The sequence below is a fragment of the Pseudomonas sp. p106 genome (assembly GCF_003936645.1).
GTDB lineage: Bacteria > Pseudomonadota > Gammaproteobacteria > Pseudomonadales > Pseudomonadaceae > Aquipseudomonas > Aquipseudomonas putida_E.
Window position 1 is genome coordinate 56,136 of sequence record NZ_RHQR01000019.1, and the last position, 56,135, is coordinate 112,270.

Annotated in this window: 48 protein-coding genes, 1 other RNA gene and 3 pseudogenes (1 of these 52 only partly in view); 13 read left to right on the forward strand and 39 right to left on the reverse strand. The window is 62.2% G+C overall.

From position 1 onward, the window contains the following. The 3 genes from EGJ09_RS20995 to gabD all read right to left on the reverse strand — a co-directional run. Window positions 1-1,239, reverse strand: the 5' portion of a protein-coding gene (locus tag EGJ09_RS20995) for a response regulator (RefSeq protein ID WP_125924698.1). 24 nt of this gene lie to the left of the window's left edge; the window shows 1,239 of its 1,263 coding nt (coding positions 1-1,239); its start codon is at window positions 1,237-1,239; the stop codon falls past the left edge of the window. Window positions 1,240-1,376: 137 nt separating this feature from the next. Beyond that, window positions 1,377-2,654, reverse strand: coding sequence for a 4-aminobutyrate--2-oxoglutarate transaminase (gene gabT, locus EGJ09_RS21000; protein WP_012316754.1), 1,278 nt, complete (start codon window positions 2,652-2,654; stop codon window positions 1,377-1,379). A 178-nt stretch (window positions 2,655-2,832) separates the two neighbouring features. Beyond that, window positions 2,833-4,275: an NADP-dependent succinate-semialdehyde dehydrogenase gene (gene gabD, locus EGJ09_RS21005; protein WP_046788207.1), complete on the reverse strand. Its 1,443-nt coding sequence runs from the start codon at window positions 4,273-4,275 to the stop codon at window positions 2,833-2,835. Window positions 4,276-4,615: 340 nt separating this feature from the next. Between gabD and EGJ09_RS21010 the strand changes: the two genes are divergently transcribed. Further along, window positions 4,616-6,301, forward strand: a complete 1,686-nt coding sequence (locus EGJ09_RS21010) for a GspE/PulE family protein (protein ID WP_125924699.1) — start codon at window positions 4,616-4,618, stop codon at window positions 6,299-6,301. Window positions 6,302-6,390: 89 nt separating this feature from the next. Next, window positions 6,391-6,705, forward strand: coding sequence for a DUF2388 domain-containing protein (locus EGJ09_RS21015; protein ID WP_046788205.1), 315 nt, complete (start codon window positions 6,391-6,393; stop codon window positions 6,703-6,705). A 35-nt stretch (window positions 6,706-6,740) separates the two neighbouring features. Here the strand turns inward: EGJ09_RS21015 and gcvP are convergent, their stop codons facing one another. The 10 genes from gcvP to EGJ09_RS21065 form a co-directional block, all read right to left on the reverse strand. After that, window positions 6,741-9,614 (reverse strand): aminomethyl-transferring glycine dehydrogenase, encoded by a 2,874-nt coding sequence (gene gcvP / locus EGJ09_RS21020; RefSeq protein ID WP_125924700.1) that lies wholly within the window; start codon window positions 9,612-9,614, stop codon window positions 6,741-6,743. 131 nt (window positions 9,615-9,745) lie between these two features. Then, complete coding sequence (gcvH, locus tag EGJ09_RS21025) at window positions 9,746-10,129, reverse strand: glycine cleavage system protein GcvH (protein ID WP_046788203.1); 384 nt, start codon at window positions 10,127-10,129, stop codon at window positions 9,746-9,748. 47 nt (window positions 10,130-10,176) lie between these two features. After that, the gene (gene gcvT / locus EGJ09_RS21030; RefSeq protein WP_046788202.1) at window positions 10,177-11,259 is read right to left on the reverse strand and encodes a glycine cleavage system aminomethyltransferase GcvT; all 1,083 of its coding nucleotides are present in this window, start codon (window positions 11,257-11,259) and stop codon (window positions 10,177-10,179) included. 123 nt (window positions 11,260-11,382) lie between these two features. After that, the gene (locus EGJ09_RS21035) at window positions 11,383-13,005 is read right to left on the reverse strand and encodes an iron ABC transporter permease (protein WP_125924701.1); all 1,623 of its coding nucleotides are present in this window, start codon (window positions 13,003-13,005) and stop codon (window positions 11,383-11,385) included. Between the two features lie 90 nt (window positions 13,006-13,095). Then, on the reverse strand, window positions 13,096-14,097 hold the full coding sequence (locus EGJ09_RS21040) for an extracellular solute-binding protein (RefSeq protein ID WP_119687952.1): 1,002 nt from the start codon (window positions 14,095-14,097) through the stop codon (window positions 13,096-13,098). Window positions 14,098-14,252: 155 nt separating this feature from the next. Further along, a complete protein-coding gene (locus EGJ09_RS21045) occupies window positions 14,253-15,470 on the reverse strand; it encodes a 2-octaprenyl-3-methyl-6-methoxy-1,4-benzoquinol hydroxylase (protein WP_174142001.1) in 1,218 nt (405 codons plus the stop codon). Between the two features lie 9 nt (window positions 15,471-15,479). Further along, window positions 15,480-15,962, reverse strand: coding sequence for a DUF4442 domain-containing protein (locus tag EGJ09_RS21050; RefSeq protein ID WP_046788199.1), 483 nt, complete (start codon window positions 15,960-15,962; stop codon window positions 15,480-15,482). Then, the gene (gene ubiH, locus EGJ09_RS21055) at window positions 15,959-17,158 is read right to left on the reverse strand and encodes a 2-octaprenyl-6-methoxyphenyl hydroxylase (RefSeq protein WP_115273144.1); all 1,200 of its coding nucleotides are present in this window, start codon (window positions 17,156-17,158) and stop codon (window positions 15,959-15,961) included. The genes EGJ09_RS21050 and ubiH overlap by 4 nt, the downstream gene beginning before the upstream one ends. Then, window positions 17,155-18,489: a Xaa-Pro aminopeptidase gene (pepP, locus tag EGJ09_RS21060; protein WP_046788197.1), complete on the reverse strand. Its 1,335-nt coding sequence runs from the start codon at window positions 18,487-18,489 to the stop codon at window positions 17,155-17,157. The genes ubiH and pepP overlap by 4 nt, the downstream gene beginning before the upstream one ends. Before the next feature lie 22 nt (window positions 18,490-18,511). Next, on the reverse strand, window positions 18,512-19,066 hold the full coding sequence (locus EGJ09_RS21065; protein ID WP_012316781.1) for a YecA family protein: 555 nt from the start codon (window positions 19,064-19,066) through the stop codon (window positions 18,512-18,514). 182 nt (window positions 19,067-19,248) lie between these two features. On the opposite strand from EGJ09_RS21065, the gene EGJ09_RS21070 reads away from it, so the two are divergent. The 4 genes from EGJ09_RS21070 (at window position 19,249) to EGJ09_RS21085 (ending at window position 20,625) form a co-directional block, all read left to right on the forward strand. Next, window positions 19,249-19,431: a TIGR02449 family protein gene (locus EGJ09_RS21070; RefSeq protein ID WP_039603542.1), complete on the forward strand. Its 183-nt coding sequence runs from the start codon at window positions 19,249-19,251 to the stop codon at window positions 19,429-19,431. Further along, complete coding sequence (locus tag EGJ09_RS21075; protein WP_012316783.1) at window positions 19,428-19,748, forward strand: cell division protein ZapA; 321 nt, start codon at window positions 19,428-19,430, stop codon at window positions 19,746-19,748. Before EGJ09_RS21070 ends, EGJ09_RS21075 begins: the two co-directional genes overlap by 4 nt. A gap of 17 nt (window positions 19,749-19,765) precedes the next feature. Continuing rightward, window positions 19,766-19,945: non-coding RNA, 6S RNA (gene ssrS / locus EGJ09_RS21080), on the forward strand. A gap of 71 nt (window positions 19,946-20,016) precedes the next feature. Beyond that, a complete protein-coding gene (locus EGJ09_RS21085; protein ID WP_046788196.1) occupies window positions 20,017-20,625 on the forward strand; it encodes a 5-formyltetrahydrofolate cyclo-ligase in 609 nt (202 codons plus the stop codon). A gap of 19 nt (window positions 20,626-20,644) precedes the next feature. On the opposite strand, the gene EGJ09_RS26600 is transcribed toward EGJ09_RS21085, so the two are convergent. Further along, window positions 20,645-20,794 (reverse strand): hypothetical protein, encoded by a 150-nt coding sequence (locus tag EGJ09_RS26600; RefSeq protein ID WP_168216575.1) that lies wholly within the window; start codon window positions 20,792-20,794, stop codon window positions 20,645-20,647. A 178-nt stretch (window positions 20,795-20,972) separates the two neighbouring features. On the opposite strand from EGJ09_RS26600, the gene EGJ09_RS21090 reads away from it, so the two are divergent. Further along, the gene (locus EGJ09_RS21090) at window positions 20,973-21,425 is read left to right on the forward strand and encodes an EVE domain-containing protein (RefSeq protein WP_046788195.1); all 453 of its coding nucleotides are present in this window, start codon (window positions 20,973-20,975) and stop codon (window positions 21,423-21,425) included. A 33-nt stretch (window positions 21,426-21,458) separates the two neighbouring features. On the opposite strand, the gene EGJ09_RS21095 is transcribed toward EGJ09_RS21090, so the two are convergent. Next, on the reverse strand, window positions 21,459-21,863 hold the full coding sequence (locus tag EGJ09_RS21095; protein WP_125924702.1) for a flagellar basal body-associated protein FliL: 405 nt from the start codon (window positions 21,861-21,863) through the stop codon (window positions 21,459-21,461). Window positions 21,864-22,019: 156 nt separating this feature from the next. Between EGJ09_RS21095 and EGJ09_RS21100 the strand changes: the two genes are divergently transcribed. Continuing rightward, a complete protein-coding gene (locus EGJ09_RS21100) occupies window positions 22,020-22,997 on the forward strand; it encodes an NADPH:quinone oxidoreductase family protein (RefSeq protein WP_119687955.1) in 978 nt (325 codons plus the stop codon). A 70-nt stretch (window positions 22,998-23,067) separates the two neighbouring features. Here EGJ09_RS21100 and EGJ09_RS21105 read toward each other — a convergent pair whose 3' ends face one another. The 5 genes from EGJ09_RS21105 to trxA all read right to left on the reverse strand — a co-directional run bounded on the left by EGJ09_RS21105 (window position 23,068) and on the right by trxA (window position 28,416). After that, a complete protein-coding gene (locus EGJ09_RS21105; protein ID WP_046788192.1) occupies window positions 23,068-23,718 on the reverse strand; it encodes a gamma-glutamylcyclotransferase in 651 nt (216 codons plus the stop codon). Between the two features lie 245 nt (window positions 23,719-23,963). Continuing rightward, the gene (locus EGJ09_RS21110; protein WP_125924703.1) at window positions 23,964-24,932 is read right to left on the reverse strand and encodes a CDP-6-deoxy-delta-3,4-glucoseen reductase; all 969 of its coding nucleotides are present in this window, start codon (window positions 24,930-24,932) and stop codon (window positions 23,964-23,966) included. Continuing rightward, a complete protein-coding gene (gene ubiD, locus EGJ09_RS21115; protein ID WP_046788190.1) occupies window positions 24,932-26,398 on the reverse strand; it encodes a 4-hydroxy-3-polyprenylbenzoate decarboxylase in 1,467 nt (488 codons plus the stop codon). The genes EGJ09_RS21110 and ubiD overlap by 1 nt, the downstream gene beginning before the upstream one ends. A gap of 200 nt (window positions 26,399-26,598) precedes the next feature. Beyond that, window positions 26,599-27,858, reverse strand: a complete 1,260-nt coding sequence (gene rho, locus EGJ09_RS21120; protein WP_003253661.1) for a transcription termination factor Rho — start codon at window positions 27,856-27,858, stop codon at window positions 26,599-26,601. Between the two features lie 228 nt (window positions 27,859-28,086). Beyond that, window positions 28,087-28,416 (reverse strand): thioredoxin TrxA, encoded by a 330-nt coding sequence (gene trxA / locus EGJ09_RS21125; RefSeq protein WP_012316792.1) that lies wholly within the window; start codon window positions 28,414-28,416, stop codon window positions 28,087-28,089. A gap of 243 nt (window positions 28,417-28,659) precedes the next feature. On the opposite strand from trxA, the gene ppx reads away from it, so the two are divergent. Continuing rightward, window positions 28,660-30,162: an exopolyphosphatase gene (ppx, locus tag EGJ09_RS21130; RefSeq protein ID WP_046788189.1), complete on the forward strand. Its 1,503-nt coding sequence runs from the start codon at window positions 28,660-28,662 to the stop codon at window positions 30,160-30,162. Here ppx and ppk1 read toward each other — a convergent pair. After that, the gene (gene ppk1, locus EGJ09_RS21135; RefSeq protein ID WP_371928099.1) at window positions 30,149-32,329 is read right to left on the reverse strand and encodes a polyphosphate kinase 1; all 2,181 of its coding nucleotides are present in this window, start codon (window positions 32,327-32,329) and stop codon (window positions 30,149-30,151) included. The two genes, ppx and ppk1, sit on opposite strands and share 14 nt — an antisense overlap. 275 nt (window positions 32,330-32,604) lie before the next feature. Here ppk1 and EGJ09_RS21140 point away from each other — a divergent pair, with 275 nt between their 5' ends. Continuing rightward, the gene (locus EGJ09_RS21140; RefSeq protein ID WP_080952215.1) at window positions 32,605-33,249 is read left to right on the forward strand and encodes a DedA family protein; all 645 of its coding nucleotides are present in this window, start codon (window positions 32,605-32,607) and stop codon (window positions 33,247-33,249) included. Between the two features lie 501 nt (window positions 33,250-33,750). On the opposite strand, the pseudogene EGJ09_RS26830 reads toward EGJ09_RS21140, so the two are convergent. Further along, a pseudogene (locus tag EGJ09_RS26830) lies at window positions 33,751-34,377 on the reverse strand (sterol desaturase family protein); the annotation flags it as partial. 113 nt (window positions 34,378-34,490) lie between these two features. Here EGJ09_RS26830 and elbB point away from each other — a divergent pair. After that, window positions 34,491-35,156, forward strand: coding sequence for an isoprenoid biosynthesis glyoxalase ElbB (elbB, locus tag EGJ09_RS21150; protein WP_115273149.1), 666 nt, complete (start codon window positions 34,491-34,493; stop codon window positions 35,154-35,156). Here the strand turns inward: elbB and EGJ09_RS21155 are convergent, their stop codons facing one another. From EGJ09_RS21155 to EGJ09_RS21165, 3 genes are all read right to left on the reverse strand, one after another. Then, a complete protein-coding gene (locus EGJ09_RS21155; RefSeq protein WP_012316798.1) occupies window positions 35,157-35,609 on the reverse strand; it encodes a YaiI/YqxD family protein in 453 nt (150 codons plus the stop codon). A gap of 287 nt (window positions 35,610-35,896) precedes the next feature. Beyond that, window positions 35,897-36,145, reverse strand: coding sequence for a DUF3077 domain-containing protein (locus EGJ09_RS21160; RefSeq protein ID WP_115273150.1), 249 nt, complete (start codon window positions 36,143-36,145; stop codon window positions 35,897-35,899). Further along, window positions 36,142-36,405, reverse strand: a complete 264-nt coding sequence (locus EGJ09_RS21165) for a hypothetical protein (protein ID WP_012316800.1) — start codon at window positions 36,403-36,405, stop codon at window positions 36,142-36,144. Before EGJ09_RS21165 ends, EGJ09_RS21160 begins: the two co-directional genes overlap by 4 nt. 518 nt (window positions 36,406-36,923) lie before the next feature. Between EGJ09_RS21165 and EGJ09_RS21170 the strand changes: the two genes are divergently transcribed. Continuing rightward, window positions 36,924-37,379 carry a transposase gene (locus EGJ09_RS21170; protein ID WP_125924705.1) on the forward strand — a complete coding sequence of 152 codons (456 nt, stop codon included), beginning with the start codon at window positions 36,924-36,926 and terminating at the stop codon, window positions 37,377-37,379. Between the two features lie 6 nt (window positions 37,380-37,385). On the opposite strand, the pseudogene EGJ09_RS27075 reads toward EGJ09_RS21170, so the two are convergent. From EGJ09_RS27075 to EGJ09_RS21205, 8 genes and pseudogenes are all read right to left on the reverse strand, one after another. Then, window positions 37,386-37,571: pseudogene (locus EGJ09_RS27075) on the reverse strand (hypothetical protein); the annotation flags it as partial. A gap of 277 nt (window positions 37,572-37,848) precedes the next feature. Beyond that, window positions 37,849-38,829, reverse strand: coding sequence for an RHS repeat-associated core domain-containing protein (locus tag EGJ09_RS21175; RefSeq protein ID WP_125924706.1), 981 nt, complete (start codon window positions 38,827-38,829; stop codon window positions 37,849-37,851). A gap of 100 nt (window positions 38,830-38,929) precedes the next feature. Then, on the reverse strand, window positions 38,930-40,351 hold the full coding sequence (locus EGJ09_RS21180) for an efflux transporter outer membrane subunit (RefSeq protein ID WP_125924707.1): 1,422 nt from the start codon (window positions 40,349-40,351) through the stop codon (window positions 38,930-38,932). Beyond that, window positions 40,348-41,223 (reverse strand): HlyD family secretion protein, encoded by an 876-nt coding sequence (locus tag EGJ09_RS21185; RefSeq protein WP_046788348.1) that lies wholly within the window; start codon window positions 41,221-41,223, stop codon window positions 40,348-40,350. Before EGJ09_RS21185 ends, EGJ09_RS21180 begins: the two co-directional genes overlap by 4 nt. Then, window positions 41,220-41,432: a DUF1656 domain-containing protein gene (locus EGJ09_RS21190; protein ID WP_008096887.1), complete on the reverse strand. Its 213-nt coding sequence runs from the start codon at window positions 41,430-41,432 to the stop codon at window positions 41,220-41,222. Before EGJ09_RS21190 ends, EGJ09_RS21185 begins: the two co-directional genes overlap by 4 nt. Next, entirely contained in the window at window positions 41,429-43,516 is a 2,088-nt protein-coding gene (locus tag EGJ09_RS21195; RefSeq protein WP_125924708.1) for an FUSC family protein, read from the reverse strand. Before EGJ09_RS21195 ends, EGJ09_RS21190 begins: the two co-directional genes overlap by 4 nt. Beyond that, window positions 43,513-43,965 (reverse strand): MarR family winged helix-turn-helix transcriptional regulator, encoded by a 453-nt coding sequence (locus tag EGJ09_RS21200; protein ID WP_046788346.1) that lies wholly within the window; start codon window positions 43,963-43,965, stop codon window positions 43,513-43,515. Before EGJ09_RS21200 ends, EGJ09_RS21195 begins: the two co-directional genes overlap by 4 nt. A gap of 102 nt (window positions 43,966-44,067) precedes the next feature. Next, entirely contained in the window at window positions 44,068-44,865 is a 798-nt protein-coding gene (locus tag EGJ09_RS21205) for a tetratricopeptide repeat protein (protein WP_046788345.1), read from the reverse strand. A gap of 206 nt (window positions 44,866-45,071) precedes the next feature. On the opposite strand from EGJ09_RS21205, the gene EGJ09_RS21210 reads away from it, so the two are divergent. Continuing rightward, the gene (locus tag EGJ09_RS21210; RefSeq protein WP_125924709.1) at window positions 45,072-45,629 is read left to right on the forward strand and encodes a WYL domain-containing protein; all 558 of its coding nucleotides are present in this window, start codon (window positions 45,072-45,074) and stop codon (window positions 45,627-45,629) included. An 11-nt stretch (window positions 45,630-45,640) separates the two neighbouring features. Here the strand turns inward: EGJ09_RS21210 and EGJ09_RS21215 are convergent, their stop codons facing one another. The 6 genes and pseudogenes from EGJ09_RS21215 to EGJ09_RS26940 form a co-directional block, all read right to left on the reverse strand. Further along, window positions 45,641-46,504: an ABC transporter permease gene (locus tag EGJ09_RS21215; RefSeq protein ID WP_125924710.1), complete on the reverse strand. Its 864-nt coding sequence runs from the start codon at window positions 46,502-46,504 to the stop codon at window positions 45,641-45,643. A gap of 14 nt (window positions 46,505-46,518) precedes the next feature. Beyond that, window positions 46,519-47,381: pseudogene (locus EGJ09_RS21220) on the reverse strand (ABC transporter ATP-binding protein). A 6-nt stretch (window positions 47,382-47,387) separates the two neighbouring features. Beyond that, window positions 47,388-48,404, reverse strand: coding sequence for an ABC transporter substrate-binding protein (locus EGJ09_RS21225; protein WP_125924711.1), 1,017 nt, complete (start codon window positions 48,402-48,404; stop codon window positions 47,388-47,390). A gap of 17 nt (window positions 48,405-48,421) precedes the next feature. Beyond that, the gene (locus EGJ09_RS21230) at window positions 48,422-49,321 is read right to left on the reverse strand and encodes a TauD/TfdA family dioxygenase (RefSeq protein WP_125924712.1); all 900 of its coding nucleotides are present in this window, start codon (window positions 49,319-49,321) and stop codon (window positions 48,422-48,424) included. Between the two features lie 217 nt (window positions 49,322-49,538). After that, window positions 49,539-49,880, reverse strand: a complete 342-nt coding sequence (locus tag EGJ09_RS21235) for a hypothetical protein (RefSeq protein WP_039603601.1) — start codon at window positions 49,878-49,880, stop codon at window positions 49,539-49,541. 156 nt (window positions 49,881-50,036) lie between these two features. Beyond that, a partial coding sequence (locus EGJ09_RS26940) for an immunoglobulin-like domain-containing protein (RefSeq protein WP_371928098.1) occupies window positions 50,037-56,135 on the reverse strand: 6,099 nt, incomplete at its 5' end.

Genomic DNA, 56,135 nt, shown 5'->3' on the forward strand with positions numbered 1-56,135 from the left:
AACAGGCGGCTCTTCATCTTGCGGTTTTACCTCAGGGTTCTGCACCTTGCGCAACCGGCTCAACTGCGCCAACCCAACCTTGAGCAAGCGCGCGGTCTTGTTGTCGGCCACCTTCTCCAACCCCTGACCCGCCGGCAGCCTTGCCAGTTGCCCTGCCAGGTTCATGGCCAGGATCTCCCGCGAATACACCCCACCGCCCAACTGATAGATTGCTGCGATCAGCTCACGCAGGCCCAGCGGCAAGCGCCAGCGGGTTCGCAGCGCCGAACCGAATGCTGCACCGAAGTCGCGCAGTGACGCCTGCACCAAGCCATCATGCAGTTCACCACCGGCCAGCCGCCATTCCTGCAGGCAGCGCAGCACCGCAAGGTCACCCAGGCAGTGCAACAGCCCGGCGCAGTAACAAAGCTCTTCATCGAGCTCAAGCATGCGCGCAAGCGAACGAGCGTATTCGGCGGTATGCAGCGACAGGTTCCAGAAATGCGCCGCCTGCTGCGCCAGCAGCGGGTCGCTAAGGCGGGCGCTGCGCTTGAGGGCAAGGCCCAGAATCAGGTTCATGCTCTGCGTGCTGCCAAGCTTGTTCAGCGCCTGCAGCAGGGTCTGCACCGGTGCGTCGCGGTGCAGCGCAGCACTGTTGGCCGCAGCGATCAGTACGGCAGTAACCTGCGGGTCGTTGCGCACTTCCTCTTCGAGCACCTTGAGGTCCAGCCCCTGCGGGTTCAGCGCGCGCTTGATCGCCACCTGCACGTCGGCGAACAGTGGCCCGCCATCGGCGGTGGCGCGGCGCTGCTCAAGGAAGGCCGGCAGGCTCGCCCCTGGCTGCAACGGTGGCACCGGGCAGGCGATCTGCTCACCCACTTCAAGCAGCAGCTCTTCCAGGCGCTTGCGCAGGTTGCCCATGTTCAGTGGCTTGCTCAGGTAAGCCGTGGGGTGCAGCGGCAGCGCCTCCCGCACGCTGGCACTGTCACTGCGGTTGCTCATGAGAATGAACGGCAACCCCGGCCCCTTGGCGCGCACCTTGCGCAACAGGTCCAGGCCATCGACACCTGCCAGCTCACGGGCGGCGATGATCAGATCAGGCTTGCTGGCCAATGCCGTGAGCGCCTGTGAGCCATCGGCGCACACCTGCAGCCGGGCATCACAGCGCACGCTGAGCAGCATCTCACGCAGCATGTCGCGCACCCAGGGATCGCCCTCGGCAATCAGTACGCAAGGTGGGGTGGGGTCTGCAGCGTTCATGGCCAACTCCTGAATATCCCTGACACGCAATCCGTTGCAGCTTCCAAAGCAAGTCCTGCCACAACCATAGCGCCAAGGGCCTTTAATAGGCACAAAAAAAACCCGCCTAAGCGGGTTTTTTCATGAAGCGTGCCACATCAGGCCAGTTCAGCGAAGCACTCTTCGATGATGGCCAGGCCCTTGTCGAGCAGCTCATCTTCGGCGGTCAGCGGAACCAGGATACGCAGAACGTTGCCGTAGGTACCGCAAGACAGCAGGATCAGACCCTTGTCACGGGCTTTGGCAACCACTTGGGCGACCGCAGCGGCGTTCGGGGTGTGGGTGCCTTTTTCGAAGACTTCCACAGCGATCATCGAGCCCAGACCACGGACGTCGCCAATGATCGGGTGCTTTTCCTGGATCTTGCGCAGGCCAGCGGTCAGGTGCTCACCTACTGCCTTGCTGCGGTCCAGCAGCTTCTCTTCTTCGAACACCTGGATGACGGCCAGAGCCGCGGCACAGGCGATCGGCGAACCGGCGTAAGTACCGCCCAGGCCGCCCGGAGCGATGGCGTCCATGATCTCGGCCTTGCCGCAAACACCGGCCAGCGGGAAGCCGCCAGCAATGGATTTGGCGAAGGTGGTCAGGTCCGGCGCGACGCCCATCTGTTCCATGGCGAAGAAGGTGCCGGTACGGCCAGCGCCAGTCTGTACTTCGTCGGCGATCAGCAGAATGCCGTGCTGGTCGCACAGGGCGCGCAGGCGCTTCATCAGCTCTTTAGGCGCTGGCAGGAAGCCGCCTTCGCCCTGTACCGGCTCGAGGATGATCGCGGCGATGTCGCGCGGCTCGGCGTCGTTCTTGAAGATACGCTCGACCGAAGCGATGGCGTCGTCAACGCTGACACCGTGCAGTTCGCTCGGGAACAGGGCGCGGAAGATACCGCCAGGCATCAGGCCCATGCCTGCGGAGTACGGCACAACCTTGCCGGTCAGGCCCAGGGTCATCATGGTGCGGCCGTGGTAGCCGCCGGTGAAGGCGATCACGCCAGCACGGCCAGTGGCGGCACGGGCGATTTTCACGGCGTTCTCAACGGCTTCGGAGCCGGTGGAAACCAGCAGGGTCTTCTTGTCGAAGTCACCTGGGACCAGCTTGTTGATCTTCTCGCACAGCTCTACGTAAGGCTCGTAAGCCAGTACCTGGAAGCAGGTGTGGCTGACTTTGGTCAGCTGCTCTTGAACAGCGGCAACCACTTTCGGGTGCAGGTGGCCGGTGTTCAGAACTGCGATGCCGCCGGCGAAGTCGATCAGTTCGCGGCCTTCAACGTCGATCACGGTCGAGTTCTTCGCGCTTTCGACGAAGATCGGGTGAATCTGGCCTACGCCACGTGGGACGGCGGCTACACGACGTTGCATCAAGGATTCGTTGGTCTTGCTCATAATGCCCTCATTTGCGCCGATCAGCGGCGCTTTTATTCGGGGGTGGCTGGGAGTGTTCGCGAACAGTATTCGTTGATCGACTGCCGTGAACGCCCTGGCCACCAGGTGCTGCGATGTCAAAAAAGCCAGCGAGACGTCGCTCTCGCGCCCCGCTGGCAGAGGTAAAGCCTTCAGCGCATCAGACGCTGATGCACAGGTACTTGATTTCGAGGTAGTCCTCGATGCCGTACTTGGAACCTTCACGGCCCAGACCCGAAGCCTTGATACCGCCGAATGGCGCGACTTCGTTGGAGATCAGGCCGGTGTTGATACCCACCATGCCGTATTCCAGCGCCTCGGCAACACGGAACACACGGCTCATGTCGCGGGCATAGAAGTACGAGGCCAGGCCGAACTCGGTGTCGTTGGACATGGCGATGACTTCAGCCTCGTCCTTGAAGCGGAACAGCGGCGCCAGCGGGCCGAAGGTCTCTTCCTTGGCGACGGCAGCGGTCTTCGGCACGTCGACCAGGATGGTCGGCTCGAAGAAGTTGCCTTCGATCAGCTTGCCACCGGACAGCACCTTGGCGCCTTTGGAGACGGCGTCCTCGATGTGTTCCTGAACCTTGGCGACGGCCTTGCCGTCGATCAGCGGGCCAGTGGTGGTGCCGTCTTCCAGGCCGTTACCGATCTTCAGTTTGGCCACAGCAGCTTTGAGCTTCTCGGCGAAGGCATCGTAGACGCCGTCCTGCACATAGATACGGTTGGCGCAAACGCAGGTCTGGCCGTTGTTGCGGTACTTGGAGATGATCGCGCCTTCTACCGCCTTGTCCAGGTCGGCATCGTCGAACACGATGAACGGGGCGTTGCCACCCAGCTCCAGGGAAACCTTCTTGATGTCCTTGGCACATTCTTCCATCAACTGGCGACCGATTTCGGTCGAGCCGGTGAAGGACAGTTTGCGCACCAGGGAGTTGCCGGTCAGCTCGCCGCCAACTTCGCCAGCGCTGCCGGTCACAACGCTCAGCACGCCAGCCGGGATGCCGGCACGGGTAGCCAGCTCGACCAGGGCCAGGGCAGAGTACGGGGTTTGCGAAGCAGGCTTGAGCACCATGGTGCAGCCAGCGGCCAGGGCCGGGCCGGCTTTACGGGTGATCATCGCCGCCGGGAAGTTCCACGGGGTGATGGCCGCGGTAACGCCGATCGGCTGCTTGATGACGATCAGGCGCTTGTCAGGCTGGTGGCCCGGGATGGTATCACCGTAGACGCGCTTGGCTTCTTCGGCGAACCACTCGATGAACGAGGCTGCGTAGGCGATTTCGCCCTTGGCTTCGGCCAGTGGCTTGCCTTGTTCGGTGGTCATCAGGCGAGCCAGGTCGTCCTGGTTCTCGATCATCAGTTCGAACCAGCGACGCAGCTTGTTCGAGCGCTCTTTGGCGGTCAGTGCACGCCAGGCCGGCAGGGCCTTGTCGGCAGCTTCGATGGCGCGGCGGGTTTCCGCAGAGCCCATCTTCGGCACGGTACCGATGACTTCACCTGTGGCCGGGTTGGTCACATTGATGGTCTGGCCGCTGTCCGCATCCAGCCATTCACCGTTGATGAAGGCTTGCTGGCGGAACAACTGAGCGTCTTTGAGCTGCATGTCGGCTTCCCGAATTGTTGATTGTTGAAAAGCGCCCAAGGCAGGGCATCGAGCGTTTGAAATCTCAAACGAATGCTAAGCGGCTGCTGGGGTATAGGACAATAGGCTGTTCGAAAAAAAGAACGAATGGTTGCACAGCCTATCCGAAAGCTGCCGGCAGGAACCCCTACAGGGTAGACGAATGCGCGCAGGCAAATGTGAGGGGAGGACCAACCGACACCCCTCACCGTGAAACAGACTACTACCAGCCCGGCAAGATCCCGAAACCTTTCGCTTACGCTCGAACCAGCCCCACTGGCTAGCCTTCATGAGGAACTCATCACTTGGCACGGACGCCGCCATGCACAACCCCGACGATCGATCCCTCGACCTCCAGCGCGTGCTGGACACGCTGCAAGCCGACCAGCGCCTGAGCGCCAACGACGCCAGGCAGGTACTCGAACACGCCACCTCACAGCCACCTCGCCATCCGCTCGAAACCATAGCGGCCCTGGGCCTCGAAGACCGCCAGCACCCCGGCCAGCGCCTGCATCTGGACTGCCTGTGCCAATGGCTCGCCAGAAAAGTCGGCCAGCCTTACCAGCGCATCGACCCACTGCAACTCGACCTGTCTCAGGTCAACGGGCTGATATCGCCAGCATTCGCCCATCGCCACGGCATACTCATCCTGGCCAGCGACAGCCTGGGCATCACCGTGGCCAGTGCGCAGCCTTACCAGTGTGACTGGCAAACCGATCTGGCCCGCAGCCTGGGCAGGCCGATCCGCCGTGTGCTCGCCAGCCCCCTGCAGTTGCGCCAGGTGGGCCAGTCGCTGTTTCGCCTCGCCCACTCGGTGCAAGGTGCCCAGCATCAGCAGTCAGCAAGCCTCGGTGAGCTCGAGCAATTGCTGGAGCAGGACAAGCGCCAGGGCAACGCCACGGCAGACGACGCGCATATCGTGCATATCGTCGACTGGCTGCTGCAGTACGCTGTCGAACAGCGCGCCAGTGACATCCATCTTGAGCCACGCCGCGAGCAGGGCCGGTTGCGCTATCGCATAGACGGCCTCCTGCATACGGTCTACGCCTTCCCGGCCAGCGTGACCCTGGCCGTCGTCAGCCGCCTGAAGCACTTGGGCCGCATGGATGTCGCGGAAAAACGCCGGCCGCAGGATGGCCGTGTGAAGTGCAGCCTGCCAGGTGGCCGCGAAGTGGAATTGCGCCTGTCTACGCTGCCCACCCCCTTTGGCGAAAAGCTGGTACTGCGCTTGTTCGACCCACAACAGCTACAGGAAGACTTCGACCGCCTGGGCCTGGAAGGTGAACAACTGCAGCAGTGGCAGGCCCTGCTGCAGCGCCGTCATGGCATTCTTTTGGTCACCGGCCCTACCGGTTCAGGCAAGACCAGCACGCTGTACGCGAGCCTCAAGTGGCTGGCCACGCCCGAGGTCAACCTGTGCACCATCGAAGACCCGATCGAACGCCTGGAGCCGGCTTTCAATCAATTACAGGTGCAGCCGGCACTGGACCTCAGCTTCGCCAACGGCGTACGCGCGCTGCTGCGCCAAGACCCTGACATCATCATGATCGGCGAGATCCGCGATCGCGAGACGGCGCTGGTAGCCGTGCAAGCTGCCCTTACCGGGCACCTGGTGCTCTCGACCCTGCACACCAACGACAGCTGTGGCGCCATCACCCGCCTGCTGGAACTGGGCGTGCCCGATTACCTGATCAAGGCCTCCCTGAGCGGGGTGATGGCGCAGCGCCTGGTGCGCTTGCTGTGCCGTGACTGCCAGGGCTGCGCATCATCGGCCAGCGGCCAGCCTTGCCTGCTGTGCCGGGGCACCGGCTTTCATGGCCGAACGGGCGTGTTCGAGCTGCTGGTCCCAAGTGAAAGCCTGCGCGCCCGGATAGGCGCAGGGGCGGACCTTGCCAGCTTGCAGCGACAGGCATTGAGCGAAGGGTTGCTGGACCTGAAACGCTGCGGGGAGGCAAAGGTGGCCAGTGGGCTGACCTGCCAAGAGGAAGTGCTGCGGGTCTGCGCATAAGCAAAAAACCCTTGTTTTCTGGGAACTTACACCCCTCAGACTCAATCAAATCGGGCTCCATCAGCCCTCACCCTTCGAGGTGTTTCATCATGCGTCTCCCAACCGCCATCGCAGCCGCTGCCCTGCTTTCGCTGCCCATTGGCTCCGCCATGGCCGATACCTTCTGGCGCAACGTGATTTCTTCCGGCGCGACTACGGCATCGACTTACCTGACCTCCAGGGACCACAAGCTGGTCGTCGCGGCGCAGGATGACGCCGGCAGCTTCGTTGCCAGTGAAGGTGCTATTCGTGGGCCGTTCCTGGAGGCGGCAATGCGCCAGGTGCGGGCTGAGAACCCAGGCATGCAAGCCAGCGACATGGAACTGGCCAATGCCATCCTGGCCAGGAACGCGGTAGCCGAGTAAGCCCCCTGGGGCTGCTGTGCAGCCCCAACTTCAACTCAGCGATACGCCTCCACCGGTACGCACGCACAGAACAGGTTCCTGTCCCCATACACGTTGTCGACCCGGTTCACCGCCGGCCAGTACTTGTGCTGGCGCACGTGAGCGCTGGGGGCTACAGCCTGCTCAAGGCTGTAAGGCCGGCTCCACGGTGCCAGCACATCGGCCAGGGTATGTGGCGCATGTTTGAGCGGGTTGTCTTCCGCTGGCCAGTTACCCTGCTGCACCTCACCGATCTCCGCACGGATCGCCAGCATGGCCTCGACGAACCGGTCCAGCTCGGCTTTCGACTCGCTCTCTGTCGGTTCGACCATCAAGGTCCCGGGCACCGGGAATGACATGGTCGGGGCATGGAAGCCATAGTCCATCAGGCGCTTGGCCACATCCTCTTCAGTTATCCCGGTAATTGCCTTGAGCGGCCGCAGATCAAGAATGCACTCGTGCGCCACCCGCTGGTTTCGGCCTCTGTACAGCACCGGGAAAGCCCCACCAAGCTGGCTGGCCAGGTAGTTGGCCGACAGGATGGCCACTTCGCTCGCATCGGCCAGTTGCGGCCCCATCATGGCGATGTACATCCAGCTGATCGGCAGGATGCTCGCACTGCCCCAAGGCGCGGCGCTGACCGCGCTGTTGTTCGGGTCCAGGCCCGGCACCGGCACCACCGGATGACTGGCGACGAACGGCTTGAGGTGTGCACGGATGCCAATCGGCCCCATCCCGGGGCCGCCGCCACCGTGCGGGATGCAGAAGGTCTTGTGCAGGTTCATGTGCGAGACATCGGCGCCGATGTCAGCCGGCCGCGTGAGACCGACCTGGGCGTTGAGGTTGGCGCCGTCCATGTAGACCTGGCCTCCGTGCTGGTGCACCACCTCACATATTTCCCGGATGCCCTCCTCATACACACCATGTGTCGACGGGTAGGTAACCATGAGGCAGGACAGCCGCTCGCCTGCAGCCTTGGCCTTGGCCTTGAGGTCGTCGAGGTCAACGTTGCCGTCGTCATCGCAGTCGACGATCACCACTTCCATGCCAGCCATCTGCGCCGAAGCAGGGTTGGTGCCGTGGGCCGACGAAGGGATCAGGCACAGCGTGCGCTGGGGCTGATGACGGCTGCGGTGGTAACGGGTGATTGCCATCAGCCCGGCGTATTCGCCCTGGGCACCCGAGTTGGGTTGCATGCAGATCGCATCAAAACCGGTAATAGCGCACAGCCAGCGCTCCAGCTCATCGATCATCGCTTTGTAGCCTGCGACCTGAGCATCGGGCGCAAAGGGATGAAGCAGAGCGAATCCGGGCCAGGTGATGGGGATCATTTCGCTGGTGGCGTTGAGCTTCATGGTGCAGGAACCCAGCGGGATCATCGATTGGTTCAGCGCCAGGTCCTTGTTTTCCAGCTGCTTGAGGTAGCGCAGCATCTGCGTTTCGCTGTGATGCAGGTTGAACACCGGGTGGGAGAGGAACGGCGTGCGCCGTTCCAGAGCGGCCGGAATACCCCCTGTCAGAACCTGCTGGTCAAGCGCGGTGACCTCAAGGCCATGATCCACGCCAAGAAAGATGTCGAACAGCCGAAGCACGGTTTCTTCGCTGCACGTTTCGTCCAGGCTCACACCCAGATGGCCGCGGCCCAGAATGCGCAAGTTGATGCACGCCGCTTGCGCACTTTCGATGATGGCCGCCTGGGCACCGCCGACATCCAGGGTAAGGGTGTCGAAGAAATGCTGGTTAAGGCGTTTGATGCCCTTGGCCTCAAGGCCCGCGGCGAGCACGACGGTCAGCCGGTGCACGCGCTGTGCAATGCGCTGCAAGCCTTCAGGGCCGTGGTACACCGCATAGAAGCCGGCGATGTTGGCCAGCAGTACCTGGGCGGTGCAGATGTTGGAGTTGGCTTTTTCGCGGCGGATGTGTTGCTCGCGGGTCTGCAGGGCCATTCGCAGTGCGGTGTTGCCACGGGCATCACGCGACACACCGATGATGCGCCCCGGCATCGCCCGCTTGTAGTCTTCGCGGCAGGCGAAATAGGCCGCATGCGGGCCGCCATAGCCCATCGGCACGCCAAAGCGCTGGGTCGAGCCAAGCACCACGTCTGCGCCAAGTTCGCCCGGCGGCGTGAGTAGCACCAGGCTCAACAGGTCTGCCGCCACGCATGCCAAGGCATGCTGGCCGTGCAACTGGTCAATCAGCGGGCGCAGGTCACGCACGTCCCCATGGGTATCCGGGTACTGCAGCAGAGCGCCGAATACCTGGTGCTGGGCAAGGTTATCCACAGCGTCGACGATCAGTTCGAAACCAAAACCTTCAGCCCGGGTTCGCAACACGGACAGTGTCTGCGGGTGACAGTGTTCATCGGCAAAGAAGGCATTGCTCTTGTTGCGCGCCACGCGTTTGGCCAAGGCCATGGCTTCGGCTGCGGCGGTGGCTTCATCGAGCAGTGAGGCATTGGCCAGGGCCAGGCCGCTCAGGTCGATGACCATTTGCTGAAAGTTGAGCAGCGCTTCCAGCCGGCCTTGGGCGATTTCTGGCTGGTAAGGCGTATAGGCGGTGTACCAGCCGGGGTTCTCCAGCACGTTGCGCAGGATGACGGTTGGCGTGACGGTGCCGTGGTACCCCATACCGATCAGGCTGGTCCACACCTGGTTCTGCTCGGCATAACCGGCGAGCTTGGCCAAGGCAGTCTGTTCATCCAGGGCGGGGGGCAGGTCGAGGGCGCGGTTGAAGCGGATATCCGGCGGGACGGTCTGTTCGATCAGCTCGCTGCGGCTACTCAAGCCCAGGGCGTTGAGCATGGCCTGCTGCTCGGAGGCATCTGGCCCCAGGTGGCGACGCAGGAATGGGTTGAGCTCTTGCAGTTGATGCAGGGATGGCGACTGGGACATGACGACGCTCTCTTCCTAGACCAGGCCTCGTGGAGACTTATAAGTCTAGGAAGGATTGCCGATACTGCGGGAAAACTTGCTTCGCCAGTACCGGCCTCATCGCCGGCAAGCCGGCGATGAGGCCAGAAGGCTCACTCGCCGATAGCGGCTTTGTAACCGGCAGCGTCCAGCAGCTTGTCCAGTTCGGCCTTGTCGCTTGGCTTGAGCTTGAAGATCCAGGCGCCGTAAGGCTCTTCGTTAAGCAGCTCCGGGCTGTCGGCCAGGTCTTCGTTGACCGCAATCACTTCGCCACCCACCGGGGCATAGATATCCGAAGCGGCCTTGACCGACTCGACCACGCCAGCAGCATCGCCGGCAGCGAATACTTTGCCAACCTCTGCCAGTTCCACGAACACCACATCACCCAGGGCCTCTTGAGCGTGGTCGCTGATGCCCACGGTCACAGTACCGTCGGCTTCCAGGCGCGCCCACTCGTGGCTTTCGGCAAAACGCAGATCGGCGGGGATATTGCTCATGTCTTGTATTCCTCGATTGGGTCAGCGGTCGGCCCGCCGTTGATTGTTCAGATCAGAATCTTGCCGTGACGCACGAAGGTCGGTTTGACCACCCGCACCGGGTACCACTTGCCGCGAATCTCGACCTCGGCACGATCGCCGGTGGCCATGGGCACGCGCGCCAGGGCAATGGATTTGCTCAGCGTAGGAGAGAAACTACCACTGGTGATCTCCCCTTCGCCAATGCCGGCAACGCGAACCACCTGATGGGCGCGCAAAACACCGCGTTCCTCCAGCACCAGGCCGACCAGCTTGTCCTGCACGCCGCGCTCGATTTCCGCCAGCAGGCCAGCGCGGCCGATGAAATCACGCTCGGCCGGCTCCCAGGCGATGCTCCAGCCCAGGTTGGAGGTAAGCGGGGTGTGGTCTTCGTCGATATCCTGGCCGTACAGGTTCATGCCGGCCTCCAGGCGCAAGGTGTCGCGGGCGCCAAGGCCACTGGGGGCGATGCCAGCGCCGACCAGGTCGTTGAAGAAGGCCACGGCCTCATGGCCCGGCAGGATGATTTCCAACCCGTCCTCACCGGTGTAACCGGTGCGGGCAATGAACCAGTCGCCCTCGCCAAGCCCTTCGAACGGGCGCAGCTCACGGATAAGCGCAGCGCGCGAAGCGCTGAGCAAGGCTGCGACTTTCTCGCGGGCCTGGGGGCCCTGGATGGCGAGAATGGCCAGGTCGGGGCGCACCTTGAAACCGACCGAGAAGCCGGTACTGTGGGCCTCCAGCCACGCCAGTACATTGGCGCGGGTAGCGGCATTGGTGATCAGCCGGTAGCCATTTTCCGTGCGGTAGACGATCAGGTCATCGATAATTGCGCCCTGTTCGTTGAGCAACGGGCTGTACAGCGCCTTGCCGACACCCCCAAGGCGGGCAACGTCGTTGGCCAACAAGCGCTGCAGCCAGACGGTGGCATCGGTGCCATCGATGTCGATCACGGTCATGTGGGAAACATCGAACACCCCACAGTCACTGCGCACCTGATGGTGCTCTTCAACTTGCGAGCCGTAGTGCAGCGGCATGTCCCAGCCACCGAAATCGACTGTCTTGGCGCCTAGCGCCAGGTGCAAGTCGTACAAAAGCGTGCGCTGTCCCATGGGTTTCTCCTTCCGGGCGTGGCGAAGCGGCGGCGGTCGATGACGTTTGGTTGTCAGCTCTTCTTGTAGGACCCGTCGCGCGAATGCCGCGCATTGTAGCCGCAAGGGCGCGGGCTGGCACCCTCAGTGACTGTGACCGGGGCGCCTGGCTGAACGACGAATCAGGCCGATGACCGGCAGCAGGCCAACCAGCACCAAGGTCAAGGCGGGCAGTGAGGCACGCGCCCACTCGCCTTCACTGGTCATCTCGAACACCCGTACGGCGAGGGTATCCCAGCCGAAGGGCCGCATCAGCAAGGTCGCGGGCATTTCCTTGAGCACATCGACGAAGACCAGCAGTGCGGCGCTGAGGGCACCAGGGACCAGCAGCGGCATATACACTTTGAAAAACAATCTCGCCCCTCCGACACCCAGGCTCCGTGAAACCTCGGGCAACGACGGGCGGATGCGCTCCAGGCTGCCTTCCAGTGGCCCATAGGCCACGGCGATGAAACGTACCAGATAGGCCACCAGCAATGCCGCGAGGCTGCCCAGCAGCAATGGCTTGCCTGCCCCACCCAGCCAGCTCGACAGAGGGATCACCAGGTGGTTGTCCAGGTAGCTGAAGGCCAGCATGATCGACACCGCCAGCACCGAGCCGGGCAAGGCGTAGCCTAGGTTGGCCAGGCCAACCCCGGCACGGATGCCGCCGGTCGGCGCCTGACGCCGGGCAAATGCCAGCAGCAGTGCGACGCTCACCGTGATCAAGGCTGCCAGGGCGCCCAGGTACAAGGTGTGCAGCACCAGGCCAACATAGCGCTCGTCCAGGTCATGCCGCCCCCGCTGCCAGAACCATACCAGCAACTGCAGCAGCGGGATGACGAAGGCACAGGCAAATACCAGCAGGCACCAGCCACTGGCCAGCAGTGCCTTCAGACCGCGCAGGTGATAGAGGGCCTGACCCCGCGGGCGTTCGTTTGAGCTGCGCGAGGCGCCACGGGCGCGGCGTTCTCCGTACAGCACCAGCATTACCGCCAGCAATAGCAGGCTGGCCAGCTGAGCCGCGCTGGACAGGCTGAAGAAGCCGTACCAGGTCTTGTAAATGGCGGTGGTGAACGTGTCGAAATTGAACACAGCCACCGCACCGAAATCTGCCAAGGTCTCCATCAGGGCCAGCGCTATGCCTGCGCCGATGGCCGGCCGCGCCATGGGCAGGGCAACCCGCCAGAAAGCTTGCAGCGGCGAAAGGCCCAACACCCGCGCCGCTTCCATCAGCCCCTTGCCCTGGGCCAGGAATGCCGTGCGCGCGAGCAGGTAGACATAGGGGTAGAACACCAGCACCAGCACCACAATCACCCCGCCGGTGGAGCGCACCCGCGGCAGGCGCATGGGCCCGAACACTTCACGCAAGGCGCTTTGCACCGGGCCGGCGAAATCCAGCAGGCCGACGAAGACGAACGCCAGGACATAGGCGGGGATGGCAAACGGCAGCATCAGTGCCCAGTCCAGCCAGCGCCTGCCGGGGAACTCGCAAAGGCTGGTGAGCCAGGCCAGGCTCACGCCGAGCACGGTGACGCCTACGCCTACACCCGCCACCAAGGTGAATGTGTTGCCGAGCAGGCGGCTCATCTGGGTGTCGAGCAAGTGCGACCAGATCTGCACGTCGATCGACTGCCAGGACAGCAGCAGGACGCTCAAGGGCAAGAGCACGAGGGCGGCGGTCAGGATGACCGGGAGGTACCAGCGGCGTTGGGGAGCGTGGGGCAAGGCAACTGTCTCTGTGGCAGATGGCAACCGCTGAGCGGGCTTGCCACGCGAAGGGGCCCTTGTGGGCCCCTGCAGGATAAAGCCTGGGGCTTAGTTCCAGCCAGCCCGATCCATCAAGCGAATGGCCTCGGCCTGGCGTTTGCCTGCCACCTCGACCGGGATGCTGTCAGCCTTGAAGCTGCCCCATGCCGCGACCTCGTCCGATGGCTTGACCTTCGGGTTGGCCGGGAACTCCTGGTTGATGTCGGCGAACAGCTTCTGCGCCTGCTCACCGGTCATCCACTCCACCAGCTTCTTGGCCGCCTCCGGATGCGGTGCGTGCTTGGTCAGGCCGATGCCGGACAGGTTGACGTGCACGCCTCGGTCGCCCTGGTTAGGCCAGAAGATCTTCACCGGCAAGTTCGGGTTCTGCTTGTGCAGGCGGCCGAAGTAGTAAGTGTTCACCACCCCCACATCGCACTGGCCGGCCTCGATGGCCTGGATTACCGAGTTGTCATCGGAGAACACGTCGGTAGACAGGTTGTTGACCCAGCCTTTGACGATCTGTTCGGTCTTGGCCTCGCCATGGTTCTCGATCAGCGTGGCGGTCAGCGACTGGTTGTAGACCTTCTTTGCCGTGCGCAGGCACAGACGCCCTTCCCACTGCTTGTCGGCCAGTGCCTCGTAGGTGCTCAGCTCTGCGGGTTTGACCCGCTCGGTGGAGTAGATGATGGTCCGCGCGCGCAGGCTCAGGCCAGTCCAGTCATGGGACGAGGCGCGGTATTGAGCGGGGATGTTCTGGTCGATGATGGCCGACTTGATAGGCTGCAGGATGCCCATCTGCTCGGCCTGCCACAGGTTACCGGCATCGACGGTCAGCAGCAGGTCGGCCACCCCGTTCTCGCCCTCGGCCTTGATGCGCTGCATCAGCGGGGCTTCCTTGTCGGTGATGAACTTGATCTTGACGCCGGTCTCGGCGGTGTAGGCGTCGAACACCGGCTTGATCAGCTCGTCGATGCGCGAGGAGTACACCACTACTTCGTCCGCCGCCTGGGCGGTGCCACCGAACAGCGTCAGGGCCAGGGCGGCCAGTAGGGGCTTGCGTGGCAACATGGGATGCACTCCTCGAATCGTATGAGAGGCGCAAATGGTAGTGAATCCCATTTTCCGGCTCACCTACCCAGCCGTTACCAGATGTTGCAAGAGCACGCGAACGCCTGCAGGAGCGGCCTCGTGTCGCGAAAGGGCCGCAAAGCGGCCCAACAATCTCAAGGTCTGGCCAGCTCCGGCAAGTCCCCGGAAAGCCCCAACGCCTGGCGCACGAACAGCGCCTTGGCCTCCGGCATCTGCTGCACCAGCTTCAGACCGCTGTTACGCAACCAGCGCAACGGCAGCGGGTTGGCCTGGAACAGCCGCTCGAAGCCCTCCATCGCCGCCATCAATGCCAGGTTGTGTGGCATGCGTCGGCGCTCATAACGGCTGAGCACTTTCACATCCGCCAGCCGTTCACCCCGCTCGCAGGCGTTCACCAGCACTTCAGCCAGCACCGCTGCATCGAGAAAGCCCAGGTTCACGCCCTGCCCCGCCAACGGATGAATGGTGTGCGCGGCATCGCCGATCAATGCCAGCCCCTCGTCCACGTATCGCTTGGCGTGGCGCTGGCGCAACGGTACGCAGACCCGAGGGTCGGCATGCAGCACTTGGCCCAGTCGCCCCTCGAATCCACGCTCCAGGGCCTTGAGGAAAGCTTGATCATCCAGCGCCATGAGCTGCTCGGCCTGCTCGGGCGTGGTCGACCACACGATCGAGCACCAGCCCTGCTGGCCGTCTCGCGACAAGGGCAGGAAGGCCAGCGGCCCTTCGTCGGTGAAGCGCTGCCAGGCGGTAGCCTGGTGTGCAGCACTGCAGCGCACGCTGGTGACGATAGCGTGGTGCAGGTAATCCCACTCACGGGTCTGGCAGCCGGCCAGGCGCCGCACCGCCGAATTGGCACCGTCGGCAGCCACCACCAGCGGTGCCCGCAGGCGGCGGCCATCGGCCAGGGTCAGCAGCCACTCATCGCCAGAGCGGCGCATCTGCTCCAGGCGGGCGTTGGGCAGCAGGCCGATATCGCTGTCATGCAGGCGCTCCAGCAGGCCATCCTGCACTACCCGGTTTTCGACGATATGGCCAAGCACCTGCGCGTGCACGCTGGCGGCGGAAAAGTGAATCTGCCCAGTGCCGCTGCCGTCCCAGACATGCATGTCCGAGTAGGGCGAAACACGCCGTTTGGCGATTTCTTCCCAGGCGCCCAAACGCTCGAGGATGCGCTGGCTGGCCGCCGAGAGGGCGCTGACCCGCGCCTCGAACGGCGCATCGCCGTCAAACGGCTTCACCGTCAGCGAACCACCGTCGAGCAGGAGTATCTCCAGGCCACTGTGGCGCAACGCCAAGGCCAAGGCGCTGCCGACCATACCGGCACCGACAATCAACAGATCTGCGCGCATTTCCATGCCTTACGCCTGCCTCGCTTGCGGCTTGAGCCGCACGTATAGGGTTTTATCGACCCGCGCCACCAGCTCGCCGGCACCGTCGCGGACATCGACCTGCAAACGTGGCAGGTATTTCTTGCCGCTGGCGGTCTGCTGGCGGATCTCGTCCAGCAGTGCGTCTTCGATGTGGAAATCGGCATACACCGGGCCTTTGCCCGGTGCGATGAAGTCAATGCTGGCTGCCTTGTCCCAGACGATGTACTCACGGCCCAGCAGTTCGATCAGCAATAGCATGTAGAACGGGTCGACCATCGAATACAGGCTACCGCCAAACTGGGTACCGACGTAGTTGCGGTTCCAGCGGTTCAGCTTCATGCGCACCCTGACACTGCGCATGTCCGGGCTGATGTGCTGAATGCGAATGCCAGCGCCCAGGTACGGTGGGTAAAGGTTCAGCAGCCAGCGCAACATGCGCGCCCGGCGCGCCAGCTTGCGCGGGTTGCTCATGCCTGCCCCCGCGGATCAGGACGGGTGCCCAGGCCCATGGCCTGGCGGGCGAACCAGCTTTTGGCCGGCGGCAGCAAGTCGAGCCCAAGCAAGCCGATGTTGCGCCCGGCGGCCAGCAACGGCTGATTACTGCCGAACAGGCGGGTAACCTGGTCGGAGAAACCGATGGTCATGGCCTGGTCGAGTTGCTGGCGTTGATGGTACGCCTGCAGGGTCGCCAGATCGCCTGGCTGCTGCGGGCCGGCCAGCAGCGCATCGGCCAGCGACTGCACATCGCGCAGCGACAGGTTGAAACCCTGCCCGGCAATGGGGTGCAGGCTGTGCGCGGCATTGCCCAGTACCACCAGATGCGGGCGCACCTGCTCTTGGGCTTCGACCAGTGCCAGCGGGTACAGATGCCGTGCGCCGACCTGGCGCAGGGCGCCGAGGCGATAGCCGAATACATCCTGCAGCTCGCGCAGGAAGCTGCGTTCGTCGATCTCGGCCAAGCGCTTGGCGTCCATACCCTGACGGGTCCAGACCAACGCACAGCGGTTCTCGGGCAGCGGCAGCAATGCCATGGGGCCTTGCTCGGTAAAGCGCTCGAAGGCTTGCCCGCGATGGGACTCGCCCGGGGTAATGTTGGCGATCAGGGCGCTCTGCTCGTAGGGCGTGCGGCGCACATGGATGCCCAGTTGCTCGCGCAACCCGGAGCGGCCACCGTCGGCCAGCACTGCCAGGTCGCACTCAAGGGCGGTGTCATCGTCCAGCTGCAAGCGATAACCACCGGCGACGGCCTGCATCGCCTTCACTTCGGCCGGGCAGCGCCAGCTCACCACCTCGCTGTCCAGCCCTTGCCAAAGGCACTGACCAAGCCAGGCGTTCTCGACCACGTAGCCCAACGCTGGCACGCCCTCCTCCAGCGCATCGAGGCGGGTGGAGCCAAAGCGCCCACGGTCCGAGACCTGGATCTGCCGGATCGGCTCGGCACGAGGGCTGATGCCCTGCCACACGCCCAGGTGCTGGTAGATCTGCCGGGTACCGAACGAAAGCGCTGAGGAGCGCGCATCATAGCTGGGCTGGAAGCTGTCGCCCGGGGCGAATGGCTCGATCAGCAGGATCTTCCAGCCACGCGCCTTGGCCCCAGCCTGCAGGGCCAGCGCAAGGCTGGCACCGACCAGGCCGCCACCAATGATCGCCAGGTTGACTCGGTTCATGCAGCGTCCTTACGGGCCGCCTGCATAAGCGCCTCGATCTCGGCGACCGTCCTGGGCACGCCCGAAGTCAGAATTTCACAGCCTTGCCTGGTCACCACCACGTCGTCCTCGATCCTTACGCCGATGCCGCGCCATTTCTTCGCGACCTGCTGATTGTCGGCGGCAATGTAGATACCCGGTTCGACGGTCAGCGCCATGCCAGGCTCCAGCACCCGCCACTGGCCGCCGACCTTGTATTCGCCCACATCGTGCACGTCCATGCCCAGCCAGTGCCCGGCACGGTGCATGTAGAAGGCCCGATACGCTTCACTTTCGATCAGCGCCTGCACCTTGCCCTTGAGCAGGCCCAGCTCCACCAGGCCCTCGGTGATCACCCGCACGGTCGCTTCATGGGCGTGGTTCCAGTGCTTGCCTGGGGCAATCTCGGCGAAAGCGGCGGCCTGGGCCTTGAGCACCAGTTCATAGATGGCCTTTTGCTCAGGCGAAAACCGCCCGCTGACCGGGAAAGTGCGGGTGATGTCGCTGGCATAGCAATCGATTTCGCAACCGGCGTCGATCAGCACCAGGTCACCGTCCTTGAGCGCGGCATTGTTCTCTTGATAGTGCAGGATACAGCCATTGCGGCCGGCAGCGACGATCGACCCGTAGGCTGGCATTCTTGCCCCGCCTTTACGGAATTCGTAGTCCAGCTCGGCTTCCAGGCTGTACTCGTGCAGCCCTGCCCGGCAGGCCTGCATGGCCCGCACATGGGCACGCGCGGAAATTTCTGCAGCGGCGCGCATCACTTTCACTTCCGCCGCCGATTTATACAGACGCATGTCGTGCAGCAGATGATCCAGGGCAACGAACTCGTTCGGTGGCTGGGCGCCAAGGCGCGCCTTGGAGCGGATCACGTTGATCCAGTCCATCAGCCGACGGTCGAACTCGGGGTTGCTGCCCATGGCGCTGTAGACCCGCTCGCGACCTTCGATGAGGCCCGGCAGGATCTCGTCGATGTCGGTGATCGGGAAGGCATCGTCCGCGCCAAAGTCGCGGATGGCACCTTCCTGGCCGGCACGCAGGCCATCCCACAGCTCGCGCTCAGGGTTACGCTCGCGGCAGAACAGCACGTACTCGCCATGCTCGCGCCCCGGGATCAGCGCGATCACCGCCTCCGGCTCCGGGAAGCCGCTCAGGTACTGGAAATCGCTGTCCTGGCGGTAGACGTGCTCGACATCGCGGTTGCGAATGGCGACTGCGGCAGCCGGCAGGATGGCAATGCTGTTGGGGACCATCTGCGCCATCAGCGCCTTGCGCCGACGGGCATATTCGGCCTTGGGTATGTGGCTCATGGGCAGGACTACCCCCGGTTGATCAGTGCAGCGAAGGTTTTGGCGCAGGCGCGGCCGGCGCGGCCAGCTCTGTGTACAGCAGCAGCGGCGCAACGCGCAGATACTCCATGACTTCCATGTAATCGCTTTCGCCGTCCTCGGATTCTTCCAGTGCTTCCTGGACCTGGGAAATGGCCACCAGGTCCTGGAGCACTTCCTTGGCATCGGTGGACAGGTCCTTGCCGCCCGCGTTCAGCCCGAAGCCGGCGATGAAGCCCTGGCACCACTGGCCCAGCGCCGTGGCACGCTCGGTCAGCGGGGTTTCGTCGCTTGGCAGCAGCAGAACGATCGCAATGTCCTCGCCGGTCAGCTCGGCCTTGACCATCTCTTGCAGGCCGATCAATGCAGCGCGCACATTGTCTTCAGGTTCGTTTTCCAGCACCCCGGCAGCGTCGGCCAGCCAGGCATCGGCCTCGAAGCCGGCACCGGCGCAACTGCGGCCGATCAGCAGGCCGTGCAGCTCGGCGGGGGAAACAGGGTGGCCGTTGCTCGAGAGCAGTGCGGCGAATGCGGTGTAGGGCGATTGGGTATTAGGCATGGGCGGCTAGGCGCCAGACGGCGCATTTGACTAGAATGAAGGCCTTGTATCCTAGCACCGGCAGGCGCGCCAAGACCATCGGCACTGGCCGTCACCGCTCAGGGAGAGGCATGATCGACGGGTGATTCAATGACGGAGCGAATCGAGTGCAACCCACGCAAGAGAACGACCTGCAAGCATTGATGAGCCGGTTCGAGTCGCTGATCGAGCGCGTCGAGCAACTTAAACGGCAAAATGCACTCCTAGTAGCTCAGGAAAAATCCTGGCGCGAAGAGCGCGCCCACCTCATCGAAAAGAACGAGATCGCCAAGCGCAAGGTCGAGTCGATGATCTTACGCCTCAAGGCCCTGGAGCATGACTCATGAGTTCAAGCAATAGCGTCACCGTGCAGATCCTGGACAAGGAATACTCGATCATCTGCCCGCCGGAAGAACGCAACAACCTGGTCAGCGCCGCACGCTACCTGGACGGCAAGATGCGCGAGATCCGCAGCAGCGGCAAGGTGATTGGTGCTGATCGGATCGCGGTCATGGCCGCATTGAACATCACCCACGAGATGCTCCACCGCCAGGAAGACCGCACCGACGCCCCCGCTGGCAGCGCCACCCGCGAACAGGTCCGCGACCTGCTCGATCGCGTCGACAAGGCTTTGTCCGACGACACGGATACCAAAATCGGCTGAGGTTGGTATACTGGCGCCACTCCCTGGGGGATGCGCCAGTCGGTTATGTCCCTGAGCCGATACGCACAACCACGGGGGTTGCACGCTGGGGCCGGTGTGCATGTCCGCCCGACGGAAAGCCTTAACGCCCCCTGCAATCTCCACCTTGAACTTTCGGGTTCAAGGGCTACACCGATAGCGGTCTTATCGGGGAGCCTGATTTCGACTGCCCGCCCACCCCGGCGGGCAGTTCTCGCTTTTAGCTTCGACACCTGGGAACGCCCGTGCCATGACCGACACCGCGCCGCTCACCCGCCCCCAGCTTCGTCGCCTGCTTCGCAATGCCCGCCGCGCACTCACGCCAGCCCAGCAACGCCAAGCCTCCCTTGGGCTGTATCGGCAGCTGGCGCAAAACCCGCTGTTCCGCCGCGCACGGCACATTGCCCTGTACCTGCCCAACGACGGTGAAATCGACCCGCAGTTGCTACTGCGCGAGGCGCAACGCCGTGGCAAACGTACCTACCTGCCGGTACTGCACGCATGGCCGCGTACGCGCATGGTGTTCCAGCGGTTCGAGCAAGGGGAAAAGCTCAAGCGCAACCGTTTCCGTATTCCAGAGCCACTGACTGACCGCAAGCGCCAGCGCCCGATCTGGTCGCTGGACCTGATTCTGCTGCCACTGGTGGGCTTCGATGAAGCCGGCGGGCGGCTAGGCATGGGCGGTGGTTTCTATGATCGCAGCCTGGCCTACCAGGCGCGACGCAAAACATGGAAAAAACCCCTGCTGCTGGGGCTGGCCCATGAATGCCAGAAGGTCGAACGACTGGCGCAGGCCAGTTGGGATGTACCACTGCAGGGCACGGTCTCGGACCGTGACTGGTACCTGGCGCCTAAATAACAAGCGCCAGCGGGGAAGATCAGCGCTGCTGCTGACCGGCTTCGACCGGTGCCTGGTACGCGGTATCGAGCTTGCGCTCCCAGATACCCTGAGCATAACCAGTGGTAACCACACCCAGACCAAAGATGAAGACCAGGACCCAGAGCAGGTCCGGTTTGCGTTGATTCATCGAAGAATGCCCCCCTAGGCATACGTTCTGGCTCGGCGACCTTCTTGGTGCCGCCGGAGCATATAGCGTTAAAATCGGCGCATTTTCCGACAACCTGCGTCGACACGCAAACGTTGACGCCAACCGGCTGTCGGTTTCGTGCAACAGGTTATTTCAAACCTTTTCAGGAGCAGTATCCATGGCCTACTGGCTGATGAAATCCGAGCCCGATGAGCTTTCGATCGAAGGCCTGGGCCGCCTGGGTGAGGCCCGCTGGGATGGCGTGCGCAACTATCAGGCGCGCAATTTTCTGCGCGCCATGAACGTAGGCGATGAGTTTTTCTTCTACCACTCCAGTTGTCCTCAACCGGGCATTGCCGGGATTGCCCGGATCACTGCAGCGGCCTACCCGGACCCAACTGCGCTGGACCCTCAGAGCCATTACTACGACGCCAAAGCCACTGCCGAGAAGAACCCCTGGAGCGCGGTAGATGTGGCGCACGTGAAGACGTTCAGGCAGGTGCTGGGGCTGGGCTTGCTCAAGCAACAAAGCGCGTTGGAGGAGTTGCCGCTGGTGCAAAAAGGCACTCGGCTGTCGGTAATGCCGGTGACCGAAGAGCAGTGGGCGGCGATCATTGCGCTAAGCAAATGACCGGTCCCGCGAAGAGGCCGGCCTGATTCTCGATCACTGCACAATCAGGTTATTGAACAGCAGATCCTCGACAATCGGCTTGCCTTCTTCCGCTTCCATCACCTGCTGCACCTGCTTGAGCGCCTCTTGGCGCAGTTTTTCCTTGGCGTCGACGTTGCTCAAGTTATCCACACCTTGTTGGGTGAACAGCGCCACCAGCTGGTTGCGAATCAGCGGCTCGTGGTGCTTGACCGCCTTGGCTGCCTCATCGCCAGTCACACGCAGTGCCACATCAGCTTTGAATACGCGCAACCTGGGGCCACCGTCGAGGGCGTAGTTGCCTACAAAGGGCGGGCTCAGGCTGATATAGGAGACCTTGGGGGCTCCTTCCTTGGCTTCTTCGGCCAGGGCCGCCGCTGGCAGCATCAGGGCCAGCAACATCAAGATCCACGCTTTCACGAATTCACTCCTCAAAACAATTGGCGCCAGCTTACCCAGCATGCGGCTCAAACCCAAGCCTGGGCTTATACAGCCCCATCAGGGCGGGCCATGCTCGTTGACCCGGCAGGCCGCCCTCCTACACTTATCGGCCACTACCCGCAAAGGAATAGCCCGATGAAAGCTGTGTTGTGTAAAACCTTGGGGCCGGCACGCAACCTGGTTCTGGAAGAGGTGGCCAGCCCGGTACCGAAGAAAAACGAGATTCTGCTCGAGGTGCATGCGGCTGGGGTCAACTTCCCAGATACCCTGATCATCGAAGGCAAATACCAGTTCCAGCCACCGCTACCGTTCTCTCCCGGTGGCGAGGCGGCGGGTGTCGTTGCCGCTGTCGGCGAGCGCGCCGGTGCCTTCCAGGTCGGGGACCGGGTGATGGCCCTCACCGGATGGGGGGCGTTCGCCGAACAGGTGGCCGTGCCGTTCTACAACGTGCTGCCCATCCCCGAAAGCATGGACTTCACCACCGCTGCTGCCTTTGGCATGACCTATGGCACCTCGATGCATGCGCTAAAGCAGCGCGGCCAGTTGCAGCCGGGCGAAACCTTGCTGGTGCTGGGTGCGTCCGGTGGTGTCGGCCTGGCGGCCGTGGAGATCGGCAAAGCCATGGGCGCCAAGGTGATCGCAGCCGCCAGCAGCGCAGAGAAACTGGCCGTGGCCAAGGCTGCAGGGGCGGACGAGTTGATCGACTACAGCCAGGCCAGCCTCAAGGAGGAAATCAAGCGCCTGACCGGCGGCCAAGGGGTAGATGTGATCTACGACCCGGTCGGCGGTGAACTGTTCGACCAGGCCGTGCGCGGGCTGGCGTGGAACGGGCGGCTGCTGGTGGTCGGCTTTGCCAGCGGGACGATTCCACAGATGGCGGCGAACCTGGTACTGCTCAAGGGCGCAGCGGTGCTGGGGGTATTCTGGGGGGCTTTTGCCCAGCGTCAGCCGCAGGACAATGCGGCCAACTTCAAGCAACTGTTTGCCTGGCATGCCGAGGGCAAGCTGAAGCCGCTGGTATCGAAGACTTACCCACTGGCCGAGGCGGGCGCGGCGATCGAGCAGTTGGGCCAAAGGAAAGCGGTGGGTAAGCTGGTGCTGCTGGCCAGCTAATCATTGAAAGATACGCTGACCCTGCAGAGCTCTTCGCCGATAAACGCGCGAAGAGCGCTGCACAGCCCAATCAGACCTCCCGCAGGTTGTGGCAGCGCCGGAACCGCGCTTCGAGGTTGCGATCGGGCATCTGGTGGCTGCGCAATGCGTTCAACGTCTGCTCGACATACTCACGCGTGGTGCCATAGCGCCCTTTGGCACTGGCAAGAATCTGGCTAAGCAGCGTATCAGGCAGATTGCCGGCGTAGCACGGCAGGTGCCGCTCAAGTACAAAGCCCAAGGCCTGCACCTTGCTGCCATCACCCAGCCGGCAGCTGAGCCAGTGCGGCCGGTACGCCGGGTACGGCATCTCTCTTTGCCACAAGGCCATCAGCGAGTCGTCGAGGTTGCTTTCATCGAGGCGGTAGGCAAAACCGCTGCACGAACCGCCGCGGTCGAGGCCGAATACCAGGCCTGGCGTTTCCGGCGTACCACGATGCTCGTGCGACCACAGGTAAAGGCCACGGTGATAGCCATGCACGCGTGCACGCTGGCGCTCTACCGAACTGCACTCCGGGCGCCATATCAACGAACCATAGGCGAACAACCAGACCGGGCCACCGTCATGGCGCGACATGGTCGTATGCATCGAGTTGATCAATTGCTCGCGGGTCAGTTGCTGGCCGAAGTCGAGTGCCGGAGGATAAGCGCTTTTCCAGGATAAACTTTCAAGTGCCGACATAAGCTGCCGCCATTATTCCCTGTGAACTACTGATATAGCGAAAGGCCCTGCTGGGCGGGGCTTGCGCCAGCGCCTTGGGAACCTGCACCCACCTTAGGGTAGAACCGCGCCAACACTCAAGCCCTGAAGCCTAAGTTTCACGCGAACTTCCGACGGTTGGAGAGCATGGTTCCAAGTATAGTGAAAGTTATTAGTCAAGGCGGTAAGAATTACCGCCTTATACCCACTACCTGAAACTTCGGTTATTAACCACGCGGTGCATAGGCAAACACATCCGCACGCATGCGGTGCGCATCCATACCGGCCTCGACCAGGGCATCGAGCGTGGCATAAATCATGTTTGGTGAACCACTGGCATAAACATGAACCGTATTGAGGTCTTGCACGTCCTCGCACACGGCCTCGTGCAACATGCCGCAGCGGCCTTCCCAGCCACACAGGTCGCTCACCACCTTGTGCAGGAACAGGTTGGGCAGACGCTCCCATTCGTCCCAGTGCTCGATGGCGTAGAAGTCTTCAGGGCGTCGCACGCCCCAGTAGAGGTGCACCGGTTGCTTGAAGCCCTGGGCGCGGCAATGCTCGACCAGGCTGTGCATCTGCCCCATGCCGGTCCCCGCAGCGATGAGCACCAGTGGCCCATCGGGCAGCTCGGCCAGGTGGGTGTCACCGAATGGCATTTCGATGCGGGCGATAGGGTCACGCTGCAGTTGCGCCAAAAGCTGACGGGCGCTGTCTTCGCGGACCAGCACGTGAAGCTCAAGGTCGCGCCCACTGTGGGGGGCAGACGCCAGGGAGAAGGCCGCCGGCTTGCCGCCCTCGCGCTCGATCATCAGATACTGCCCGGCGTGATAGCGCAGTGGCTTGCCAGCCGGCGCGCGCAAGCGCACGCGCCAGACATCGCCACCCACCTCTACGCATTCAATGACGCTGCATGCCAGCTTGCGCACTGGCAGCTCGCCCAGGGCCAGCACACCATCCCAGAGCAGCACGCAGTCCTCCAGCGGTTCGGCGATGCACGTGAACAGCTCACCATGGTCGCGCACCTCACCGTTCTGGCGAACGCGACCTTCGACCAACAATGCGGCGCACACATGGCAATTGCCATTGCGACAGCTGTTCGGGCAGTCATAGCCCAGCCGCCGCGCTCCATCCAGGATCCGTTCCCCGGGTTCGAGCGCCAGCACCGCCCCGGACGGCTGCAACGTTACCTGCATCAATCTATTCCCAACTGGTCCCACAACTCATCGATGCGGCGGGTGACGGCCTCGTCCTTGACGATGACCCGGCCCCATTCGCGTGTAGTCTCGCCCGGCCACTTGTGGGTGGCATCCAGGCCCATCTTCGACCCCAGGCCCGATACCGGCGACGCAAAGTCCAGGTAATCGATCGGCGTGTTGTCGATCATCACCGTATCACGCTTGGGGTCCATGCGCGTGGTGATGGCCCAGATCACGTCATTCCAGTCACGGGCGTTGATGTCGTCGTCGGTTACGATAACGAACTTGGTGTACATGAACTGTCTCAGGAACGACCACACACCCAGCATCACGCGCTTGGCGTGGCCCGGATACTGCTTCTTCATCGTCACCACCGCCATCCGGTACGAGCACCCTTCCGGCGGCAGGTAGAAGTCGACGATCTCCGGGAACTGCTTTTGCAGGATCGGCACGAACACTTCATTGAGCGCCACGCCGAGGATGGCCGGCTCATCTGGCGGCCGGCCGGTATAGGTGCTGTGGTAGATCGGTTTTTGCCGGTGGGTGATGCGCTCGACGGTGAACACCGGGAAGCTGTCCACTTCGTTGTAGTAGCCGGTGTGGTCACCATAGGGGCCTTCCGGAGCCATCTCCCCCGGGTGGATCACACCTTCAAGGATGATCTCGGCGGTAGCCGGCACCTGCAGGTTGCTGCCTCGGCATTTGACCAACTCGGTGCGGTTGCCACGCAAAAGGCCGGCGAAGGCATATTCGGACAGGGTATCGGGCACCGGCGTGACGGCGCCGAGGATGGTTGCCGGGTCGGCACCCAGGGCAACGGCGACAGGGAACGGTTGGCCGGGGTTCTTCTCACACCATTCGCGATAATCCAGGGCACCGCCGCGGTGGCTCAACCAGCGCATGATGACTTTGTTGCGGCCGATGACCTGCTGGCGATAAATGCCCAGGTTCTGGCGGTCCTTGTTCGGGCCGCGGGTCACGGTAAGGCCCCAGGTGATCAGCGGCGCCACGTCGCCCGGCCAGCAGTGCTGGATCGGCAGCTGGCCAAGGTCGACATCATCACCCTCGACCACCACCTCCTGGCAAACAGCATCCTTGACCACCTTCGGCGCCATGGACACGACCTTCTTGAAGATCGGCAGTTTCGACCAGGCATCCTTGAGGCCTTTCGGCGGCTCCGGCTCCTTGAGGAAGGCCAGCAGCTTGCCGATCTCGCGCAGCTCCTCGACCGACTCGGCGCCCATGCCCATGGCCACCCGCTGCGGGGTGCCGAACAGGTTGCCGAGCACCGGAATGTCGAAGCCCGTGGGCTTTTCGAACAACAACGCCGGGCCCTTTGCACGCAGGGTGCGGTCACACACCTCGGTCATTTCCAGGACGGGGGAGATCGGGACCTGGATGCGCTTGAGTTCACCGCGCTGTTCCAGGCCACGAATGAAGTCGCGCAAGTCGCGATACTGCATGCATGAGCCTCGTGTTGGCCGTATCGGTCGGGGTGCAGAGTGTAGCGCCGTTCAGCGCTCAATGGCCAAAAATGACTTGGGGCCGCTCCGCGCCCCATCGCCGGCAAGACGGCTCCCACAAGGATCGCAGAGGACCTGTAAGAGCCGGCTTGCCGGCGATGGGCTGCGAAGCAGCCCCAATCACTGCCAGCCTGAAACGCTTACTTGCGCTTCATCGACAGGAAGAACTCGTCGTTGGTCTTGGTCTGCTTGAGCTTGTCGACCAAAAACTCGATGGCGGCGATCTCGTCCATCGGGTGCAGCAGCTTGCGCAGGATCCACATGCGCTGCAGTTCGTCATCAGCAGTCAGCAGCTCTTCACGGCGGGTGCCCGAGCGGTTGATGTTGATGGCCGGGAACACACGCTTCTCGGCGATGCGACGGTCCAGGGGCAGTTCCATGTTGCCGGTACCCTTGAACTCTTCGTAGATCACTTCGTCCATCTTCGAGCCGGTTTCTACCAGCGCGGTGGCGATGATGGTCAGCGAACCGCCTTCCTCGATGTTACGCGCAGCGCCGAAGAAACGCTTCGGCTTCTCCAGGGCGTGGGCATCGACACCACCGGTCAGCACCTTGCCGGAGCTCGGGATCACGGTGTTGTAGGCACGCGCCAGACGGGTGATGGAGTCCAGCAGGATGACCACATCCTTCTTGTGCTCGACCAGGCGCTTGGCCTTCTCGATGACCATTTCGGCAACCTGAACGTGGCGGGTTGGCGGCTCATCGAAGGTCGAGGCAACCACTTCACCGCGCACGGTGCGCTGCATTTCGGTCACTTCTTCCGGGCGCTCGTCGATCAGCAGAACGATCAGGTGGCACTCGGGGTTGTTACGGGTGATGTTGGCCGCGATGTTCTGCAGCATGATCGTTTTACCCGCTTTCGGCGGGGCGACGATCAGGCCACGCTGGCCCTTGCCGATCGGCGCGCACAGGTCGATGACGCGGCCGGTCAGGTCTTCGGTGGAACCGTTGCCGGCTTCCATCTTCAGTCGCTTGTTCGGGAACAGCGGCGTCAGGTTTTCGAAGAGGATCTTGTTCTTCGCGTTTTCCGGGCGATCGAAGTTGATCGTGTCGACCTTGAGCAGCGCGAAGTAACGCTCCCCTTCCTTCGGCGGGCGGATCTTGCCGACGATGGTATCGCCGGTACGCAGGTTGAAGCGGCGGATCTGGCTGGGCGAGACGTAGATGTCGTCAGGGCCGGCCAGATAGGACGCATCAGCCGAACGCAGGAAACCGAAACCATCCTGGAGAATCTCCAGCACGCCGTCACCTGAGATCTCTTCGCCGCTTTTCGCGTGCTTTTTCAGCAGGGCGAAAATCACGTCCTGTTTGCGCGAACGGGCCATGTTTTCGATGCCCATCTGTTCGGCCATTTCCAGCAGATCGGTAATCGGCTTTTGCTTGAGTTCAGTCAGGTTCATAAGGGGAATGACGTAATCATGTATGAAGGGAGGATTAAGCTTCTGGCTTAATGAAGCCGCGCCGCTAGAAGGCGATAGGATCGCGCACAGATTCTAATTAGGAGTGCGTCGGCGACGGCGTGCAGGGGGCACTTGAGAAACAGTGCGAGGCCGAATGTAACACTTGCTTTTTTCGACGTCTAGTGGGTTGGAAAAGAAAAGCCCCGGAATTTCCGGGGCTTTTTCACATCACAGGTGGGCGTCGAGGAACGCGGCCAGCTGGGATTTGGACAGGGCGCCGACCTTGGTGGCCTCGACGTTGCCGTTCTTGAACAGCATCAGCGTCGGGATGCCACGCACGCCGTGCTTGGCCGGGGTTTCCTGGTTGTCGTCGATGTTCAGCTTGGCGACGGTCAGTTTACCCTCGTAGGTGGTGGCGATGTCGTCCAGCACCGGAGCGATCATCTTGCATGGGCCGCACCATTCAGCCCAGTAGTCGACCAGCACCGGGCCTTGGGCTTGCAGGACTTCGGCCTCAAAGGTGGCGTCGGTGACGTGTTTGATAAGATCGCTGCTCATGGATATCTCCAGGGTCGTAAGCAAAAAACGTGGCCCATCATAGCCGCACCCACGCGCTACAGGAAGTCGCGGACGATTGAGTGTCACTATAGTTGTGCAAGACGCCACGAATCGAAACTGTCACAGAAGTGTCATAGCATCGACTGGCACATTGCCTTGCATCAAGCCCTGGCGAGTCGCGCGTTGGCGACAGCCTGCTAACGTGGCACGATTGCCGGGTTACCGACCGAGACTACTCAGATCATGCCGCATACCTTAGCGAAGAACCTGTCCCTGATTGCCGCCATCGACCTGGGCTCCAACAGTTTCCACATGGTCGTGGCCAAGGCTCACCATACCGAGATCCGCATCCTGGAGCGGCTCGGGGAAAAGGTTCAGCTCGCCGCTGGCATCGACGAAGCACGCATGCTCAGCGAAGAAGCCATGGTCCGGGGCCTGGAATGCCTGAAGCGCTTTGCCCAGCTGATCAACGGCATGCCTGCGGGGGCCGTGCGCATCGTTGGCACCAACGCCCTGCGCGAGGCGCGCAACCGCAACGAATTCATCCAGCGTGCCGAAGTGATCCTCGGCCACCCCGTGGAAGTGATCTCCGGCCGCGAAGAAGCGCGCCTGATCTACCTGGGCGTGTCCCACACCCTGGCCGACACCCCTGGTAAACGCCTGGTCGCCGATATCGGCGGTGGCAGCACCGAGTTCATCATCGGCCAGCGCTTTGAGCCGCTGCTGCGTGAAAGCCTGCAGATGGGCTGCGTCAGCTTCACCCAGCGCTATTTCCGCGATGGCAAGATCACCCCGGCCCGCTACGCCCAGGCCTACACTGCCGCGCGCCTGGAGCTGATGAGCATCGAGAATGCCCTGCACCGCCTGACCTGGGATGAAGCGATAGGCTCCTCCGGGACCATCCGTGCCATCGGCGCCGCAATCAAGGCCGCTGGCCTGGGCAATGGCGAGGTCAACGCCGACGGTCTGGCCTGGGTCAAGCGCAAGCTGTTCAAGCTGGGCGAGACCGACAAGATCGACTTCGACGGGGTCAAACCCGACCGCCGCGCCATCTTCCCGGCCGGCATGGCGATTCTCGAGGCGATTTTCGACGCGCTGGAACTGCAACGCATGGACCATTGCGATGGCGCGCTGCGTGAAGGTGTGCTGTTCGACCTGCTTGGCCGCCACCACCACGAAGACGTGCGCGAACGCACCCTGAACTCGTTGATGGAGCGCTACCACGTCGATCAGGGCCAGGCTGCGCGCGTCGAGCGCAAGGCGCTGCACGCCTTTGACCAAGTGGCCAAGGCATGGGGGCTTGAAGAGGGTAACTGGCGCGATCTACTGGGCTGGGCAGCCAAAATTCACGAAATTGGCCTGGACATTGCCCATTACCACTACCACAAGCATGGTGCCTACCTGATCGAGCACTCCGACCTGTCGGGCTTCTCGCGTGAAGACCAGCAGATGATGGCGCTGCTGGTACGTGGCCACCGCCGCAACATCCCCAAGGACAAGTTCGCCGAACTGGGCGATGAAGGCGTGAAACTGCTGCGCCTGTGCGTACTGCTGCGCTTCGCCATTCTGTTCCACCACATCCGTGGCACCCAACAGATGCCCAAGGTGCAACTGCAGGCCGCAGACAATAGCCTAGACGTGGCCTTCCCGGCCGGCTGGTTGGAGCAGAACCAGCTGACCCAGGCCGACTTCGCCAACGAGGCGGAGTGGCTGGCCCGGGTCAACTTCGTCCTCAGCGTACGTTAAGTACCGGGTTGCTCAGGCGCTCCAGCAGGGTCGCCTGGGCACTGCGCGGGTTCTGGTTGCCGGTCGGGCTGCTGCGCACATAGCGCCCGTCGGGCTGCAGCGTCCAGGCATGGGTGTTGTCGGTCAGGTAGCCTTCCAGCTCCTTCTTCACCCGCAGCAACAGCTTCTTGCCCTCCACCGGGAAGCAGGTCTCGACACGCTTGTCGAGGTTGCGCTCCATCCAGTCGGCGCTGGACAGGTAGATCTGCTCTTCGCCGCCGTTGAGGAAGTAGAACACCCGGGTATGCTCCAGGAAGCGGCCGATGATCGAGCGCACCTGGATATTGTGCGAAACCCCCGGGATACCTGGGCGCAAGCAGCACATGCCACGCACCACCAGGTCGATCTTCACGCCCGACTGGCTGGCCTTGTACAGGGCCTTGATGACCTTGGCATCGGTCAGCGAGTTGAACTTGGCGATGATGTGCGCGGGTTTGCCTTCCAGGGCGAACTGGGTTTCCCGGGCAATCATGTCGAGCATGCCCTTTTTCAGGGTGAACGGCGCGTGCAGCAGTTTTTTCATGCGCAGGGTCTTGCCCATGCCGATCAACTGGCTGAACAGCTTGCCGACGTCCTCGGTAAGGGCATCGTCGGAGGTCAGCAGGCTGTAGTCGGTGTACAGGCGAGCATTACCGGCGTGGTAGTTACCGGTGCCCAGGTGGGCGTAGCGGACGATCTCGCCCTGCTCGCGGCGCAGGATCAGCATCATCTTGGCATGGGTCTTGAAGCCAACCACGCCATAGATCACCACGGCGCCGGCGGCTTGCAGGCGGCTGGCCATCTGCAGGTTGGACTCTTCGTCAAAGCGCGCGCGCAACTCGATCACCGCGGTGACCTCCTTGCCGTTTCGTGCTGCATCCACCAGTGCGTCGACAATTTCCGAGTTGGCGCCGGAGCGGTACAGCGTCTGACGAACGGCGAGCACGTGCGGGTCCTTGGCGGCCTGGCGCAGCAGGTCGACCACGGGGGTGAAGGACTCGAACGGGTGCATCAGCAGGATGTCCTGCTTGCTGATGACACTGAAGATGTTGTCGGCGTTGACCAACAGCTTGGGGATCGCCGGGGTGAACGGCGTGTACTGCAGCTCCGGGTGGCTGTCCAGGCCGGTGATGCTGAACAGGCGGGTCAGGTTGACCGGGCCGTTGACCTGGTACAACTCGCTCTCGCTCAGGCTGAACTGCTTGAGCAGGTAGTCGGACAGGTGCTTGGGGCAGGTGTCGGCCACTTCCAGGCGCACGGCATCGCCGTATCGGCGCGAGAACAGCTCACCGCGCAGGGCGCGCGCCAGGTCGTCGACTTCTTCCGAATCCAGCGCCAGGTCGGCGTTACGGGTCAGGCGGAACTGGTAGCAACCCTTGACCTTCATGCCCTGGAACAGGTCGTCGGCATGGGCGTGGATCATCGAGGACAGGAACACGTAGTTGTCCCCAGGGCCACCGACCTCTTCCGGCACACGAATGACCCGCGGCAGCAGGCGCGGTGCCGGGATGATCGCCAGGCCCGAATCACGACCGAAGGCATCGACCCCTTCGAGTTCTACGATGAAGTTAAGGCTCTTGTTCACCAGCAACGGGAACGGGTGCGTCGGGTCCAGACCAATCGGGGTGATGATCGGCGCAATCTCGTCACGGAAGTAGCGGCGCACCCAGGTCTTGAGCTTGGGCGTCCAGTAACGGCGGCGGATGAAGCGGATCGCGTGCTTTTCCAGTTCCGGCAGCAGCACGTCATTGAGGATCGCGTACTGGCGCTCCACTTCGGTGTGCACCAGCTCGCTGATGCGCGCCAGCGCCTGATGCGGCTGCAGGCCGTCGGCACCGGCCTGTTCACGAGCAAAGTTGATCTGCTTCTTCAGGCCCGCCACGCGGATCTCGAAGAATTCATCGAGGTTGCTGGAGAAGATCAGCAGGAACTTCAGGCGCTCGAGCAGCGGGTAGGACTCATCCAGCGCCTGCTCCAGCACGCGGATGTTGAACTGCAGCTGCGACAGCTCGCGATGAATGTACAGGCTGCTGTCGTCCAGGCTCGGGATGGCGATGGCCGGCGCGGGGGCAGTATGCACGGGCGCGGGGGCAGCGGCCTCTACTGCAGGCTCCGGGGCCTCTGGCAGATCCGGCGGGGTCTGCACCATCTCTTCGGGGACTGCCTGAGCGTCCTTGATCGCGACAGGGGTTAGCACTTCATTATTCATCTGGCGTTCCTGGAGGACGTTAACGCCCTATCATCAATTGAGCGGGACGATAAGCGGCCATTATGACGTCTGTGTTACATCTATAGGCAAGCCCGCGACTTGTGGCTGAAGCCATTGTCCTTGTACGAATTGTTCACGTCGAGACGCATCTGGACACTTTCACGAACGCGCGTGAAGGGGTAGGCTGCGCGTTCATTTCGCCAGCACCTCAGAAAATGCTTCAACAATTCCTGCAGGATTTCGGCTATTTTGCCCTTTTTCTAGGCACCTTCTTCGAAGGCGAGACCATCCTGGTGCTTGCAGGATTCCTTGCGTTCCGCGGGTACATGGACATCAGCCTGGTGGTGATCGTGGCATTCTTCGGCAGCTATGCCGGCGACCAGCTGTGGTACTTCATGGGCCGCCGCCACGGGCGCAAGATCCTCGCGCGCAAGCCGCGCTGGCAGGCCATGGGCGACCGGGCGCTGGAACATATCCGCCGCCACCCCGACATCTGGGTACTGAGCTTCCGCTTCGTCTATGGCCTGCGCACGGTCATGCCCGTGGCTATCGGCCTGTCCGGCTACCCACCCCGCCGTTATCTGCTGCTCAACGGCATCGGCGCAGCCGTCTGGGCATTGGCCCTGGGCGCAGCCGCGTACCACTTCGGCGCCATTCTTGAAGGCATGCTGGGCAACGTGAAGAAGTACGAGCTATGGGTGCTCGGTGGCCTGCTGCTGCTCGGCGCCCTGCTGTGGCTGCGGCGGCGTTTTCGCACCTTGCGCGCCGAGCGCAAGGCCGCGGCACAGGCCCAGGCCGCCGAGGCTGAGCAGGCTGTAAAGCGCGAGCAGGGCCCAGACCAAGGGCGTAACAACCCCTAAGCCCAGAGCGCCAGCCAGATACAGCGCAGGCACATTCAACAACAGGCGCGCCAGCTCCAGGCGCCCTGCCCACGGCCGGTTTTCCAGGGCCGCGCCCAGGGCGAACAACCCCAGCGCCATCACCGCCCAGCCAAGCACCAGGGCCGCCGTCGGCACCTGCTCTGCAACGCCCATCAAGTAGCTGCCCAATGCCACGTATACGGCGAACTGCAGCACCACATAAACCTGCTGCGCCCGCCCCAGGGCAACCTCGAACTTACGGAACAGCGCCAGGTTCTGCTTGGCCTGTGGATAACGCGCGGCCACATCCGCCGGCCGCCAGCCAGTGGGCATGAACCAGATACGCAGTTTGTCCCACAGGCTATCGGTGCGCCGGGCATCGTCCCAGAGCTGGGCATAGAACTGCAGGTTGGCCCACAACGGGTTCCAGCTGGCCAACGGCGTGGTCACGCCAAACACCACCGGCTCGGCCGGGTCTTCTTCCTTGAAGGTGCCAAACAGACGGTCCCAAAGAATGAACACACCGCCGTAGTTGCGATCCAAGTAAACAGTATTTTGCGCATGGTGGACGCGATGGTTGGACGGTGTGATCAGTATCCATTCGAGCCAGCCCAACTTGGGAATGTGCCGGGTGTGCACCCAGAACTGGTACAGCAGGTTGAGCGACGCCACGGTAATGAACACCCATGGCGGCACGCCGATCAGCGCCAGCGGCAGGTAGAAGATCCACGAAAAGAGGAAGCCGCTACTGGTCTGGCGCAGCGCGGTGGTGAGGTTGTACTCCTCGCTCTGGTGATGCACCGAATGGGCTGCCCACAGCACATTGCGCTCATGCCCCAAGCGGTGCAGCCAGTAATAGCAGAAGTCGTACAGCACGAACGCCAGCAACCAGACCCAGACGGCGTGGCCCGGCAGGTGCAGCAGCGCCAGATGCTCCCACGCCAGTGCATAGGTCACCAGCCCTGCCCCCTTGGTCAGCAGCCCGGTACTGGTGGACAGCACGCCGGTGCTCAGGCTGTTGATCGAATCGGCCACGGTGAAATTGCGCTGGCCGCGCACACGGTCGGCGACCAATTCAACCGCGATCAGCACGAAAAAGAACGGTACGGCCAGCAGAATCAAGTCCATGGACAGCTGCCTCGAAGGGTATCCACACAGATTAGGATGCACCCATGGCAACCCCTATGGCCACATCTGCCAAACTAGAGGACATTTAGCGCCTCGACACTGGAGTAATGAGCATGACGAAAAAAGTAGCGGTGATTCTTTCCGGCTGTGGCGTCTACGATGGCGCCGAAATCCATGAAAGCGTGATCACCCTGCTGCGCCTCGACCAGCGCGGCGCACAGGTGCAGTGCTTCGCGCCGAACATCGCGCAGATGCACGTGATCAACCACCTCACCGGTGAGCAGATGCCTGAGTCGCGCAATGTGCTGGTGGAATCGGCGCGCATCGCCCGCGGCGAGGTCAAGGACATCAGCGAGGCCAGGGCCGAGGACTTCGATGCGCTGATTGTGCCGGGTGGTTTCGGGGCGGCGAAGAACCTGTCCGACTTTGCCGTCGAAGGTAGCGATTGCACGGTCAACCCGCAGGTACTGGCCTTGGCCGAGGCCTTTGCCGAAGCTTGCAAGCCGGTTGGCCTGATGTGCATTTCACCGGCACTGGCGGCCAAGATCTACGGCCCTGGCGTGGTTTGCACCATCGGGAACGATGCCGATACTGCTGCTGCGGTGACCAAGATGGGTGGCACCCATGAAGAGTGCGATGTGCATGACATTGTCGAGGACACCCAGCGCAAGCTGGTGACCACGCCGGCGTACATGGTGGCCAAGTCGATCAGCGAGGCGGCTGGCGGCATTTACAAGCTGGTGGATCGCGTGCTGGAAATGACCCACGAGGCTGACTGATCAGCCCTTGGCCAAGCGGGCCAGAATACGGTCCAGCGCATTGGCGAACGCCTGCTTTTCGCGTTCGCCATAAGGCCCCTGCCCTCCGCCGGCCTGGCCCTGCTCGCGCAACTCGGTAAACAGGTTGCGCACTGCCAGCCGGTCGCCCATGTTGCGCTCGTCGAATTCACGGCCACGTGGGTCCAGCGCCGCTACCCCCTTCTTGATCAGGCGGTCGGCAAGCGGCACGTCGCTGCAGATGACCAGCTCACCTGGCACGGCGTGCTCGACCAGGTAATCATCGGCGGCATCCATGCCGCTGGGTACCACGATCAGCCGCACAACGGCGAAGGCCGGTTTGGCCACGGCCTGCCCGGCCACCATGACCACCTCGAGCTTGCGCTTGAGGGCGAATTTGACGATCAGGTCCTTGGCTGCCTTGGGGCACGCGTCGGCGTCGATCCATATGCGCATTGCGTTTTCCTCTTGAAGCAGGAGGGGCTTTGCCCGATGCCGTTCAGTTGAGCGATTTGGGGCCGCTTTGCGGCCCATCGCCGGCAAGCCAGCTCCCACAGGTATCGCGCAGCTCTTGAGCTCTGCGCTGTACCTGTGTGGCCGGCTTGCCGGCGATGGGCTGCGTAGCAGCCCCGAAACGGCCATGTTACTCGTCCCGGCGAAAGAAACACGCAATGGCACATCTATTTCAATGGCCCTGTGCAGTTGCAGAAGCAGCAATCGCAACAAATGGAGCCTGCGCAGCCTCAGTGAGCCTCGTTCATCCCCCGCTCCAGATCATCGATCAATGCCTTGGCCATCTCGCTGAGAATCCGCGCCGCGCTGCCAGCGATACGGTCGTTTTCCATTTCCGCTTCGGTGGTGAGGTGGCGGATGCAGCCGAGCAGTACGGAAAGCTGCGAGAACGCATGATCGAACGGAACATCAGGCCTGAGGCTGAACAGGTCGAAGGTTTCTACGCCTGCCGTTGATGCTTGGTTGAGGCCCTCGCTCATTGTGATGCTCCTTGCGCACCGGCGTGCTCGTTCAGCGCATTGATCATCCGGCACAGCAGGCGGATGTTCATGCCCATGGCGTCACGCACAGGGCCTTGCGGGCTGTCGAGCAGCACGCTGGAGGTCTGTTTGATGGTCAGGGTCAAAGCGCAGATGAGTGCGTTGCACTCTTGGGTGTTGGGCGGTTCCGGGAGCGAGATGGCGGGAGGGTCGAGCAGAAGCAGGGCAGATGGAGGTGGGTCTGGGACGAGCTTTTTCATGGCGGATCTCCGTATGTTGGGCTGACCTGCCTTCCTCCTCGTCTCACGGATTTGGGTGGCAGTCGTGCACGGGGTGAGACCCGGGACATACGGTAACCCCGGCCAGACCGAAGCCTGCCCGCGCACGACCGCCATGGAGCGGCGCTACCGAATGTGAACCGGGTGTCTCACGCCCGATCGCCTTGCGAGGCGACCCGAGGACATTATTCCCGGAGCGCTTGCCAGCCAAGACGGCACCTTCCGATAGGCGTCGTAGGATAAGTCGCCAGAGTGAAAAAACTGAAGCATTTGGTTTAAGGTTCAGAAATGTCTTACGGCTTGCGACTGCTGCGAGGGCTTCGCCCTCGATCGCCGGCAAGCCGGCTCCCACAAGTACAGTGCAGACCTCAAGAACTGCGCGTTCCCTGTGGGCTTGCCGGCGATTGGCCACCCCGCGGAAACAGCAGGTACCAATTGAGCCCAACCTGATAAAACCGTCGCTACTAGCCTGATAGGCGAACCATCAGGAGGCAGGGAACATGGATCGTCCCCATTCAAATCAGCTAAGGCTTGGCCGGTTCTCAGAAAGGCATCGGTTGTACCTTCTCACCAGCACCACATTGCACAGGGCCCCTGTACTGGGTGGGTTTCACTCGGCCCGCTTGTTGGTCAGCCAGCTACGCCAGGCCGAGGCAGAAGGTGCGGCGCGGTCTTTAGCCTGGGTGGTAATGCCTGATCATTTCCACTGGTTGATCGAGCTGGGGCCGGTGAGCCTGAAAACGTTGATGCGGCGGGTGAAGTCGCACAGCACCTGTGGCATCAACCGCCATCTCGGGCGATATGGGAGGCTTTGGCAGAAGGGGTTTCATGACCGGGCGTTGCGGCGAGAAGAGGACGTGCAGGCTGTGGCGCGGTACATCGTCTTGAACCCTATGCGCGCAGGTCTGGTTGAGCGGGTGGGGGATTATCCGCATTGGGATGCGATCTGGGTTTGACTGCCATGGCTCCATCGCCTGCCCCGTGTCACCGTGGCAGATCGAGCAGTTGTGTGCATACAACGAAGCACCACGGGCGGGGTCCGGGGTAATCACCGGCGCCTGACGGACTTCGTAGGCCACGGCCAGGCGCGCGCCCAACTGGCCGTCACGCACGGTCGGCGGATAGTCGGCACCGATATAGTCGAGCAAACCCTAAAAATCATAATTTTCCTTGTAGCGTGAGAAAAATTTGCCTGATGATGCCGAAGTGAGGATTTCCGCAATGAAGGCTGTCGGCTACTCACGTTTAAACCGGGTGTCTCACGCCCGATCACCTTGCAAGGTGGACCTGAGCACAGTATTCCGGGAACACTTTCCAGCCAAAACGGCACCTTCCGACAGACGCCGTAGGATAATTCGACCGAAGCATTTGGTTTTATATTCGGAAATTTCTTACGACTGCAGGGTTGGCAATATGCCGCGTACGCTACGCATGCCCTCCCACCTGGCGAATAATCACGGTTTTACCCTCCACCTCAAAGTGAACACGGGTACCGCCATTGAGGCGGAACTGATAAATCCCTAAATCTTTCCTATAAAGTTTGTAGTCTACATCACCTAAAGGCAATACAGCTTCCCAAGGCGGCAGCCCCTTATTGTGAATCGAATTTTGAAATTCATCGAATTTCTGCTGCTCAACTTTAGTCAGTACTTTCAAATTTTTTCTCACGTCCGCCTTGTTTAGTTTCCAGCCTTGGTTTTCTTCTGAGAATGCGTTTGAAAATACAGAGCTTGGTGAGCTGTACCGTTCACCCAATGGAGGGCTCCCTCCTGACAAGGGGGAGGGGGAGGATAATAATGACGAGCTGGAGGCAGTCGAAATAGATCGGTTCATCGCAGGCTTCCTCGAAGCGAGGGTCTTCTGCGAATTGGGAGACACAATCAATGAGTGAGGCCTTTTCATGTGTGCCGGCAATACTCCCTTAGTAGGCATATGCCCGGTCGGGTCACTGAAATTGACAGGATCACCGGAGACATACGCATAGCCATTCAACCCACCCTCGCCAAATGGGCTCAAGCTGTCAGTACTTTGAAAGCGCATCAGCACAGGGTTGTACAGACGATAGCCCAAACCTAGAAAATAGTGCCCTGTCACAGCGTCCCGTGTTTCTCCATTGAAACCGGGCAACCCTGGGAGATCGGCGCTTTCCTGCTTGGAGCCGTAAGGTGGGTAGGCAAAACTTTGTGCTTCGCCGCTTACCGAAGCCACGAGCACAGAGTCTTTGGCGTCCATCGTAAGCACTACGGTTTGCAGTGCGTTGTCGTCACAACGCAACTGCGCTAACAGTAAGCCCCTCGCCCGCAACACCGTTCGCGTTGACCGGCCCTCCACCTGTGTCACAAGCCGGTCTTGCGCGTAAAAAAACTGGGTACAGGAAAATTCTCGACCCTGCGTGTTCTGGCTCATGGTGGTTTGACCTCGTATCGGGCCCAGACCATGCTGATGCAGTTCGTGGCAGCTCGCTACTGGCAAAAGTGACAGGTATCGCCACGACCCTGTTCCACCCTCACTGCTTCACCGCAGCGCCCTTCCACCCACCGCCCAACGCCAGGAACACACCGATCTGCCCCATCGCCACCTGGCTATTGGCCGCCGCCAGCTGCGCGCGCATGTCCGTGTAGGTCCGTGTCGCCTGCAAGTCCGCCAGGAATGACTCACGCCCCGCCTGGTAATAGCGGTGCGTCTGGTCCGCCGCTTCTTTCGCCGATTTCTCCGCCTCGGCCAGCGCATCACGCCGGTCGAGCAAGGCGCTGTACTGGGCCAGGCGGGTCTGGGTTTCGCGAATGGCGTTGAGCACCACGCCGTCGAAATGCGCCAGCGCCGCCTGGGTCGAAGCCTCAGCCATGCGAATGCGGGCACGGGTGCCGTTGGTGGGGATGTTCCAGCTGATCTGCGGGCCGAAGCCCCAGCGGTTGGTCGCAGGCTCACCCAGGTTCTCGAGAATACCGATGGTACCAACCTGGGCGCCGATGCTGATGTCCGGATACAGGGCGCCCGTGGCCACGCCGATATTCGCTGTAGATGCCGCCAACTGGCGTTCGGCCTGGCGCACGTCGGGGCGGCGCTTGAGCAGCGCGGCGCCATCACCGACCGGCAACAGCTGGTTCAGGTGTGGCAGCTCGGCACACTCGGCAGTGCCGGCAGGCAGTTGCTCCACAGGTTTGGCCAGCAGCGCGGCCAAGGTATACAGGCCGGTTTCACGCTCGGCCTTGAAGCGCGGCAACTCTGCGCGCAGCGATTTGAACTGGGTCTGCGAGCGAGTGACCTGGGTTTCGTCACCCCGGCCAGCATCACGCAGACGCTGGTTGAGCTGTACGCTCTGCTGCTGCAAATCGAGCGACTCGCGGGCGATGTGGTATTCCTCGTTGGCCGAACACACCTGGGTGTAGGCCTTGACCACATCGGCCACCAACGTGATGCGGGCGGTATCGGCAGCGGCCTGCACAGCGTCGGCATTGGCTTTGGCCGCTTCGGTGCCACGCTTGAAGGTACCCCAGAGGTCAAACTGGTAGGAAGCGCTGATGATCGCATCACCGATGTTGGCCACTGGCACCTTCTCGGTCAGCAAAAATGCCTCGCCAGACTCCTGCAACCGCTGGGCTCCGGCTTTGATGCCACCGTTGAATCCACCCTGGGACTGGGCTACCTCGACCTGGGCACGGGCCTTGGCAATGTTGGCCGCAGCCACGCGCAGTTCGGTGTTGGCACTCAACGCCTGGCGCACCAGCTCATTGAGGCGTTGATCCTGATACAGCTGCCACCAGTCCTCGGGTACCGGCGCCGACACGACGCTGGCAGCATCCTGGCGCAGCGGCCCACTGAGGTCGCTGCGCTGCACTGCCGCGTCCTTGGGTACTTCATAGTCCGGGCCTACCATCATGCAGGCCCCAAGAGACAGGCACAAGCCAACCAGGATCAGCTGTTTCATGGGCGCGGGCCCTCGATGATCGACACCGTGGCGGTACGCCCGGCGATCATGCGGAAGTCTTGCGGCACTTCATCGAAAGCGATGCGCACCGGGATCCGCTGGGCCAGGCGCACCCAGCTGAACGCCGGGTTGACGTTGGGCAGCAGGTTGCTGCCGCTGCTGCGATCGCGGTCCTCGATACCGGCGGCAAAGCTCTGCACATGGCCACGCAGGCGAGTGTTGTCGCCCATTACGCGGATGTCCACAGCATCGCCAATGTGGATGCCGCCCAATTTGGTCTCTTCGAAATAGCCATCGACGTGATACGAAGCACTGTCTACGACCGAAAGCACGGGGCGGCCAGCCGTGACGAATTCGTGGTTTCGCGGCGCGCGGTCGTTGAGGTAACCGTCCACCGGGCTGCGCACCACCGAACGGTCCAGGTTGAGCTGGGCGGTGTCGACCGCCACTTGGGCCTCGCTCACCGCCGAACGGGCACGGGCCTCGCGGGACTGGCTTTCTTCCAGTTGCTCGGCCGCCACCAGGTTGCCCAGCTTGCGGTTGCGCTGCGTTTCGCGAGAGGCCTGGGCCAGGGTTTCCTGGCGTTCGCCAAGGGTCGCCTTGGCCTGGCGCAGCGCCAGGGTGAAGCGGTCCTGGTCGATGGTGAACAGCACGTCGCCGCGCTTGACGGTCTGGTTGTCACGCACTTCGACTTTCTGGATCAACCCGGAAACATCCGGGGCGATCTGGATCACGTCGGCGCGGATGTGGCCGTCGCGGGTCCAGGGGGCGAACATGTAGTACACCACCATCTGCCACACGAGCACGGCGGCGAAGGTCACTACCAGCAAGGTCAGGACCACACGGCCCAGGGTCAGCAAAGGTTTTTTCATGGCAGCATCAGGCTTCGGCAAAAATGGTCCACCGCGCCAAGCAGCACGGCATACAAAGCAACGTTGAACAACGCCCGGTGCCAGACCAGGCGGTAGAAGTGCAGGCGCACCAGCACCGCGTGCACCCCGAGGAACAGCAGGTAGGTGCAGACCATCATCACCAGCAGCGTGGGCAGGAACACCCCGCTGATATCCAGTTCACCGATCACAGGGGCGCTCCGTCGAGCCCGGGGGGCAGTTGCGGTTGTTCGGCAGGCTCGAGCATCACCTCGACACCCGGCAGCAATGCCAGGCGCAGGCCGCTCAGGGCATGCAGCAGGTGCGTGCGGGCATCGCCACGTTCGTACAGTTCATCCAGGTTCAGCGCCAGGCGTGCCCGCTCCATGTTGCGCAGCAGCGCCGCAGGGGCATGCAGGCGCTGACCGGCACGCAGGCAGGCAGCGTAGTGGCCGCCCACTTCCTCGATCACCGTTTGCAGGCGCTCGCGGGCCTGGGTGCCTGTACGCGGCAGGTAGGCCAGCAGGTCGAGCAGGTTCAGGCCCACGCGCAGGTCGCGCAGGGCTGCGCCACTGTCCTGGCCGGTCTGCGACAGGCGCGGCAGGTGCTGCATCAGGCGGTCGAGCATCTGCACGCCGAGCTGGCGACGTTCGGCCAGGGTCGCCGGGGCAGTCATCTCGACGATGTCCCGCCAGGCGAAGCGAGTCATGCGTTTGGCGGCCAGTTCCACACCGAACGGGCGCATCACCAGGGTCCAGATGAATGCGAACAGAAGCCCTGCAGGGCCTGCCAGGTTGGAGTTGAGGAAGGTGAAGAAATCGGCGTCGTAGGCGCCCTGGATACTGATGAAGGTCGAGGTGTTGACGATGGTCAGCAAGGTGCCCAGGTAGAAGCGTGGCTGCACGGTCAGGGTGCCGACGCAGATGAACGGCACCGCGAAGGCCAGCACCAGCATCGGGAAATCGTGCAGGTTGGGCAGCACCAGGAACAGGTACAGGCTGGAGAAGATGACCGACATCAACGTCCAGAAGAAGAACCGGTAGATCTGCGGTGCCGGGTCGTCCATGGCGGCGAAGAAGCTGCACGACACGGCGGCGAGGATCACCGCGCTGGCGCCGTCGTTCCAGCCCAGGCCGATCCACAGGCCGCAGGCGACGATGATTGCCAGCACGGTGGAAACCACCGAATAAAGCATCAAGCCACGGTCGAAGAACGGTGTCAGGCGGCCCAGGCGCCAGTGGCGGTAGACCGCGCGCCAGGGCTTGGGGTCATCCGTGCGCAAGGCGTGCTGCAAGGTACAGCAGTCCTGCCACAGGTCGGCCCATTCGGTCAGCCGGTAAAGCGCATTGGACAGCAACAATTCGGCGCGCTGGTCGAGCGCGGCGGCGCCGGGCTGCAGGCGGTCGATCTGTTCGTGCAGGGCAGTCCAGCGAGCTACCGAGGCGCTTTGTGCTGTGCCCTCGAGCCATTCGCGGGCGGCGGCGAGCACTGGTTGCAGCTGGGCGAACTGCGCCGGGGCGCGGCCTTCGAGCGCCACCAGGGCGTCGTCAAGGGCGTCGATCACCGGCAGCAGATGGATCATGCGCCCGCGCAGCTCGCGGGCGTTCTTCAAGGTATGCGGGCCTGCACCCTCGTGGCCGAGCTGGCCAATCATCAACTCCAGCGAGTTGAAGGTGGCAACCATGGCACCACGCATGCCACCCACTTTGTCCGCAGCAACATCACGGGCGAGGTAGGTATCGCTGTAGCGGATCGCTTCACTGAACCAGCTTCCGGTCGCGCCAACCACCACGGGCGCCAGGCGTCGTGGCCAGAAAATCGCGCCGACCACGGCTGCGCAGACAATCCCCAGGCAGATTTCCTGGGCACGTGAAGAAGCAACGTCGAACACTGCCAGCGGGTTGTCGACCACCGCCAGGGCGATCATTGGCAGCGTATAGCCGGCCAGCATCAGCACGTAGTTGTTCGCGGTGCGCAGGTTCAGCGAGAGGTACAGCAATGTGCCAGTCCACAGGGCGATCGCGACGGTCAGCAACAACGGCGACTGCACCAGCGGCGGCACCAGGAAGATTGCCCCGCCAGCGCCGAGCAGCGTGCCAAGGGCCCGATACAGGGCCTTGGAGCTGGTAGGCCCAACGAATGGGCTGGAAACGATGTAGACGGTTGCCATCGCCCAGTAGGGGCGCGGCAGCTGCATGAGCAGTGCGATGTACAGCGCGATCATCGACGCGGCAAAGGTACGCACACCATAGAACCAGTCGCGGGCCGGCGGTACCGAACTGAAGAAACCGTTCATGCCACCCCGCCAGTGCTTCCAAGGCCTGCTGCCTCGAAGGCGCGGAGCACGCGCAAGGCGGCATGCAGGTCGGCCTCATCGATACCCTGCAGCACTTCGTGGCGTACGCGCACCAGTTCGGCTTCGATGGCTTCGGCCAAGGCACGGCCCTCGGCTGTCAGGCTCAGGGCCTTGGCACGGCGGTCCAGCGGATCCTCGCTGCGGCATACCAGGCCAGCCTTGCACAGCTGGTCAAGCAGGCGCACAAGCGACGGGCTTTCCAGGCCAGCGGCCTGAGCCACGGCTACCTGGTGCACGCCATCGCCCAGGCGCACGATCATCAGCAAGGGTGCGGCGCAGGCTTCGGAAATGCCGTAGCTGGTCAGGGCCGTATGGCAGATGCGCCGCCAATGGCGGGCGGCAACGACCATGCCGGTGCTGACTTGCAGGCGCAGTGAGTCAAGCGTCATGTAAAGAACCAAGGATATTCATAGTTTGCTAACTATCAATATACGCCTGGCCCTCCCCCTGTCGTCAACCGGGAGCGACGGGGGGAGTACATGAATTGTTGTTCATTGAGGCTGAACCTGGTCCTCCAACTTCATCGCCAGCGCCAACGTGCTGCCCATCTGCACTGCGCGATCCCGCCAATCCAGATAGCGCGCCGCATCGCAACGGCTGAAATGCACTGCCAGCTCCTCGGCCGCCTGCATGACCCCGGTCGCTGCCGCCAGCTCCAGCCAGTACAGCCCGGCCTTGATATCAGCGTCCACACTCAGGCCATGCAACAAACGGTAGCCCACCTCGAAGCGGCAACGCACCTCGCCCCGTTCGGCCCCACGAAGAAACCACTGGTAAGCCTGAGCCAGATCGACCTGCCAGCCCAGTTGCGCATCGCACACTTCTTCCTCGTACAAATCGCCGAGTGCGGCGGCTGCATCGAGCATGCCCCGGTCAAAGGCATGGCGATAACACTCTGCGGCCTGGACGTAGGAAACCTCCACACCCTTGCCGAAGTAGTGCTGCTGCCCCAGGTTGAACCAGGCCGCGGCATTGCCCTGCATGGCCGCCATGCGCAGCAGGTGCCCGGCCAGCACGGTGTCGGCACGCCAGTACTTGCCATTGAGCCAGACCCAGCCCAGGTCATTGAGCGCCGCCACATGGCCGGCCAGCGCTTGATGGCGCAGGTCGGCATACACCGCTTGCAGGTCCGCCGCTTCGTCCAGGCGGTTGACCAGCAGCGCCCGCTGGCTGGGCAACCCCACCCCGGCGAACAGCCGCTGCCGCCTGCCAGCGGGGGTCGGCGCGGGAATGACCTGCTCAGGCAGAAGACGGGCGAGCAGCGAGTGGATATTGCTGACAGCTGACATGTTCATCCTCATTGAACGACCCACAGGCCTTACTGCGGCTGTGATGAGGCGTGATTCTGCGCGACGTCACGTCAAAACCTGTCGCGAACGATTCGGCGCCAGGCAACCAATTGGCGGTTCCTTGATCTGAACGGATCGTGGCTAATTGCCATGACCCACTAATGCCGCCATCCTGATGCGGCAAGCCTAGACAAGGACGTTACCTTTTGCCGTTCGCCACCACCCGCGCCACCCTCAGCCGTCAGTGGGCGCTGCTGCGCCAGCTACCCAGCCGTTCCCCGGGCATTACCAGCGCAGAACTGGTGTGGCGCCTGCGCGATGTGGGTTTCACCGTCAGCAAACGCACGGTGGAACGCGACCTCAATGAGCTGTCGTTGATCTTCCCGCTGGAGCGCAACGACAAGAGCATTCCGTTCGGCTGGCACTGGTCGGCGAATGCCTTGGGCGAGCTGCGCGGGAATTTCGACCTGCAGGGCTACTTGCGCGGTGAGGCGCTACAACCGGCGCAAGGTGGTGGGCTGGCGCTGCAAGCCTGGGTCAACGACAGGGTGGCACGACAGTTGCGGGATCAGCCGTTGAGTGCAGACATGCAGCTGACTGCCCTGGAGCACGGGCATCGGCTGCAGGCCACGATGGAAGATAGCTGGGCGTTACGCTGGTGGGTGTTGAGCCAGGGGGACGGGGTGAAGGTGGAGCAGCCGGATGAACTGCGCAGTGAGATTGCCAAGACCCTGAGCAATGCGGCTGCGCAGTACCAAAATTAGGCCGCTACAGATCAGCGCTGCATCCCCCAGCGCCGCACGGTCACCCGTTCCAGGGTATTGAACACCAACCCCTCGACCAGCAGCCCAATCAGGATCACCACCGCCAACCCGGCAAAAACCTTGTCGGTATACAGCTCGTTGCGGTTCTGGAAGATGTACCAACCCAGCCCGCCCTTGCCGCTGCTCGCGCCGAACACCAGCTCGGCGGCGATCAGCGTGCGCCAGGCAAATGCCCAGCCGATCTTCAGCCCCGACAGGATCGACGGCAGTGCCGCGGGCACCAGGAGGTGCAGCACCAGCCGCAGCCCTTTGAGGCCATAGTTGCGGCCAGCCATGCGCAAGGTTTCAGAAACGCCAAGAAAACCCGCGTAGGTATTCAGCGCCAGCGCCCAAAGCACCGAGTGCACCAGCACGAAGATCAGGCTGTTGTCGCCCAGCCCGAACCACAGCAGGGCCAGCGGCAGCAGGGCAATCGCGGGCAACGGGTTGAACATCGAGGTCAGCGTGCCCAGCAGATCGCGCCCAAGCTGGGTCGATACCGCAAGGCTGGTAAGGCCGAATGCCAGGACGATGCCCGTCAGGTAGCCCTTGAGCAGGATTACCAGCGACACGCCGACTTTGGCCGGCAGCTCGCCGCTGCGCAGGCCGTCCCACAGCGCCGCGGCAGTCTGCAAAAAGCTCGGTAGCAGCAGGTCATTGCCCTGGTAGCGGGCAATGGCCTCCCACAGTGTTGCGATCACCACAAGGATCACCGCCTTGCGTAACCAGCCTTGCTGCCACAGGCGCTGGGCCAGCGGCAGGTTGCGTTCCAGAGGCACACTGAGCAGCGGCTCCAGCTGCACCTCGTATTCCTGACGTACAGGTGTAGTGGTCATGGCTCAAGCTCCTGTCAGTAGGCAATGCGGATGTCGTTGAAGCCCAGGTATTCGGCCTGCTCGGGGCATCGACCTCGTCGAACAACAGCCGATGGATGCGCCGGGCGCTGGCCTGAAAGTCACTGGCGCCGAGGCTGCCAAGGTCGTACTGATGGCTGTGCACCTCGGCCCGTACCCGCCCCGGATGGGGTGACAGCAACAGGATGCGGTTACCCACTACCAGCGCCTCCTCGATGGAATGGGTGACGAACAGCAAGGTGAAGCGCACCTCCTCCCACAGCAGCAGCAACTCTTCCTGCATCCTGCGCCGGGTAAGCGCATCGAGTGCGGCGAACGGCTCGTCCATCAACAGGATCTTCGGTTGCGTGGCCAGTGCACGAGCAATTGCCACGCGCGCTTTCATGCCGCCCGACAGGGTATGCGGATAAGCGTCGGCGAAAGCCGCCAGGCCAACCTTGTCCAGATAATGCAACGCTCGGTCTTCGGCCTCGGCGCGCTTGAGCTGGCCAGAAACGAGCAGCGGGAACATGACGTTCTGCTTCACCGTCTTCCACGGCGGCAGCTGGTCGAACTCCTGGAACACCACGATGCGATCGGGGCCAGGGCCGGTGACCGGCTGGCCCTGCAGCAGGATCTGCCCTTGCTGTGGGCTGATGAACCCGGCTACGGCCTTGAGCAGCGTGGACTTGCCACACCCCGAGGGGCCCAGCAAGACAAAACGGTCGGCACGGTCGACTTCGAAGCTGACCTGATGGGTGGCCCGCACCACGCGCTGCGCGGTACGGTATCCGAGGCTCAGGTTATCCACCTTGAGCAACGGCGGTGTAACCACACGGCTAAGGTTGCTGGCCGTGTGGCCTGGCAATGGGGCGGTCATGGTCGGTCAGCTCCCCTGCAGTGGGCGTTCATCCTGGAAGAAGTAATCCTTCCACGACTCAGGCTTGTGCTTGATGGCGCCTACCCGGTAGAGGAATTCGGCCAGCTTGTAGGTGTTCTTCGGCGTTACGGTGAACTCGTACTGGGGGTTGTCGATCAGCTTGATCAGCACATCGCGGTCAATCTTGGCCTTGGTGACGCGGATATAGGTATCGGCAGCCGCCTTGTCCTTCTGGGCAAAGTCCGCAGCCTCGGCCAGGGCATCGACGAACGCCTTGTAGGTCTTGGGGTTGTCGTTGCGGAATTTCTCGGTGGCAAACAGCACGGTCGGCGAGTTGGGGCCGAGCAGGTCATAGCTGTTGAGCACCACGTGCACGTCCTTGTTGGCCAGTGCCTGGTCCTGGAACGGCGGGTTGGAGAAGTGCCCGTTGAGCTCGGTGCCGCCAGCCAGCAACGCAGCGGTGGCATCTGGGTGCGGTACGGCAAGGGTGTACTTGTCGAGGCGGTTGTATTCCTTCTCGCCCCACTGCTGGGCAGCGGCGTACTGCAGGAAGCGCGATTGCACCGAGACGCCCACGGCCGGCACGGCAATGCGGTCCTTGCCGGAAATGTCGGCGATGGTCTTCACGTTCGGGTTGCTGCTGACCAGGTAGTACGGAAAGTTGCCCAGCGAGGCCACCGCCTTGACGTTCTGCCGGCCTTTGGTGCGGTCCCATACCGTCAGCAACGGCCCAACGCCGGCACCGGCGATGTCCACCGCGCCGGACAACAGCGCGTCGTTGATCGCAGCACCCCCGGATAGCTGGGCCCAGTCGACGTCGATGTCGATACCCTGCTCCTTGCCGTGCTTTTCAATCAGTTGCTGATCACGCACCACATTGAGCAGCAGATAGACAATGCCGAACTGCTCGGCAATGCGGATCTGGCCTTCGGCATGGGCCACCGTGGGGGCCGCAAGGCTGCCCACGACCAGGCTTGCACCCAGGGAGATACTTGCCGCCAGGCGGCTGATGGATTTACGCATGATGGTTTCCTCAGTCGTCAGAACGGGGCATCGCCCTGGATGGTGGTACGGAAAAGTTTGCGTCGCAGGTGCGCCGGGCAGCCTGTGGCGAGGTGGATCAGCGAGCGGTTGTCCCAGAACACCAGATCGTGTGGCTGCCATTGGTGGCGGTAGATGTTCTGTTCGAGCACGCTCAGGGCATAAAGCTGCTGCAGCACGTCGCGGCTTTCATCATCCGGCAGACCGACGATGCGGGTAGTGAACCCTTCGCTGACGAACAGTGCCTTGCGGCCGTTTTCCGGATGGGTTCGTACCACCGGATGGATCACTTCCTGCACCTGTGCAAGCTGCTCGGCGCTGAGGGTCGGGCGCCAGTTGCCTTCGAACTTGGTCTCGGCATAACGGGCGGTGTAGGAGTGCGCGGCACTGCGGCCCTCGACCTGCTTGCGCAGCGCTTGGGGTACCGCGTCCCAGGCCTTGTGCATGTCGGCGAACAGGGTGTCGCCACCTTCGCTGGGCAACTCCTGGGCGTGCAGCATGGAGCCCAGGCTTGGGAGTTCCTTGTATGACAGGTCCGAATGCCAGAACTTGCCGGCATCGCCCAGGCCGATGTTGTGGCCGTTCTCGACGATGTTGGAGACGATCAGGATCTCGGGGTGGCCTTTGAGCAGAAACTGCTTTAGCACATGGATCTGCAGTTGGCCGAAGCGGCGGCTGAAGGCAATCTGCTGTTCAGGGCTGATGCGCTGGTCGCGCAGCACCAGTACATGGTGCTCGAGGTGGGCGTGATGAATAAGGCTGAAGTCCTCGGCGTTGACCGGTTTTGCCAGGTCCAGGCCGATGATCTCGGCGCCAACGGCACCCGAGAACGGGCGGATTTCAAAGGTTTGCGGCTGAGCGCTGTGGTTGGACGACAAGGCGTTCGAGGCGACGGACATTTTTCACTCCCACGCAGTGCGCGACTTCGATGACGCGCAACGATCAGAAACGCACGGGGTTTAGCCGTGTGGGTTCAAGTCGTGCGGCGCATCGATTGGTCGACGGGTACGCAGTGGAGCGACTATAAGGTAATAAGAAAAATAGTTTAAATACCGTTAATGAATAACGATATGAGGGTGGCAGCTGTCTGCCGGGTAAGCAGGCAAGTACAGCGGATTAAATCAACCCGCCCTCCTCCTCGTCCTCGATCAGATTGTTCAAGCTGCCGAGCGCCTTGCGCGCAGTGGAGCGACTGAGCAGCTTGGCCTGGGCGCCAGGCGGCAGGTCGGTGATGCTGAACACGCCTTTGGCAGTCAGCACCTCGATCAAGTCTTCAAGCACCCGGATCATGTCCAAGTCGCTCTGCTTCAGCTGCTTCAGGCTGTTTTCGACGACATCGTCAGCAAACCACTCCTGTATCTCGGCATGATCTGCCGGGAGGATCTCCGTATGTTCGGCATAGGGTGCAGCTTCTACCCGCAGCAACTGGCCCTCGGCGTCGCGTTGCACGTAGAACATGGCGTCGTCCCTCGTCACGATGGTTCCTTGTTGGTAGTCAGCAGCATAGGCAAAGTTCATCGGGCATGACAGCCCGGCGCAGAAGTATGCGCTGCACGAAGATGCCAGAAAAGACCACTCTGCGCGGTGGCCCGGGTGGCCACCGCGCAGACGGGATCAGGAGTTATCGATCTTGATGGTGGGGTCTGCACCGCTGATCAACGAGTTGACCGTGGTATTGGACCAGTTGACCCCTTCCAGTTTGATAGACACATCGGCATTGGCCAGGCCACCCGCTGCGTTGAGCTTGCCTTCGGTGCTGACCTGCAAGGTCGAGGAACCATCGACGGTGGTGATCTTCAGGAAGTTGTCGATAGTGCTGGCCTTCTCACCCTGCAGCAGGTCGCGCAGATCGAGACGGTCACCCTCGCTGACTTTGAAGTCCTTGATCACGTCACTGCCAATGTCACCGGACTTCCACACGAAGGTGTCGGCACCGCTGCCACCGATCAGCATGTCGTTGCCTTGGCCGCCGATCAGGGTGTCGTTGCCAGTGCCGCCCAGCAGCATGTCATTACCTTTGCCGCCATCGAGGGTGTCATTACCCCCTTGGCCGAAGAGGATGTCATTGCCTGCGCCCCCCATCAGGGTGTCGGCGCCATCATTGCTGCCCGCAACATCGAACTCGGTGTAATGCTCGTTGATGTACTTGTGCATTGCCCGCGCATCGACATCACCCGCATCGACACCGAGTTTGTTGGCCACATAACCCTGGACTGCCTCTACACCAGTGCCGGCGACCGTAGAGAAGGTCAGCAAGTCGCCAAAGATAATGTCGTTGCCGTCACCACCGTTGACCGTGTCGTTGCCCGGCTGGGTAACTTCGGTGTGGCCGAGGATGGCGTCTGCCAGTTTGCTTGGGTCGATGTTGGCCTGTGGCTTGCCATCGGAGTCATAGGGCTTCAGGTCGTCCTTGTTCACGCCACTGTTCAGGCCTATTGCCTCCACATCGGACAAGCCAGAAAGGATCTTGAAGCTGTCAGTCGAGTTGTTGGTGGTTGCCCGGTCTGTCGAGTTGCCCGTGCCGTCTCGGGTCGACAGCTCGTATCCACCGTTACCCTCGGCATGGATAGTGGCTGTGCTCTGCGTGGACCATTTGTAGTAGTAGCCCGTGTTCCAACTCCAGTCCAACTCGCGAACCTGCATGGTCAACTTGCCGCTGCTGTCGATCGAGAGACGATTGCTGGTATCCAACTGATAGTTGGTAACGGTATCGCCCATCTTGTAGTTGATCGACGACAGGAACGTGTCGAGCTTGACGTTGGTGTTGCCCAGGTTCGGGTTGGTCTGTTCACTCGTCTGGTAATAGGTCGGCTCACCGTCAGTGATGAAGAATGTCTGGTTACTACCGGTGCTACCTGCAGCCTTGAGGTTCGCAAACCAGTTGGCGGTTGTTTTGAAGGCATCCTCATAGTTGGTGCCGCCATTGGAGTTCAACGTACCCAGCGCACTCAGCAGGGTCTTGAGGCCCGCATCGTTGAGGGTCACCGATACGCTGCTCTTGACCTGGCTTGCAAAGTCGACCAACAGAATGTTCACCGTCCCGGACTGTGAGCCCTTGACGCTTGCAGCCAAGGTCTTGAATACCGACTCCAACGATTTCTTCGCAGCATCGACGCCCGAAGAGCCCATGCTGCCCGAGGTGTCGACGATGAAGGCGATGTTGTAGTCCTGGCCCGGTACCACGTGCAGGCCGCTGACATCCGCGACCACGATGTCATTGCCATCGGTGCTGGCGACGTTATCGCTATCGGATGACAGGTTGCTGGTGGTGTACGACTGCGGGTAGACCGTGACCTTGATGCTGCCTTCGCTGGTCGCGGTGCTGCCGCCAACGCTCTCGGTGGACGTCGAGGTGACTTTCACGTCGAATTGGCCGGAGTAGTAGGCCGGTGGCTTGATGGTCAAAGTGCCCAGATTCCAACCCGTGACATCAACCGCATTGGTGCCAACGGTGAACGTATGGCCGGCATTGTCGGCAACCACCGAGCCTGCCGGGATGCCGCTGAGCTTGACGCTCAGGCTCTCGGAGCCGTCTGTGTCCGTCAGGGCGGTACTGATGCTTACCAGCTTGACCGGCGCGCCGTTCTCGCCGCCTTCGTTGAGCTTGTAGCCGTCGTAGTAACCCACGCCGTTACTGCCATGCAGGTCGGATACCGTAACCCCGGCGTTGGCCAGCGCGGCGAGGTTGGGGTACATCGGGATGTTGGCGCTGCTAAGGTCAGTGACCGCACCGTTACCCACCTTGATGTTGACGTCGAGGCTACCTGGCCCAGCCTGGTTGGCGTTGTAGACCTCCAGGGTGTAATAGCCGCTGGTGGTTGGGGTGTAGCTGCCGGAAATGCTGCCGCTGGCCGAGCCCCAGGTACCACCGGCGACGTTCTTGCCGCCGATGACGATCTGCAGGCTGTCGTCGGCGGTGCCGCTGAAGGTGTAGGTCTTGCCGGCCTCCAGATAGATCAGGCCTGAGGTCTTCGAGCCCGACCCCGGGGTGACGGTGGCCGTGGTGTCGACAGTGGTCACCTGCTCGCTCTTGCCGGCGTTGCCGGAGTTGGCGAAGACGTTCTTCAGCGCGTCGCCCGTGATGCCATTGCCGTTGGTGCCCAGGCCAGTGAGGCTGGTCCAGGTTTCCTTGGTCAGGCCCAGCGAGTTGACGTTGTTGTTGCCAATGCTCAGGTCCGGCTTGTCGGCCATCGGTGTGATATCGACCTTCAGCGTGGCTTCGCTGCCCGTGCCCTTGCCATCGGTAGGCGCGTACTTGATCTGCGCGTAGTCCACCTGCTTGTTGCCCACACCAGTACCACCGTAGCCGTCGACACCCGACTGGTTAGCCACAGGAACGAACTTGAGCTTGCCGGCGGCGATGTCGGCCTGGCTGATGGTCTGGCCTGCCTTCACATCGACCCAGCTGGTGCCGTTGTACAGCTTCAAGGTACCGGCCCCTGGCAGCTGGGTGATGGTCACCCCTAGGCTGGCGAGTGAGGAATCGACATCGCTGATGTTGAAGTCGCTCCAACCCAGCACCAGGTCGGTGTCCTCGGTTCCGGTGACCGCTCCGCCAGTGGTGGTGGGCACGTCGTTGACCGCCACGACATTGACCGTGGTGGTCGCCGTGTTCGAGGTGTTCACACCGTCGGTCACCGTGACAGTGATGATCCGAGGGGCGGTGCTCGGGTCTTCACCGGTGTTGATGAAGGTGATGTTCTTGATCGCCTGGATGTAGTCAGCCAGCGAAGCGGTTCCGCTCAGGGTCAGGACCACCTTGCCGTCGGTGCTGTTGGCATTGATCGAGATGCCATTGACGCTGTTGCCCAGGTTCAGGGCATCGCCTGGCTGGCGATTGGTCAGGGTCACCGTCGCGCCAGTCAGCATCGAGCTGTCGAAGTCGGTGATCGACACGTCGATATCGCCGATCGAAACACCGCTGCCTGGCTGGTTCTCGGTGAACGTGGTCTGGTAGTCGGCGCCGGTCTTGCCGCTCGAATCGTTGGCGTCCAGGTCCAGAGCAGGCGCCGGCTCGAAGATCTGGGTGGTGACGCTACCAGCGCTACCGCTGACCGCCAGGTTTTCGAAGTTGCCGCCGGTGGCCGAGTCGATCTTGACGGTGAACTGCTCGGTACCTTCGGTGACGTTGTCCTTGATTGTCGGGATGGTGAAGGTGGCTGAGTTGCTACCGGCTTTGATCGTTACGATGGCCACACCGGTGTAGTCGGTACCATCGGCGGCAGGGCCGGTATACGAAAGCTTCACCGTCACATCGGTTTGCGCATTGTTGCTGAGGTTCAGCGTGTAAGTTGCGTTGCCGCCTTCGGCAACAGCGGTTGTACCACTGATGCTCAGGGTGGTGGTCTGGAGGGTGTCGGTCACGGCCGTTACCGCTGCCGTGTTACTGACGACGAGGTTCTCGAAGTTGCCACCGGAAGTGCCGGTAATTTTCGCCGACACGTCACCTGCATCGATGTACACATCCTCACCGGGCGCAGCGACAATTACCGAACCTGACGTTTTGCCTGCTGCAATGTTGATGGTCTGGCCATTGCTCAGGGTGACCGTCATCGCGGTGCCTGCCGGGGTGCTCAACGTGGCGGTGTATGTGATCTGGCCACCTTCGGCGACCGTCGGCGTGGCGCTGAGGGTCAGGCTGGTATTGTCGATGGTGTCGGTGACCTTGGTCACCGCGAAAGCGCCGTCGACTGCCAGCAATTCGAAGTCGCCGCCGGTGCTTCCGTCGATCTTGACCTGTACCGAGCCGGCATCGATGTAGGGATCATCGCCGGGCGCGTTGAGGGTGATGCTGCCTTCGGTCTGACCTTTGGCAATGGAGATGGTCTCGCCATTGCTCAATTTGATGGTCATGTCAGAACCGGCCTTGTTGGACAAGGTTGCGGTATAGGTGATCTTGCCGCCTTCGGCGACCGTTGGCGTCGCGCTCAGGACAAGGCTCGTGGTGTCCTTGGTGCCCGCCACATCCGTTACCGTCGTTGACGGAGTACCAGCGGTGACCAACTTCTCGTAATTGCCGCCGTCGACCTTGGTGATGCTGTTGGTGAGTGCGGTATTGGTGTTGTAGACATTGTTCGGCGCGGTGAAGTCGACCGCGCCGGACGACTCGCCGACGCCGATGGTGATGCTCTGGCCGTTGGCCAGGGTGACGACCAGTGGGCTGCCGGTGACTGGGGCCGATACCGAGGCGGTGTAGGTGACTACGCCACCTTCGACTACCGAAGCATTGGCGGTCAGGGTCACCGTGCTAGCGTCGATCGTGTCGCTAACGTTAGTCACTGCTTCGGTCGGGCTGACCGCCAGCTGCTCGAAGTCACCACCGGTGGTACCAGTGATGGTGGCTTTGACCTGACCCGCATCTTTGTAGACGTCATCAGCCGGGGCTGGAACAGAGACCGTGCCGGAGCTTTGGCCTGCTGCGATATTGATGACCGCGCCATTGCTCAGGGTCACGGTCATCGCCGTGCCGGCTGGATTGCTCAAGGTCGCGGTGTAAACGATCTGACCGCCTTCGGCCACGTCCCCAGTCGCGCTCAGCACCAGGTTGGTGGTCGCCTGAGTAGCGGGACTGTCGGTAACCGTGGTGGTCGGAGTGCCGGCAGTGTCGAGCTGTTCGTAATTACCGCCTTCGACCTTGGTGATGCTGTTGGTCAGTGCAGTATTGGTGTTGTAGACGTTGTTCGGCGCAACGAAGTCAACCGAGCCGGACGATTCGCCCACTCCGATGGTGATGCTCTGGCCGTTGGCCAGGGTGACGACCAGTGGCGAACCAGTAACAGGAGCCGAGACCGAGGCGGTATAGGTAACCACGCCACCTTCGATCACCGAGGCATTTGCAGTCAGTGTCACGGTCGACGTGTCGAGGGTGTCGCTGACGTTAGTCACGGCCTCAGCCGGGTTGACTGCGAGGTTCTCGAAGTCACCACCGGTGGTGTCGGTGATGGTGGCTTTGACCTGGCCAGCGTCCTTGTAGACGTCATCGGCCGGGGCAGCAACGGTCACTTGGCCAGTGGTCTGGCCTGCCGCGATGTTGATGGTCGCGCCGTTGCTCAAGGTCACGGTCATCGCCGTGCCAGCTGGGTTGCTCAGGGTCGCGGTGTAGACGATCTGACCGCCTTCAGCCACATCGCCAGTTGCGCTCAGCACCAGGTTGGTAGTGGCCTGAGTAGCCGGGCTGTCGGTAACCGTGGTGGTCGGAGTGCCGGCGGTATCGAGTTGTTCGTAGTTACCGCCCTCGACCTTGGTAATACTGTTGGTCAGTGCAGTATTGGTGTTGTAGACGTTGTTTGGCGCAACGAAGTCGACTGAACCGGACGACTCGCCGACGCCGATGGTGATGCTTTGGCCGTTGGCCAGGGTGACGACCAGCGGCGAACCAGTAACAGGAGCCGACACGGAGGCGGTGTACGTAACCACGCCACCTTCGACTACCGAAGCATTGGCGGTCAGGGTCACCGTGCTGGTATCGAGGGTATCGCTGACATTGGTCACGGCTTCAGCCGGATTCACCGCGAGGTTCTCGAAATCACCACCGGTTGTGCCAGTGATGGTGGCTTTGACCTGACCAGCGTCCTTGTAGACGTCATCGGCCGGGGCTGGGACAGCGACCGTACCGGAGGTCTGACCTGCTGCGATATTGATGGTCGCGCCGTTGCTCAAGGTCACGGTCATCGCCGTGCCGGCTGGATTGCTCAGGGTCGCGGTGTAGACGAT

Bases quoted from the DNA above. Each gene is read 5' to 3' on its own strand.
- gabT (WP_012316754.1), bottom strand. From the start codon at position 2,654: ATGAGCAAGACCAACGAATCCTTGATGCAACGTCGTGTAGCCGCCGTC.
- gabD (WP_046788207.1), bottom strand. From the start codon at position 4,275: ATGCAGCTCAAAGACGCTCAGTTGTTCCGCCAGCAAGCCTTCATCAAC.
- EGJ09_RS21010 (WP_125924699.1), top strand. From the start codon at position 4,616: ATGCACAACCCCGACGATCGATCCCTCGACCTCCAGCGCGTGCTGGAC.
- EGJ09_RS21015 (WP_046788205.1), top strand. From the start codon at position 6,391: ATGCGTCTCCCAACCGCCATCGCAGCCGCTGCCCTGCTTTCGCTGCCC.
- gcvP (WP_125924700.1), bottom strand. From the start codon at position 9,614: ATGTCCCAGTCGCCATCCCTGCATCAACTGCAAGAGCTCAACCCATTC.
- gcvH (WP_046788203.1), bottom strand. From the start codon at position 10,129: ATGAGCAATATCCCCGCCGATCTGCGTTTTGCCGAAAGCCACGAGTGG.
- gcvT (WP_046788202.1), bottom strand. From the start codon at position 11,259: ATGGGACAGCGCACGCTTTTGTACGACTTGCACCTGGCGCTAGGCGCC.
- EGJ09_RS21040 (WP_119687952.1), bottom strand. From the start codon at position 14,097: ATGTTGCCACGCAAGCCCCTACTGGCCGCCCTGGCCCTGACGCTGTTC.
- EGJ09_RS21045 (WP_174142001.1), bottom strand. From the start codon at position 15,470: ATGCGCGCAGATCTGTTGATTGTCGGTGCCGGTATGGTCGGCAGCGCC.
- EGJ09_RS21050 (WP_046788199.1), bottom strand. From the start codon at position 15,962: ATGAGCAACCCGCGCAAGCTGGCGCGCCGGGCGCGCATGTTGCGCTGG.
- ubiH (WP_115273144.1), bottom strand. From the start codon at position 17,158: ATGAACCGAGTCAACCTGGCGATCATTGGTGGCGGCCTGGTCGGTGCC.
- pepP (WP_046788197.1), bottom strand. From the start codon at position 18,489: ATGAGCCACATACCCAAGGCCGAATATGCCCGTCGGCGCAAGGCGCTG.
- EGJ09_RS21065 (WP_012316781.1), bottom strand. From the start codon at position 19,066: ATGCCTAATACCCAATCGCCCTACACCGCATTCGCCGCACTGCTCTCG.
- EGJ09_RS21070 (WP_039603542.1), top strand. From the start codon at position 19,249: ATGAGCCGGTTCGAGTCGCTGATCGAGCGCGTCGAGCAACTTAAACGG.
- EGJ09_RS21075 (WP_012316783.1), top strand. From the start codon at position 19,428: ATGAGTTCAAGCAATAGCGTCACCGTGCAGATCCTGGACAAGGAATAC.
- EGJ09_RS21085 (WP_046788196.1), top strand. From the start codon at position 20,017: ATGACCGACACCGCGCCGCTCACCCGCCCCCAGCTTCGTCGCCTGCTT.
- EGJ09_RS26600 (WP_168216575.1), bottom strand. From the start codon at position 20,794: ATGAATCAACGCAAACCGGACCTGCTCTGGGTCCTGGTCTTCATCTTT.
- EGJ09_RS21090 (WP_046788195.1), top strand. From the start codon at position 20,973: ATGGCCTACTGGCTGATGAAATCCGAGCCCGATGAGCTTTCGATCGAA.
- EGJ09_RS21100 (WP_119687955.1), top strand. From the start codon at position 22,020: ATGAAAGCTGTGTTGTGTAAAACCTTGGGGCCGGCACGCAACCTGGTT.
- EGJ09_RS21105 (WP_046788192.1), bottom strand. From the start codon at position 23,718: ATGTCGGCACTTGAAAGTTTATCCTGGAAAAGCGCTTATCCTCCGGCA.
- EGJ09_RS21110 (WP_125924703.1), bottom strand. From the start codon at position 24,932: ATGCAGGTAACGTTGCAGCCGTCCGGGGCGGTGCTGGCGCTCGAACCC.
- ubiD (WP_046788190.1), bottom strand. From the start codon at position 26,398: ATGCAGTATCGCGACTTGCGCGACTTCATTCGTGGCCTGGAACAGCGC.
- rho (WP_003253661.1), bottom strand. From the start codon at position 27,858: ATGAACCTGACTGAACTCAAGCAAAAGCCGATTACCGATCTGCTGGAA.
- trxA (WP_012316792.1), bottom strand. From the start codon at position 28,416: ATGAGCAGCGATCTTATCAAACACGTCACCGACGCCACCTTTGAGGCC.
- ppx (WP_046788189.1), top strand. From the start codon at position 28,660: ATGCCGCATACCTTAGCGAAGAACCTGTCCCTGATTGCCGCCATCGAC.
- ppk1 (WP_371928099.1), bottom strand. From the start codon at position 32,329: ATGGTGCAGACCCCGCCGGATCTGCCAGAGGCCCCGGAGCCTGCAGTA.
- EGJ09_RS21140 (WP_080952215.1), top strand. From the start codon at position 32,605: ATGCTTCAACAATTCCTGCAGGATTTCGGCTATTTTGCCCTTTTTCTA.
- elbB (WP_115273149.1), top strand. From the start codon at position 34,491: ATGACGAAAAAAGTAGCGGTGATTCTTTCCGGCTGTGGCGTCTACGAT.
- EGJ09_RS21155 (WP_012316798.1), bottom strand. From the start codon at position 35,609: ATGCGCATATGGATCGACGCCGACGCGTGCCCCAAGGCAGCCAAGGAC.
- EGJ09_RS21160 (WP_115273150.1), bottom strand. From the start codon at position 36,145: ATGAGCGAGGGCCTCAACCAAGCATCAACGGCAGGCGTAGAAACCTTC.
- EGJ09_RS21165 (WP_012316800.1), bottom strand. From the start codon at position 36,405: ATGAAAAAGCTCGTCCCAGACCCACCTCCATCTGCCCTGCTTCTGCTC.
- EGJ09_RS21170 (WP_125924705.1), top strand. From the start codon at position 36,924: ATGGATCGTCCCCATTCAAATCAGCTAAGGCTTGGCCGGTTCTCAGAA.
- EGJ09_RS21175 (WP_125924706.1), bottom strand. From the start codon at position 38,829: ATGAGCCAGAACACGCAGGGTCGAGAATTTTCCTGTACCCAGTTTTTT.
- EGJ09_RS21180 (WP_125924707.1), bottom strand. From the start codon at position 40,351: ATGAAACAGCTGATCCTGGTTGGCTTGTGCCTGTCTCTTGGGGCCTGC.
- EGJ09_RS21185 (WP_046788348.1), bottom strand. From the start codon at position 41,223: ATGAAAAAACCTTTGCTGACCCTGGGCCGTGTGGTCCTGACCTTGCTG.
- EGJ09_RS21195 (WP_125924708.1), bottom strand. From the start codon at position 43,516: ATGAACGGTTTCTTCAGTTCGGTACCGCCGGCCCGCGACTGGTTCTAT.
- EGJ09_RS21200 (WP_046788346.1), bottom strand. From the start codon at position 43,965: ATGACGCTTGACTCACTGCGCCTGCAAGTCAGCACCGGCATGGTCGTT.
- EGJ09_RS21205 (WP_046788345.1), bottom strand. From the start codon at position 44,865: ATGTCAGCTGTCAGCAATATCCACTCGCTGCTCGCCCGTCTTCTGCCT.
- EGJ09_RS21215 (WP_125924710.1), bottom strand. From the start codon at position 46,504: ATGACCACTACACCTGTACGTCAGGAATACGAGGTGCAGCTGGAGCCG.
- EGJ09_RS21225 (WP_125924711.1), bottom strand. From the start codon at position 48,404: ATGCGTAAATCCATCAGCCGCCTGGCGGCAAGTATCTCCCTGGGTGCA.
- EGJ09_RS21230 (WP_125924712.1), bottom strand. From the start codon at position 49,321: ATGTCCGTCGCCTCGAACGCCTTGTCGTCCAACCACAGCGCTCAGCCG.
- EGJ09_RS21235 (WP_039603601.1), bottom strand. From the start codon at position 49,880: ATGTTCTACGTGCAACGCGACGCCGAGGGCCAGTTGCTGCGGGTAGAA.